The organism is Pseudomonas sp. NPDC096917, assembly GCF_044762555.1.
GTDB lineage: Bacteria > Pseudomonadota > Gammaproteobacteria > Pseudomonadales > Pseudomonadaceae > Aquipseudomonas.
The window spans coordinates 57,672-115,342 of the sequence record NZ_JBIWEO010000016.1 but is presented as its reverse complement, the minus strand read 5'-3'; the positions used below and the strand labels follow the sequence as shown (position 1 = coordinate 115,342).

General features: G+C 56.4%; 48 protein-coding genes (1 of these 48 only partly in view). 21 read left to right on the top strand and 27 right to left on the bottom strand.

Annotated elements, in window-relative coordinates; translation table 11 throughout:
- Positions 1-250: 250 nt before the first annotated feature.
- Together rhtA and ACIQYF_RS18655 are read left to right on the top strand one after the other, a co-directional pair.
- The gene (gene rhtA, locus ACIQYF_RS18660) at positions 251-1,150 is read left to right on the top strand and encodes a threonine/homoserine exporter RhtA (RefSeq protein ID WP_402864777.1); all 900 of its coding nucleotides are present in this window, start codon (positions 251-253) and stop codon (positions 1,148-1,150) included.
- Positions 1,151-1,302: 152 nt separating this feature from the next.
- Positions 1,303-1,584, top strand: coding sequence for a hypothetical protein (locus ACIQYF_RS18655; protein WP_402864775.1), 282 nt, complete (start codon positions 1,303-1,305; stop codon positions 1,582-1,584).
- 47 nt (positions 1,585-1,631) lie between these two features.
- On the opposite strand, the gene ACIQYF_RS18650 is transcribed toward ACIQYF_RS18655, so the two are convergent.
- Positions 1,632-3,452, bottom strand: coding sequence for an aminopeptidase P family protein (locus ACIQYF_RS18650; RefSeq protein WP_402864773.1), 1,821 nt, complete (start codon positions 3,450-3,452; stop codon positions 1,632-1,634).
- Between the two features lie 56 nt (positions 3,453-3,508).
- Positions 3,509-4,678: an aminotransferase class V-fold PLP-dependent enzyme gene (locus ACIQYF_RS18645; RefSeq protein WP_402864771.1), complete on the bottom strand. Its 1,170-nt coding sequence runs from the start codon at positions 4,676-4,678 to the stop codon at positions 3,509-3,511.
- 333 nt (positions 4,679-5,011) lie between these two features.
- On the opposite strand from ACIQYF_RS18645, the gene ACIQYF_RS18640 reads away from it, so the two are divergent.
- Positions 5,012-6,121: a sigma-54 interaction domain-containing protein gene (locus tag ACIQYF_RS18640; protein ID WP_402864769.1), complete on the top strand. Its 1,110-nt coding sequence runs from the start codon at positions 5,012-5,014 to the stop codon at positions 6,119-6,121.
- A 41-nt stretch (positions 6,122-6,162) separates the two neighbouring features.
- On the opposite strand, the gene sfnG is transcribed toward ACIQYF_RS18640, so the two are convergent.
- A complete protein-coding gene (gene sfnG / locus ACIQYF_RS18635) occupies positions 6,163-7,263 on the bottom strand; it encodes a dimethylsulfone monooxygenase SfnG (RefSeq protein ID WP_402864767.1) in 1,101 nt (366 codons plus the stop codon).
- Positions 7,264-7,503: 240 nt separating this feature from the next.
- Here sfnG and ACIQYF_RS18630 point away from each other — a divergent pair, with 240 nt between their 5' ends.
- Positions 7,504-8,283, top strand: a complete 780-nt coding sequence (locus tag ACIQYF_RS18630; protein ID WP_402864765.1) for a TSUP family transporter — start codon at positions 7,504-7,506, stop codon at positions 8,281-8,283.
- On the opposite strand, the gene nudC is transcribed toward ACIQYF_RS18630, so the two are convergent.
- The 5 genes from nudC to gnd form a co-directional block, all read right to left on the bottom strand.
- Positions 8,251-9,081 (bottom strand): NAD(+) diphosphatase, encoded by an 831-nt coding sequence (nudC, locus tag ACIQYF_RS18625; RefSeq protein ID WP_402864763.1) that lies wholly within the window; start codon positions 9,079-9,081, stop codon positions 8,251-8,253. The two genes, ACIQYF_RS18630 and nudC, sit on opposite strands and share 33 nt — an antisense overlap.
- Positions 9,082-9,124: 43 nt before the next feature.
- Positions 9,125-9,937 carry a crotonase/enoyl-CoA hydratase family protein gene (locus ACIQYF_RS18620; protein ID WP_402864761.1) on the bottom strand — a complete coding sequence of 271 codons (813 nt, stop codon included), beginning with the start codon at positions 9,935-9,937 and terminating at the stop codon, positions 9,125-9,127.
- Positions 9,938-10,061: 124 nt separating this feature from the next.
- Positions 10,062-10,883 (bottom strand): Cof-type HAD-IIB family hydrolase, encoded by an 822-nt coding sequence (locus ACIQYF_RS18615; RefSeq protein ID WP_402864759.1) that lies wholly within the window; start codon positions 10,881-10,883, stop codon positions 10,062-10,064.
- Entirely contained in the window at positions 10,880-12,403 is a 1,524-nt protein-coding gene (gene zwf / locus ACIQYF_RS18610) for a glucose-6-phosphate dehydrogenase (RefSeq protein WP_402864757.1), read from the bottom strand. Before zwf ends, ACIQYF_RS18615 begins: the two co-directional genes overlap by 4 nt.
- On the bottom strand, positions 12,400-13,380 hold the full coding sequence (gene gnd, locus ACIQYF_RS18605; protein ID WP_402864755.1) for a phosphogluconate dehydrogenase (NAD(+)-dependent, decarboxylating): 981 nt from the start codon (positions 13,378-13,380) through the stop codon (positions 12,400-12,402). Before gnd ends, zwf begins: the two co-directional genes overlap by 4 nt.
- A 357-nt stretch (positions 13,381-13,737) precedes the next feature.
- Between gnd and ACIQYF_RS18600 the strand changes: the two genes are divergently transcribed.
- Positions 13,738-15,480 (top strand): phosphoethanolamine transferase CptA, encoded by a 1,743-nt coding sequence (locus tag ACIQYF_RS18600; RefSeq protein ID WP_402864753.1) that lies wholly within the window; start codon positions 13,738-13,740, stop codon positions 15,478-15,480.
- 104 nt (positions 15,481-15,584) lie between these two features.
- Here the strand turns inward: ACIQYF_RS18600 and ACIQYF_RS18595 are convergent, their stop codons facing one another.
- From ACIQYF_RS18595 to ACIQYF_RS18560, 8 genes are all read right to left on the bottom strand, one after another.
- Positions 15,585-16,070 (bottom strand): GNAT family N-acetyltransferase, encoded by a 486-nt coding sequence (locus ACIQYF_RS18595; protein ID WP_402864751.1) that lies wholly within the window; start codon positions 16,068-16,070, stop codon positions 15,585-15,587.
- A gap of 79 nt (positions 16,071-16,149) precedes the next feature.
- Positions 16,150-16,485, bottom strand: coding sequence for a hypothetical protein (locus ACIQYF_RS18590; protein WP_402864749.1), 336 nt, complete (start codon positions 16,483-16,485; stop codon positions 16,150-16,152).
- A 114-nt stretch (positions 16,486-16,599) separates the two neighbouring features.
- On the bottom strand, positions 16,600-19,803 hold the full coding sequence (locus ACIQYF_RS18585) for a transporter substrate-binding domain-containing protein (RefSeq protein WP_402864747.1): 3,204 nt from the start codon (positions 19,801-19,803) through the stop codon (positions 16,600-16,602).
- Positions 19,804-20,430: a response regulator gene (locus ACIQYF_RS18580; RefSeq protein WP_402864745.1), complete on the bottom strand. Its 627-nt coding sequence runs from the start codon at positions 20,428-20,430 to the stop codon at positions 19,804-19,806.
- Between the two features lie 294 nt (positions 20,431-20,724).
- Complete coding sequence (locus ACIQYF_RS18575) at positions 20,725-21,441, bottom strand: MgtC/SapB family protein (protein WP_402864743.1); 717 nt, start codon at positions 21,439-21,441, stop codon at positions 20,725-20,727.
- A 95-nt stretch (positions 21,442-21,536) separates the two neighbouring features.
- On the bottom strand, positions 21,537-24,299 hold the full coding sequence (mgtA, locus tag ACIQYF_RS18570; RefSeq protein ID WP_402864741.1) for a magnesium-translocating P-type ATPase: 2,763 nt from the start codon (positions 24,297-24,299) through the stop codon (positions 21,537-21,539).
- 709 nt (positions 24,300-25,008) lie between these two features.
- Positions 25,009-26,346, bottom strand: coding sequence for a lysine N(6)-hydroxylase/L-ornithine N(5)-oxygenase family protein (locus ACIQYF_RS18565; RefSeq protein ID WP_402864739.1), 1,338 nt, complete (start codon positions 26,344-26,346; stop codon positions 25,009-25,011).
- 115 nt (positions 26,347-26,461) lie between these two features.
- Positions 26,462-26,941: a sigma-70 family RNA polymerase sigma factor gene (locus ACIQYF_RS18560; protein WP_402864737.1), complete on the bottom strand. Its 480-nt coding sequence runs from the start codon at positions 26,939-26,941 to the stop codon at positions 26,462-26,464.
- A gap of 312 nt (positions 26,942-27,253) precedes the next feature.
- Between ACIQYF_RS18560 and ACIQYF_RS18555 the strand changes: the two genes are divergently transcribed.
- From ACIQYF_RS18555 to ACIQYF_RS18545, 3 genes are read left to right on the top strand one after another with little or no spacing between them, the layout of a single operon-like run.
- Complete coding sequence (locus ACIQYF_RS18555; protein WP_402864735.1) at positions 27,254-28,426, top strand: efflux RND transporter periplasmic adaptor subunit; 1,173 nt, start codon at positions 27,254-27,256, stop codon at positions 28,424-28,426.
- A complete protein-coding gene (locus ACIQYF_RS18550; RefSeq protein ID WP_402864733.1) occupies positions 28,427-30,397 on the top strand; it encodes a MacB family efflux pump subunit in 1,971 nt (656 codons plus the stop codon).
- Positions 30,398-30,404: 7 nt separating this feature from the next.
- Positions 30,405-31,799, top strand: coding sequence for an efflux transporter outer membrane subunit (locus ACIQYF_RS18545; protein ID WP_402864731.1), 1,395 nt, complete (start codon positions 30,405-30,407; stop codon positions 31,797-31,799).
- A gap of 25 nt (positions 31,800-31,824) precedes the next feature.
- Here the strand turns inward: ACIQYF_RS18545 and ACIQYF_RS18540 are convergent, their stop codons facing one another.
- Positions 31,825-33,438: a PvdJ/PvdD/PvdP-like protein gene (locus tag ACIQYF_RS18540; RefSeq protein WP_402864729.1), complete on the bottom strand. Its 1,614-nt coding sequence runs from the start codon at positions 33,436-33,438 to the stop codon at positions 31,825-31,827.
- A 193-nt stretch (positions 33,439-33,631) separates the two neighbouring features.
- Here ACIQYF_RS18540 and dkgB point away from each other — a divergent pair, with 193 nt between their 5' ends.
- The gene (gene dkgB, locus ACIQYF_RS18535; RefSeq protein ID WP_402864727.1) at positions 33,632-34,438 is read left to right on the top strand and encodes a 2,5-didehydrogluconate reductase DkgB; all 807 of its coding nucleotides are present in this window, start codon (positions 33,632-33,634) and stop codon (positions 34,436-34,438) included.
- 116 nt (positions 34,439-34,554) lie between these two features.
- Here the strand turns inward: dkgB and zapE are convergent, their stop codons facing one another.
- Positions 34,555-35,673 (bottom strand): cell division protein ZapE, encoded by a 1,119-nt coding sequence (gene zapE, locus ACIQYF_RS18530; RefSeq protein WP_402864725.1) that lies wholly within the window; start codon positions 35,671-35,673, stop codon positions 34,555-34,557.
- A gap of 302 nt (positions 35,674-35,975) precedes the next feature.
- Here zapE and ACIQYF_RS18525 point away from each other — a divergent pair, with 302 nt between their 5' ends.
- From ACIQYF_RS18525 to ACIQYF_RS18515, 3 genes are all read left to right on the top strand, one after another.
- Positions 35,976-36,218, top strand: coding sequence for a DUF2790 domain-containing protein (locus ACIQYF_RS18525; RefSeq protein ID WP_402864723.1), 243 nt, complete (start codon positions 35,976-35,978; stop codon positions 36,216-36,218).
- A 275-nt stretch (positions 36,219-36,493) separates the two neighbouring features.
- The gene (locus tag ACIQYF_RS18520; RefSeq protein ID WP_402864721.1) at positions 36,494-36,751 is read left to right on the top strand and encodes a DUF2790 domain-containing protein; all 258 of its coding nucleotides are present in this window, start codon (positions 36,494-36,496) and stop codon (positions 36,749-36,751) included.
- Positions 36,752-36,848: 97 nt separating this feature from the next.
- A complete protein-coding gene (locus ACIQYF_RS18515) occupies positions 36,849-37,403 on the top strand; it encodes a GNAT family N-acetyltransferase (RefSeq protein WP_402864719.1) in 555 nt (184 codons plus the stop codon).
- Between the two features lie 77 nt (positions 37,404-37,480).
- Here ACIQYF_RS18515 and ACIQYF_RS18510 read toward each other — a convergent pair whose 3' ends face one another.
- Positions 37,481-37,759, bottom strand: coding sequence for a PepSY domain-containing protein (locus ACIQYF_RS18510; protein WP_019408088.1), 279 nt, complete (start codon positions 37,757-37,759; stop codon positions 37,481-37,483).
- 162 nt (positions 37,760-37,921) lie between these two features.
- Between ACIQYF_RS18510 and ACIQYF_RS18505 the strand changes: the two genes are divergently transcribed.
- Complete coding sequence (locus tag ACIQYF_RS18505; protein ID WP_402864717.1) at positions 37,922-38,923, top strand: FecR family protein; 1,002 nt, start codon at positions 37,922-37,924, stop codon at positions 38,921-38,923.
- A gap of 50 nt (positions 38,924-38,973) precedes the next feature.
- Here ACIQYF_RS18505 and ACIQYF_RS18500 read toward each other — a convergent pair whose 3' ends face one another.
- Entirely contained in the window at positions 38,974-41,280 is a 2,307-nt protein-coding gene (locus ACIQYF_RS18500; RefSeq protein ID WP_402864715.1) for an acylase, read from the bottom strand.
- 268 nt (positions 41,281-41,548) lie between these two features.
- Here ACIQYF_RS18500 and ACIQYF_RS18495 point away from each other — a divergent pair, with 268 nt between their 5' ends.
- The gene (locus tag ACIQYF_RS18495) at positions 41,549-41,935 is read left to right on the top strand and encodes a fe2+ zn2+ uptake regulation protein (protein WP_402864713.1); all 387 of its coding nucleotides are present in this window, start codon (positions 41,549-41,551) and stop codon (positions 41,933-41,935) included.
- On the opposite strand, the gene ACIQYF_RS18490 is transcribed toward ACIQYF_RS18495, so the two are convergent.
- The gene (locus ACIQYF_RS18490) at positions 41,932-42,120 is read right to left on the bottom strand and encodes a hypothetical protein (protein WP_402864711.1); all 189 of its coding nucleotides are present in this window, start codon (positions 42,118-42,120) and stop codon (positions 41,932-41,934) included. The genes ACIQYF_RS18495 and ACIQYF_RS18490 overlap by 4 nt on opposite strands.
- A gap of 118 nt (positions 42,121-42,238) precedes the next feature.
- Between ACIQYF_RS18490 and ACIQYF_RS18485 the strand changes: the two genes are divergently transcribed.
- On the top strand, positions 42,239-42,373 hold the full coding sequence (locus ACIQYF_RS18485) for a hypothetical protein (protein WP_402864709.1): 135 nt from the start codon (positions 42,239-42,241) through the stop codon (positions 42,371-42,373).
- A 90-nt stretch (positions 42,374-42,463) separates the two neighbouring features.
- Here the strand turns inward: ACIQYF_RS18485 and ACIQYF_RS18480 are convergent, their stop codons facing one another.
- The gene (locus ACIQYF_RS18480; RefSeq protein WP_402864707.1) at positions 42,464-43,369 is read right to left on the bottom strand and encodes a LysR family transcriptional regulator; all 906 of its coding nucleotides are present in this window, start codon (positions 43,367-43,369) and stop codon (positions 42,464-42,466) included.
- Between the two features lie 111 nt (positions 43,370-43,480).
- Between ACIQYF_RS18480 and ACIQYF_RS18475 the strand changes: the two genes are divergently transcribed.
- On the top strand, positions 43,481-44,476 hold the full coding sequence (locus ACIQYF_RS18475) for an aldo/keto reductase (protein ID WP_402864705.1): 996 nt from the start codon (positions 43,481-43,483) through the stop codon (positions 44,474-44,476).
- Between the two features lie 58 nt (positions 44,477-44,534).
- Here the strand turns inward: ACIQYF_RS18475 and ACIQYF_RS18470 are convergent, their stop codons facing one another.
- From ACIQYF_RS18470 to ACIQYF_RS18460, 3 genes are all read right to left on the bottom strand, one after another.
- Positions 44,535-48,215, bottom strand: coding sequence for a translocation/assembly module TamB domain-containing protein (locus ACIQYF_RS18470; protein WP_402864703.1), 3,681 nt, complete (start codon positions 48,213-48,215; stop codon positions 44,535-44,537).
- Entirely contained in the window at positions 48,212-49,939 is a 1,728-nt protein-coding gene (locus tag ACIQYF_RS18465; RefSeq protein WP_402864701.1) for an autotransporter assembly complex family protein, read from the bottom strand. Before ACIQYF_RS18465 ends, ACIQYF_RS18470 begins: the two co-directional genes overlap by 4 nt.
- Positions 49,940-50,002: 63 nt before the next feature.
- The gene (locus tag ACIQYF_RS18460) at positions 50,003-50,638 is read right to left on the bottom strand and encodes a GNAT family N-acetyltransferase (RefSeq protein WP_402864699.1); all 636 of its coding nucleotides are present in this window, start codon (positions 50,636-50,638) and stop codon (positions 50,003-50,005) included.
- Positions 50,639-50,805: 167 nt separating this feature from the next.
- Between ACIQYF_RS18460 and xthA the strand changes: the two genes are divergently transcribed.
- Entirely contained in the window at positions 50,806-51,621 is an 816-nt protein-coding gene (gene xthA / locus ACIQYF_RS18455) for an exodeoxyribonuclease III (protein ID WP_402864697.1), read from the top strand.
- Positions 51,622-51,808: 187 nt separating this feature from the next.
- Positions 51,809-53,125 carry a substrate-binding domain-containing protein gene (locus tag ACIQYF_RS18450; RefSeq protein ID WP_402864695.1) on the top strand — a complete coding sequence of 439 codons (1,317 nt, stop codon included), beginning with the start codon at positions 51,809-51,811 and terminating at the stop codon, positions 53,123-53,125.
- 91 nt (positions 53,126-53,216) lie between these two features.
- Here the strand turns inward: ACIQYF_RS18450 and ACIQYF_RS18445 are convergent, their stop codons facing one another.
- Positions 53,217-54,431, bottom strand: a complete 1,215-nt coding sequence (locus tag ACIQYF_RS18445) for an acyl-CoA dehydrogenase (RefSeq protein WP_402864693.1) — start codon at positions 54,429-54,431, stop codon at positions 53,217-53,219.
- A gap of 155 nt (positions 54,432-54,586) precedes the next feature.
- Here ACIQYF_RS18445 and ACIQYF_RS18440 point away from each other — a divergent pair, with 155 nt between their 5' ends.
- The 3 genes from ACIQYF_RS18440 to ACIQYF_RS18430 all read left to right on the top strand — a co-directional run bounded on the left by ACIQYF_RS18440 (position 54,587) and on the right by ACIQYF_RS18430 (position 56,932).
- Entirely contained in the window at positions 54,587-55,552 is a 966-nt protein-coding gene (locus ACIQYF_RS18440) for a LysR family transcriptional regulator (RefSeq protein WP_402864691.1), read from the top strand.
- A 26-nt stretch (positions 55,553-55,578) separates the two neighbouring features.
- Complete coding sequence (locus ACIQYF_RS18435) at positions 55,579-55,974, top strand: MerR family DNA-binding transcriptional regulator (RefSeq protein WP_402864689.1); 396 nt, start codon at positions 55,579-55,581, stop codon at positions 55,972-55,974.
- A gap of 61 nt (positions 55,975-56,035) precedes the next feature.
- On the top strand, positions 56,036-56,932 hold the full coding sequence (locus tag ACIQYF_RS18430) for a hydroxymethylglutaryl-CoA lyase (protein WP_402864687.1): 897 nt from the start codon (positions 56,036-56,038) through the stop codon (positions 56,930-56,932).
- Between the two features lie 667 nt (positions 56,933-57,599).
- Here ACIQYF_RS18430 and ACIQYF_RS18425 read toward each other — a convergent pair.
- Positions 57,600-57,671, bottom strand: the 3' end of a protein-coding gene (locus ACIQYF_RS18425; protein ID WP_402864685.1) for an AMP-binding protein. It continues 1,611 nt past the right edge of the window; 72 of the gene's 1,683 nt are visible here — the last part of the coding sequence; its start codon lies beyond the right edge, outside the window; it ends in the stop codon at positions 57,600-57,602.

Here is a 57,671-nt window from a genome sequence, read left to right as displayed (position 1 = left end):
CTGCTTCGATCACTTGAAGCTTGCACCGCCGAAAGTCAATCCAACTCATTGATACACAAGGAGTTTTCCGTTTCGACTGCGCCGGAAGTGGGGCGAATTATAGGCCGTTGAAAATTTGAGTCAAGGGCTAATTGAAGGGTGTTATATATAAAGAAGGATTTAACTCCCTTTGCGCACTATATTGCACACAGCACATAACTTAAGCATGATGCCTGACCTCTAGACCTTCATCGCCCAGGCACACACAGCAATGACAAAGCTCCCTCATAGCATCGCTTCGACGCTATTACCCGTTGGTTTACTGCTTATCGCCATGGCTTCAATCCAGTCAGGCGCATCGCTCGCAAAAAGCATGTTCCCCATTGTCGGCGCTCAAGGCACAACAGCTCTGCGCCTGATATTTGCCAGCATCATAATGTTGCTGATATTGCGACCCTGGAGAGCCAAGTTCACAGCCAAATCCCTGAAGACGGTGATTGTCTATGGGATAGCATTGGGCGGCATGAATTTCCTCTTCTATATGTCACTGCGTAGCGTCCCATTGGGGATTGCAGTAGCGCTGGAGTTCACAGGCCCTTTGGCCGTCGCCATTTACTCCTCACGCAGAGCAATCGACTTTGTCTGGATAGTGCTGGCAATCACAGGACTCTTACTGCTCATACCTCTCGGAGAAAGCGTCCAAGGCATCGACCTTGTCGGCGCAAGTTACGCATTAGGTGCAGGTGTGTGCTGGGCGCTGTACATCCTCTTCGGACAAAAAGCCGGAGCAGACAATGGCGTTCAAACCGCTGCTCTGGGCGTGATGATTGCCGCGCTTTTTATCGCCCCTATCGGCATCGTTCATGCAGGCAGCGCTTTATTGACACCCAGCCTGATCCCGATTGCCATTGGTGTCGCCATATTGTCGACCGCCCTACCCTACACGTTAGAAATGATTGCACTGACGCGCATGCCTACCCGCACCTTTGGCACACTCATGAGTATTGAGCCCGCCTTTGGAGCACTTTCGGGGCTGCTGTTTTTGCATGAAGTTCTATCTTTCACACAATGGATGGCTATTCTCTGCATTATCATGGCTTCCGTAGGTGCAACCATGACTATGCGAGGCCACTCAAAGCCCGCGGCTACTGACAATCAGCCATCTATTTGACACAGTTCTGGTAATTGACTCTTATTTAAGGGATGTTTGCACTCTGAAAGAGTGACTTGAGGCGATACAGGATAAGGAGATCCAAAGGAACCTATGGATGATCAATTGACACCCGCATCTCGCAAATTTGACGTAACCGCTTAAGGACAGGAATGAAACGATTTTTGGTAGTTTTAGCCGTGCTCGCTGTATCCGGCTGCGCAGCAACCTCCGAAACAACCGTCAAACGCGGTAAACGGGGCCTGCATATCAACTGCTCTGGATTGTCGTCATCCTGGAACAAGTGCTACGCCGAGGCGGCAAAGTCCTGTGGGGACAAAGGATATCGATTGATTGCCAAATCAGGGGATGGTGCCGAAGAGCCAGGTGACTACCCCTTCGGCCTGAACCCTGCCGGTTACACAAGTCGAAGCATGATCATTATCTGCAAGTAGCCCTTGTGTCACGCAACCAAACTGGCCTGCTGAGTGACACAACGCCTTCAGGCCATGGCTAAGAGCGGCGCTGTTCGGGCTTGCAACCACTCCAGAGCTTCACCTTCAAGCAGCGGGCTTAAACGCTCACGTACCTGCGCGTGATACGCATCAAACCATTCCAGCTCTTCGCGCGTCAGCAATGACGGCTCCAGACAGCGCGTATCAATGGGGCACAATGTCAGGGTTTCAAACTTGAGAAACACCCCAAACTCCGAAGCGCCCGCTTCACGATTCAACACCAGGTTCTCAATTCGCACACCCCAGCGGCCTGGCCGGTATGTTCCAGGTTCGATCGAAGTAATCATCCCTGGCTGCATCGCCGTCTGGGGTGCTGCCGCAGCCTGATATGCAATCACCTGTGGCCCTTCGTGCACATTCAGGAAATACCCTACGCCGTGTCCTGTCCCGTGCCCATAATCAACGCTCTCAGCCCAGATCGGCGCGCGAGCAATTGAGTCCAGCAGAGGTGACAAAATCCCTTTTGGAAACTGAGCCCTGGACAACGCAATCACACCTTTAAGCACACGCGTGCAGTCTCGCTTTTGCTCGTGGGTAGGAGTGCCGACAGGAACCATGCGAGTGATGTCTGTCGTGCCGCCCAGGTATTGTCCACCCGAGTCGATCAGCAATAAGCCATTGCCCTCGATCACAGCATGTTCTTGCTCGGTTGCGTGATAATGCGGCATCGCACCATTGGAATTAAAAGCCGCGATGGTATTGAAACTCAGCGATACGAAGCCAGGACGACGAGCACGAGCCGCAGTCAACTGTTCATCGATGGTCAGCTCCGTGACGCGCTCCCTCCCCAAGGCTGTTTCCAACCACGCAAAAAATTCGCAGAGAGCGGCACCGTCCTGCTCCATGGCCTGCCGGATATGGAAAGCGTCATCAAGGCTCTTTTGCGACTTTGCCAGCGTTGTTGGGTTTAAGCCTTCAACAAGCGTCACGTCAGGGTTCAAGTTATTGAGCAAGCCACACGTCACCCGCGCCGGATCAACCATAAGTCGAGTGTTTACAGACAACGCTGCCAGCGCAGCATGGATCTCAGCGTAGTCACGCAACTTGACGCCATCCTGCAAGAGTGTCTCTTGCAACTCAGCGCTGACTTTGTTCACGTCAACAAACAAAGTGGCCTGCGTAGACTCAATCAAGGCAAACGAAACAAACACCGGGTTAAAAGAGACATCGGAGCCGCGCAGGTTAAACAACCAGGCGATGTCATCCAGGGTCGCGATGAAATGCGCATCGGCGTCGCGCTGCTTGAGCGTTTCGCGCAACGCTGCCAGTTTTTTCCCACGGCTCACTGTTGCCTGCGGAGGCAAATGCTCATATACCGGCTGGGTCGGAAGCGCGGGACGATCCGCCCATACCAGATTCAACACGTCGATATCAGTGCGCAAAATGGCACCGCGCTCATTAAGCTTGCTCTCCAGGGTTCGAGCAGAAGCCAGCGCAAAAACAGCGCCATCAACAGAAACCGTCGCACCTGCAGGCACCTGCTCCGCCAGCCAATCCAGAGGGCCTGGCTGGCCGGGCTGTAACTTGACCAGTTCAATGCTGCTACCGGCAAGTTCTTTGCCTGCCTGTTCCCAGTAACGGCTATCAGCCCATAAACCTGCGAAGGTCGGCGTCACTATCAACGTGCCCACTGAACCATGGAAACCCGACAACCATTGCCGCCCCTGCCAATAAGCAGGCAAGTATTCCGAGAGATGGGGATCGGCCGATGGAACCAATAACGCATAGATACCGTTCTGCTCCATCAATGCGCGGGTACGCGCCAAGCGCTGCACCATCGGTTCCTGATTCAACGACTGACTACTCATCCTCTCTCCTGCTGGTCACGGTTATTTATTGTTCGTGACGGATAATGAATCACCCATCAAGACTGGGCAACTGCCCAAAAAGGTGCAGGCGCAGCGACTGCGGCTTTGATTGCACTTGCCACTGCATCTATCTCCTCCTCACGGGTAAAACGCCCAAGACTCAAGCGGATGGTTCGACCCGCTTTGTCAGCATCATGCCCTATTGCCAGCAACACATGCGATGGCGCCTTACTCGCGGAGTTGCACGCAGAAGTGGATGAGTAAGCAAGAACCGCGCCCAACGCCGAACTGTTGAAATGCCCTTCGGTGAACGTCAGGCTCAACGTGTGAGGAATTCGTTGCGTCGCAGAACCATTACACTGCAACCCCGGTACATCAGCCAGTTGCTCAAGCAAACGTTGACGCAGTCCCTGAATGTGCGCCAACTCTTGAGCAAATGATTGACTGGCAATGGCAAAAGCTGCACCCATGCCTGCAATCTGGTGAGTCGCCAAAGTACCGGAGCGCAAACCGGACTCATGCCCGCCACCATGAATCTGCGCCTGTAAACGATCCTGCGCCCGCGGCCCTACATACAAAGCGCCAATCCCTTTGGGGCCATAAATCTTGTGCCCCGAGAATGACATCAGATCCACCGCCCACTCCGCCAGATCGATAGCGACCTTACCGGCACCCTGTGCCGCATCCACATGCAACAATGCGCCGTGCTCGCGTACCACGCGGCCAATGGCAAGGATGTCATTCACCGTTCCCAGCTCATTATTGACCAGCATCAGCGATACCAGCAGCGTGTCCTCACGCAGGGCAGCGCTGACTTGTTCAGCACTCACGAGCCCGTCCTTATCCGGCGCCAGAAACGTCACATCAAAGCCTGATTGCTGCAGAAAATATGCGGTATCCAGCACCGCCTTGTGTTCGATTTGACTGGTGATGAGGTGCCCACGTGATTCACGACTGGCTTGAACAACGCCTTTCAACGCCAGGTTATTGGACTCGGTAGCCCCTGAGGTCCAGATAATTTGCGCGGCACTGGCATTGATCAACTGCGCAACCTGCTCACGCGCCAGCTCTACCGACTGCCGGGCTTGCTGACCAAAAACATGAGAACCCGAAGCAGGGTTACCAAAATTACCTGCAAACCCAAGGCAATCGACCATCACCTGAATGACACGATCGTCCACAGGCGTGGTGGCGGCGTAATCGAAATAAAGAGGTCGTTTGTTCATTGTGCGAACCCACTGAGCGCGTTCCGGAATCAGGCATTGCTTGATAGCAGAAGAGTGAAGCCACATGAAAAGGTGGCGATTAGAAATAACCGATTGATCAGGCTGGCAAAAGGGTCGGCATCAAGAAAAGGTGTAGGAACGTTCCCAAATTTAGCCAGTCGCAACCCCATAGCCTTATGAAGCGCTAAAAGTAGGGTCTTGCGCAAGTCTGATATGCCATAAGGATATATAAATATGGAATTACGTTAGTTTACGGAATAACTAAATCCCCTTATAAAGTCTCCCTCGGCTTTCCTTTTGTGGGCAGAGCCCCCGATAAAAAGGAGCTGTCAATTGCAGCTTTTAACCTTACCCGCCACTCCGGCACTCGCAACCTCCATTAGGGCCACAGCCCAAGTATTTGAAGATCCTGTGTCCAAGGAGTTGCTGACACACCTGCAACAAATAGCGCCCAGCGACGCCAGCGTTTTAATCATTGGCGAAACAGGCACCGGCAAAGAGTTGGTTGCTCGTCATATCCACCAACTCAGCCACCGTCATCAGCAACCTTTCGTAGCCGTTAACTGCGGCGCGTTTGCCGAGTCACTGGTCGAAGCCGAATTGTTCGGACATGAGAAAGGTGCCTTCACAGGCGCATTGGCAGCAAAGGCCGGCTGGTTTGAAGAGGCGGATGGCGGCACGCTGTTTCTGGATGAAATCGGCGATTTACCGCTGCCCATTCAAGTGAAACTGCTGCGCGTTCTACAAGAACAAGAAGTCGTGAGACTGGGCTCACGCAAAAGTACCCCGATCAATGTTCGTGTACTGGCCGCTACGAATGTAAATCTTGAGCAAGCGATTGAGGCCGGGCACTTTCGAGAGGACCTGTATTACCGACTGAATGTTGTGAGCCTTGTGCTGCGCCCCTTGCGCGAGCGACCAGGAGACATCCTGCCCCTGGCCAGACACTTCCTTCACACCTATCGCCAACGCCTGCAACACGGGCCAACGGCACTGAGCGCATGCGCAGAAGAGGTGCTCAAGCAACACCCATGGCAGGGAAACATCCGCGAATTGGAAAACGTCGTGCATCACAGCCTGCTGCTGTGCCGCAATCAAACCATCACCGTGCAAGACCTGCGCCTGTCGCAGTCACGCATCAGACGTCAAGACGCACCGGCCCACTCATACACATCCTCGCAAGACAGCACTCAGGACTTGCTGCAACGTGCGTTTCGAAAACTTTTCGAAGAGCAACCGGGCGCGCTGCATGAAACAGTCGAAGACAGCCTTTTAAGGGCCGCCTACGAGTTTTGCCATCACAACCAAGTGCACACTGCCAAACTGCTGGGCCTGAGCCGCAATGTCACGCGTACACGCCTGATTAAACTCGGAGCGCTGTCCGTCAATACACGTCGCGCCGAAACAGAAACAGGCTCGCCCTATTTGCGACAATCGCTGTAGCAAAAGCAGCAGCCTTGTGACGGCTGCTGCTCGATGCCGCATCAGACTACCGATAGCTCTTCAAGACGACGGGCCTCCAACTCGCGAACCAACGGTAGAACCCGTCGCCCGAAGTACTCGACCTCCTCCTGAAAATGCAGGAATCCCGCCAGCACCAAGTCCACACCCAAGGCTTTAAGAGCCACAATCCGCTCTGCTATTTGCTCAGGTGTACCAATCAGATTGGTTTTAAATCCATCGTTGTACTGCACCAAATCTTCGAAAGTCGATTTAGCCCAATTGCCCTCGCCTTCGGTCGAAGACTTGCCAGCCTGTTGAGCCGCATGCCCAAAAGCCTTAACGGCTTCTACATCCGCGTTATCAAGGATGTCCTGCAAGACTGCTCGCGCTTGCTCTTCAGTGTCACGCGCAATAACAAAAGCGTTAACCCCAATTTTTACGGCATGCTGATTAGCAGCCGCCTTGGCACGGATATCGTCGATCTGGGCTTTGAGCCCTTCCGGCGTATTGCCATTGGTGAAATACCAATCCGACACCGTTGCCGCCATATCACGCGCAGCACGCGAACTGCCACCCTGAAAGATCTCGGGGTGAGGCCAGGCTAATGGCTTGGGTTTCAAGGTGTAGTTGTTGACCCGGTAGAAATCCCCCTTGAAGGTAAAGTCATCTTGAGTCCAGACACCCTTTAACACCTGGATGAACTCTTGCGAACGACGATAGCGCTCATCGTGTTCCAGCCAATGCTCGCCAATCGCATTGAACTCACCCCTAAACCAGCCGCTCACAATATTGACCGCGATACGCCCCTCAGTCAGTTGATCGATCGTCGCCAGTTGCTTGGCGGCTAAAACGGGCTTCCAGGGGCCCGGCAAAATAGCCGCGATCACTTTCAAGTGCGTGGTGGCCGCCAACAAAGCGTGACTAAACGCCACCGACTCATGCTGAAACTCCGCACCATAGCCCGCCGTAAAACGAATTTGGGTCAATGCATACTCGAAACCAGCAGCTTCAGCCAACTGCGCTAACTTGCGGTTGTAATCAATGTTCCAACTGGTGCGCTGTTCAATCTTGCTAACGACCAGACCGCCACTGACATTGGGTACCCAGTAGGCAAATTTAATAGCTTGCTGACTCATTGGCATACTCTCGATGTTAATACCTGAATTAACCAGAGCAGCAAATGTGCCAACACGCCAAGCGCTCTATCTCAAGAGTCAGAGCAACAGCATACTGTCAGAATAGGTACATTCCTGTTGATTCACTGCCCGCCAGACAACACTGCCAGCAGTACATGTGTCTGTCGCCGCTGCTCACCGTTATAGGTAAGATGACGTCCTTCCGCGCATCAGCGCTGTACGTCCAGCCTAATTAAGCCGACCCCCATGCCTTTTGAACTCAGCGTAGATTTGACCACTCTTGCCATTCTGGCCGCCGTTGCATTTGTCGCCGGTTTTATCGATGCCATTGCCGGCGGTGGCGGCTTGCTCACCACCCCTGCCCTGCTGACCGCTGGCTTGCCACCGCATCTGGTACTGGGCACCAACAAACTTAGCTCGACCTTTGGCGCAGCCACCGCCAGCCTCACCTTCTACAGACGCAAGCTGTTTCACCCTCGCGAATGGAAACTGGCCATTTTTGGCACATTGGCAGGCGGACTGATCGGTGCCGTTACCGCACACTACATGCCCGCTGAATGGCTCAACAAAATGTTGCCCGTCATCGTTTTCGGCTGCGGCCTTTACTTACTGTTCGGTGGCACCCCGAAAACCCCGATCGACAACAACGCTCCCATCAAGAAGAAATGGCAGCTACCACAAGGTTTGGGCCTGGGCTTCTATGATGGTGTGGCTGGCCCTGGAACCGGTGCGTTCTGGACCGTCAGCAGCATGCTGCTTTACCCCATCGATCTGGTGAAGGCCAGCGGCGTGGCCCGCAGCATGAACTTCGTCAGCAACATCGCGGCACTGTCCGTCTTTGTATTTTCGGGGCACGTGGACTGGATCATCGGTCTGACCATGGGCTTTGCGGTCATGATCGGCGCGTTCTTTGGCGCCCGCAGCGCAATCAGCGGCGGGGCCAAATTCATTCGCCCGGTATTTATTACCGTTGTCTTGGGGCTGACAGTACGCCTAGCCTGGCAACACTGGTTCAACCTGGCCTAAACGTCGCGCCACATAAAGGTCGATGAGATAGCGCGCAATCGAGCGCGACGCTGGCAACGGCGGCAGGTCATGAATGCTGAACCACTGTGCATCTTCAATCTCATCGGCCTGGGGCACGATCTCGCCCCCCGCATATTGCGCATGAAAGCCCAGCATCATTGAGTGCGGGAAAGGCCAGCATTGGCTGCCCACGTACTGAATGTTTTTGACCTCCACTTGCACCTCTTCGTACACCTCGCGAATCAGGCAGTCTTCGGCCGATTCACCTGGCTCGGCAAAGCCTGCCAAGGTGCTGTAAACGCCCGGCACAAAACGTGGCGAGCGTGCCAGCAAGACTTCGTCGCCTCGGGTAACCAACACAATCATGCTCGGGGAAATACGCGGATAACTACGCAAGTCGCAGGGCGCGCAATACATCGCACGCTCTCTCGGCACCTGCGTCATCGTCCCCCCACAGCTGCCGCAGAAACGATGCTCGCGTGCCCACGTGCCAATTTGCGCGGCGTATCCCAGCACCTTGTAGAGGGTGTGATCGCCCTCCAGCATAAACGCCCGCAACCCTTGCCAATGACAACCCTCAACCTGAGCAGTGCCCTGCAGCTCCAGCAGGTACACCGGCTCGCCATCCAGATGACCAATGCCGTGCTCGACGAGTACCGGCAGTTCCTGACGTCTTAGCCATTCGCGTGTAAACAGCGGGCCATTGTCATCGACTAAAAAACCTTCCGAGCCGCGTACCACTGCCAAGCCACCAGGAAGATCGGTATCCAGTACTGCCGTAGTCCAACGCGAAGTCATCACAACATCCCAGGTCAAGTTGAAGTGCGACGCGGCGCCCGCGTCAATCCTGAAATTCAGGCTTTTGTTTACTCATGTGCGCCGCCACCGCCAAGCGCAAGTCGGTGGATTGCAGCATGGCCGCGTTCCAGGTGGCAACATATTCAAGACCATCGTCAACACGATGATCGCGCATGTAACTGATCATCCGTTTAGTGCCACCAATGGCAATTGGCGATTTGCTGGCAATATCACGCGCAATGGTCATGACCCCGTCCAGCAGGCGCTCATGATCACTGTAGACCCGGTTGACCAAGCCAATGCTGCACGCTTCTTCAGCGCCAACCACGCGCCCGGTATAAGCCAGCTCGCGAAGCATGCCATCACCAATAATGCGCGGCAAACGTTGCAAAGTGCCGACATCGGCCGCCATGCCCATATCGATTTCCTTGATTGAAAACTGCGCATCCTCGGCGGCATAACGCATGTCACAGGCCGCGATCAGATCAATGGCTCCGCCAATGCAGTAACCCTGGATTGCCGCCAGTACAGGCTTCTGGCACTGATCAACCGCATTGAACGAGGCCTGCATTTGAAGGATCTTGTGTCGCAGCAGGCGTGCATTACGTCCGACATCTTGGCCCAGTTCATTGGCCACCGAGGCCAGCAACATCAGGTCAATGCCTGCCGAAAAGTGCTTGCCTGCGCCGCTGATGACCACCACCCGCACGGCATCGGTTTCATCGATCCACTGAAAAATCTCGATGATCTCAGTCCAGAACGCCGCATTCATCGCATTGACCTTTTCAGGTCGATTGATGATCACGTGGGCGACGCTGTCGTTTAACTCAACTTTAAAAGCCTGGTAGTCGGGCATAACCTGAATCCTTTGTAGGTCGCTGCTAGCGGTCAATGAGCCGCCGACTATAACAAGCACTGTGCGCCGCAGGCAGGCCGCGATAACGCCAAAACCCGGACAAAATGACCTATCAAAATACCCTTCAAGGCTTCAGGACGTAACGCTCAATGGCTTGTGCAACACCGTCTTCGAGATTGCTGCCAGTGACCTGCATCGCCTGCTGGCGAACCTCTTCACTCGCTTGCCCCATTGCCACCGAAAGCCCTGCACGCTGGAACATCGCGGGATCATTTCCTCCATCACCGATGGCCATCGTGCGCTCCAGCGGCACCCCTAAAAGGCTCGCCAACGTAACAAGTGCATCACCTTTGTTCGCCCGAGGGGCCGTCACATCCAGATAATGCGCTTGCGATCGGCTGGCCAAGGCTTGGCCGTTAAATGCGTGCTGCAACTGATGCTCAAGCTCAGCCAGCAACGATACATTGCGACAGGTCGCCACAATCTTGTCCACGCGATGACAATACGGCTCAAAATCCGGCACTGCGCGCGGGGCGTACCCCAAAGAGTTCTGCTCCTGAGCAACCATGGGAGCATGCGGATCACGCAGCAACCACTCATCGCCGGCAAATACCCAGACTTCAACTTCTTCATGGTGCGCCAGTAATGCCAGGGTCTTGAGCACCGCTTCAAATGGCAAGCGATGCGATTGCAAGTAACTGCCGTCGGCATTCACCAGCACCCCGCCATTGAAAGCCGCCGTTGGCAGTTCAACTCCCAGCTGCTTGACTTGATCGCGCATACCTCTGGGCGGGCGGCCAGTGGCCAAAGTGAAATGTACACCTGCCGCTTGCAGCGCCCTTACCGCTGCCAAATTGCGAGGGCTGATACTGTGATCAGGCATCAGCAAGGTGCCATCCATGTCACACAGGACTAATTCAATCGGGCCTTGATTTACCGTATTCATCCTATGCTCAGCCACACCCGACCATCGCGAGCCAGCAGGTCTTTTGCAGCTTCCGGCCCATCCTCTCCGGCCTTATAAAGAGGAACATCCACCTGCTCACGCCATGCATCTAGAAAAGGCTGCACGCCGCGCCAACCGTTTTCGATGTTGTCGGCCCGTTGAAACAAGGTTTGATCGCCCGTCAGGCAGTCATAAATCAGCGTTTCGTAGCCCGTTGAGGGCTGCATTTCGAAGAAGTCCTTGTAGGCAAACCCCAGTTCGATATTGGCCATGTTCAAACCCGGCCCCGGACGTTTGGCCTGCAAGTCAAACCACATACCTTCGTTGGGCTGAATCTGGATACGCAGATAATTGGGTTTTAAGCGCTCCACTTGGGTGTCGCGAAATTGCGCATAAGGTGCTGGCTTGAAGCAAATAGCAATTTCAGTGTCACGCGCACTCATGCGCTTGCCGGTACGCAGATAAAAAGGCACGCCGACCCAACGCCAGTTGTCGATCATCACCTTGAGCGCCACAAAGGTCTCGGTGGTACTGTCAGCGGCCACATTGCTCTCTTCACGGTAACCGACAACAGGTTTACCGGCCGACTCGCCCGCGGTGTACTGGCCACGGACCGAGTTCTTGCGGGCATCTTCCAGCGACCATGGACGAATGGCGCCAATGACCTTGGCTTTCTCGCCACGCACCGCATCAGCACCAAAAGCGGCTGGAGGCTCCATCGCCACCATCGCCAATAGCTGAAACAGATGATTGGGCAACATATCGCGCAAGGCGCCGGTGTTTTCGTAAAAGCTGCCACGGGTCTCGACCCCGACGGTTTCCGCCGCCGTGATCTGCACATGGTCAATGTAGTGATTGTTCCAGAACGATTCGAACAACCCGTTGGAGAACCGGCTGACCAAAATGTTCTGCACGGTTTCCTTACCTAGATAATGGTCAATCCGGTAGATCTGCTTCTCGCCCATGACGCTCAACAGGCATGCGTTCAACGCTTGCGCGGTTTCCACGTCAGAGCCAAAAGGTTTTTCAATAACTACCCGGCGAAACGCACCCGGGGTTTCTTTAAGCAACCCGCTGGCACCTAGCCGCTGCACCACTTCGCTGAAAAAGCGCGGGGCAGTCGCCAGGTAGAACACCGCGTTACCGGAGCCACTGGCGAAAATCTTCTGCTCCAGCGCCTCATAGGTGCTGTCGTCGAGAAAGTCGCCCTGCACATAACTGATGTTCTTCGCCAAGCGGGCCCATAAATCGGCGTTCAAGCCTTGACCATCAGGACGATCGACTTTGGTGGCGGCCTCCGTGCGAATGAAGTCCTCCAGCTTTTTTGCAAAGCCCTCATCACTGATCGCATTGTGATCAACCCCCACAATACGTAAACCATCGTCCAGCAAACCGTCCCGACTCAAGTTGTAAAGCGCCGGCATCAACAAGCGCTTTACCAGATCACCGTGAGCCCCAAACAGAAACAGTGTGGTCGGGGGCGCAGGTTTAACGTTGGATTTGCTGGACAGTTCGGTCATTTCTTAGGCGTCTCCACGTGGCCGCCAAAACCAAAGCGCATGGCCGACAACAATTTGTCGCCATAGAGGCTTTGCTGGCGTGAGCTGTAGCGGGCAAACAAGGCATTCGACAAAACAGGCACCGGCGTCGATTGCTCCATGGCAGCTTCGATGGTCCAACGGCCTTCACCGCTGTCTGCCACTGCACCTGAGTAACCGTCCAGCGGGGCATCAGTGGCCAGGGCATCGGCTGTCAGGTCCAGCAACCAGGACGAGACTACGCTGCCACGGCGCCACACTTCAGCAATATCACCCAGATTCAAATCAAAACGTTGTTCTTCAGGCAGGTTTTCACCCCCTTTCATTTTCATCAGGTTGAAGCCTTCGGCGTAAGCCTGCATCAAGCCGTACTCAATACCGTTGTGCACCATCTTGACGAAGTGCCCTGCGCCCGCCGGACCCGCGTGGATGTAGCCGCGCTCTGCGCGATCATCATCAGACACTCGGTCTTTGGTGCGAGGAATATTACCCAGGCCCGGTGCCAAAGCAGCGAACAGCGGATCCAGGTGTTTAACTACCTCGCTGTCACCGCCGATCATCATGCAGTAGCCACGTTCCAGGCCCCAAACGCCGCCCGAAGTGCCGACGTCGACATAACGAATGCCTTTTTCAGCCAGCGCTTTCGAACGACGAATATCGTCTTTATAGAAGGTGTTACCGCCATCAATGATGATGTCATCGGCGTCGAGCAGTTGGCTCAGGGTGTCGATAGTGTCTTCGGTCGGCGCGCCCGATGGCAGCATGACCCACACAGCGCGGGGCTTGGCCAGGCCAGCAACCAGCGCAGGCAAGTCGACAACGCCCGTGGCGCCGTCCTTTTCCAGAGCACTGACAAAGTCGGTATTGCGGTCAAAAACCACGGTTGTATGCCCATTGAGCATCAGACGCCGTGCGATGTTACCGCCCATACGGCCCAATCCAATAATTCCCAACTGCATGTACTGTTGCTCCCAACGACAAATAAATAGGTGTACAGCACCTTAGTTCAGCAGGGCTAAAGGTGCTCGGCTCAGGATTAGTCCTAGCGCATGGCGCATAGTTTCGCACAAGCAGCAGGACAGATTCCCGACTGAATACGCTCAACAGACGGACGAGAGCCTCCAAACTGCAAAAAAGTACACATTTACCTGGGTGAGACGCTCTCCAAATCGGCCTCAGCTTCCCTTCCAACAAAGTTTTCACAACACAATTGTGACAATTAAACACTTTGTGGCTGCTTTATTTTCAGGCAGCCCTAACGTGTTGCGCCGAATAAGACGGCTCAACCATTCAACTTGTTGTCGTTGGAGAGCTGTATGGGGTTGTTTAAACGCAGTAACGCGTCTGCGAAAGGTTTCGACTGGGCAGGTTTGGGCTGGCTTTTTCTGTTCTTCTGGTACTTTTCCGGCATCACCCAGTTGCTGATACAACTCACCGGCACCTCCGGTTTTTCAGGTTTTCGCCAAGCGTTTGTAATGAGCGCCCTCTGGCTGGCACCGATGCTGCTGTTTCCGGCCCGCACCCGAATCATGGCGGCAGTGATTGGCGTCGTGCTATGGGCCTGTTCCATGGCCAGCCTTGGCTACTTCTTTATCTATCAGCAAGAGTTCTCGCAAAGCGTCATCTTCATCATGTTTGAGTCGAACCCCTCAGAAGCCGGCGAGTACGTGACTCAATACTTTGCCTGGTGGATGGTTCTGGCGTTCCTTGCCCACACCGCTTTCGCCATCTTCCTTTGGACGCGCCTGCGCCCGGTGTACCTGCCCCGCGCTCAGGCCTGGGCTGCCGCGATGGCGATTTTGATCGCAGTGGTCGGCTACCCGCTGATTAAACAAACCCTTAAACACGACACCTTCGCCTCGGCCGTTGAAAGCTTTGAAAGCCGGGTTGAGCCGGCCGTGCCATGGCAGATGGTGGTCGCGTACCGGCGCTACCTGCAGCAGTTGGACAGCATGCAAGGCATGCTCGCCAGCGCCAGCAAAATTGCGCCCCTGACAAACCTCAAGGATGCAGAAGCGGGCAAACCCACCACCCTGGTGCTGGTGATCGGTGAATCCACCAACCGTCAGCGCATGAGCCTGTATGGCTACCCGCGTGAAACCACGCCTAACCTGGACAAGTTGCGCGACCAACTGGCGATCTTTGACAACGTCGTCACACCACGTCCGTACACCATCGAAGCCTTGCAGCAAGTGCTGACGTTTGCTGACGAAGAGCACCCGGATCTGTACCTCAGCACCCCATCGCTGGTCAGCGTGATGAAACAAGCGGGTTACAAAACCTTCTGGGTCACCAACCAGCAAACCATGACTAAACGCAACACCATGCTCACAACGTTCTCCGAGCAGGCAGACCAGCAGGTTTACCTCAACAACAACCGTAACCAGAACGCGCGCCAATACGACGGCGACGTACTGGAGCCGTTCAATAAAATTCTGGCTGACAGCGCACCACGCAAATTGATCGTGATTCACCTGCTCGGCACCCACATGAGCTATCAGTACCGATACCCACCGACTTTCGACAAGTTCAACGACCGCACGGGTGCTCCCGCCGGGCTGACCGATGATCAGGTGCCCACCTACAACAGCTACGACAATGCCGTGTTGTACAACGATTTCGTGGTATCGAGCCTGATCAAGGACTTTGCCAAAACCGACCCTAACGGCTTTCTGTTGTACTTGTCAGACCATGGTGAAGACGTATTCGACTCTGCCGGCCACGACACACTGGGCCGTAACGAAGCCAAGCCAACGGCACCGATGTACACCATTCCGTTTATGGTCTGGGCCTCACCCAAATGGCGTGAAAGCCATACTTGGAATTTCGCCAGCGACCTGGGCCGTCCTTATAGCAGTTCACAGTTCATCCATACCTGGGCTGACTTGGCCGGGCTTAGTGCTGACGAACTGGATGACAAGAAGAGCCTGGTCAGCGACCAGTTTGTGCCACGCCCACAACTGATCGGCAATCCCTACTCGCGCCCGCAAAAAGCCTTGATCGACTTCAGCCTGCTCAAACCTAAACCCGCGGCACCACAAAACGTGGTCAAACAGTAAAAAACAACGGGGCGCTTTAAGCGCCCCGTTGAATGACCAAAACCCTGCTATTGACGCCAATACTCTTCACTTGAGTGAACAACACGGTGCTGGCAACGCCAGGGCTACAGCGGCTTGCTCCAGAACAGCATGCGCCCGTGTGCCGGATCGAGTTGCCCCTCGCTGAATCCAAACTTGCGATAAGAGCCTTGAGCCACCGGATTGCCTTCAAGCACCTCGAGGGTGATCTTGCAGCAGCCGCGCTCAAGGGCAATGGCTTGCACCTTATCCAGCATTTTCTGGCTCAAGCCCAGACCGCGATAGGTATCGACCACTGAAACGTCATGCACATTGACCAGAGGCTGCCCGGCAAACGTCGAAAAGCCTTCAAAGCAGTTAACCAGCCCAGCGGCTTCGCCATTCACAAAAGCCAGCACGCTAAACGCATGCGCACGTTTGGCCAACTCGCCGGGCAGTCGCTCCAGCACCTGCGGGGATAACGCTTCACCCCCTCCCATCGGGTCTTTGGCGTAGTGGTTTAAAACGTCTCTCAGTGCTTGTGCATGAACCGGGTCTGTATAGCTTGCTTGCACGATTACAACTTCCGACATTGTGCGTATTCCTCGAAGACTCAGGCTGTTGTTATCCGTTTGCAACAACTTAGCCTGCTCAAGGTGACGCAGACAAGGGTTAACCTGAGCGGTGGCTCAAAGGGTCAATGCGTTGCATCAGCTGATTAATTTGAGTCACCAGTAAATCAGCATCCCGATAGATCCGGACATGGCGAAACTGCGTATTGTCACGGTGGTACTGGTCCGCATCGACAGACGCCCCCCCCGCCATTTTCTGGCTGATCAGGAGCAAATCAAAATCATCGGTTTGCGCGTCAGCCAACCCCGTCAGCGCTTCAAGGCGGTACAAAGGCGCCACTCGAAAATACTTTGCGTGGTTAAGTGCCCTTTCTATTTTCAGCGCCTGATCCGGGTCAGCGTCGGCGATCAGTATTCGTAAGGATTTAGTCGGCATAGTGGTTGAACCATCGTCAAAAGTTTTTGGTGAGAACTTTCAAATGGAACAAGCTCGCACTCACACTTAAATAAGTGTGCTCGCACGTATTTCAAGGCATCGATCCCCTCCCGTTCAACGCGCATCACGGGTAGCTGAATAACCCTCCAAAGCCTCGCCAAGATGCTCCATACAGCCATGCAAGGCGTCTACACAGGCCGTAACCCGTTGCGGGTCGGCCTGAGCACACGCCGCTTCCAATTGTTCGCAACACGCGATCAACGCGCTGGCCTTGACCAACGCCGCTCCGCCTTTGATCCCATGTGCCAACTCAGCCAACCCGCGATAATCATCTTCAACAAAAAGCGCCATGAGTCGCACAAGGTCCTGGCTGTTACTGAGTGCCAACTCGGCCAGTAAATTGTGAAGCTGAGTGTCGTCGCCTTGAGACAGTTGCTTGAGGTAACTCAGATTGAGCTCATCCTCACCCACCGAAGGTTGATTGGCATCCGTACCCGACTGCTCGCTGAGCACTGCGCAATTAAGGCAAACGCTCAAGTCCTTCAGGCTGATGGGCTTGAACAGACACTGATCCATCCCCGCCTCGCGGCAACGTTCAATTTCCTCAGGCTGTGCATTGGCTGTAAAACCAAAAACCAGGCAGGGTTCAAGCCCTTTTTCCTGCTCTTCGCGACGCACTGCTCGCGCCAGGTCATAGCCATTCATGACCGGCATAGTGCAATCAGTCATGATCACCTCAAAGCCGCCAACGCGCCACGCAGCAAGGCCTTGCGCGCCATTTTCGGCATCTGTCACGCGATGTCCCAGGTAACTCAACTGCTGAGACAAGAGCATCCGGTTGGCCGGGTAATCATCCACCACCAAAATATTCAACGAACGCTGTGGGGCCCACGCCTGTGCCTCGACGACAACAGGCTCAACGAGGGGTTCAAGTCGCGGCACCACGAGCATGATCTCAACGAGAGTCCCCTTGCCCAACTCACTGCTCAGTTGAATTGTGCCGCCCATCATTTCGCAAAGCGCACGGCAAATGACCAATCCCAAGCCTGAACTACTGCGCGCCGATTGCGTATTGTTGCTGGCCTGCACAAAAGGACTGAACAGCCGACGTTGATCCTGCTCAGAAATGCCTGCGCCAGTGTCTTGCACCCAAAGCTCAATCATCACCTGCTGCTCATCAGACTGAGGACGCACGTTCAACATGAGGCGGATCTCACCCGCTTCAGTGAACTTGATGGCATTGCTCAATACGTTGGAAACAATCTGTTTAAAGCGCAACGGGTCGATCAACACATTCACATCCGACTCAGATGCGTTAAGTTCATACACCAGGCTCAAACGCTTCTGACGCGCCAGACCATCAAACATGCGCACTACCGCTTCTGTCAGTAGCTGGACATTGGCGCGTTTTGGGCTCAGCGACAGGTGCCCGGACTCAATACGCGCGATGTCCAGAATATCGCCAATCAAATCCAGTAATTCACGGGCCGCCCCCGAAGCCACTTCAATTGCAAAACGGTCCATCACCCCTTGGTCGGCTTTTTTCATGGCCAGTTCGAGCATGCCAATCACGGCATTCATGGGGGTGCGAATTTCATGGCTCATGGTCGCCAGAAAGGTCGTTTTTGCGCGGTTCGCCTCATCAGCACTTTGCTTGGCGAGTTGCACCTGCTCCAACAGTTGCTGGCGCTTGGCTATGGTCCTGCGCAAGTAGGCAATCCAGCCCAGTGCGACGAGTAGCAAGACGGCCGCAATGGCAAAACCTTGGATGATCGCCGCCCGATTGCGCAACCAGTAACTCTCACCTTCACGGGTGTCATCGCGCCAGCGATTGGTCAGCACACTCATTTCTTCCGGCGTAATACTGAGCAGTGCTTTATCCAGAATCGCATGCAACTCTGGGGCATCACGAGCGGTTGCAAAACCAATCTGCGCAGGCTGCGCGCCGACGGTGCTGGTGATATGCAATTGCTCATTAAAACGGCGCGAGATCATGTAGCGCGCACTGATCAACGCATTGACGGCGCCATCAGCCTTACCCTGCGCGACCATGCTCATCGCATCTGCCGCGTTATCCGCTTCAAGCAGTTGAATAGCCGGATAGTGAGCCAACACAAATTCGCGCAACGCATTGCCCCGTACCAGCACCAACCGCTGACCGGCCATCTCATCCAGAGTACTGGGGCTGTTGGGGCCGGTGCGAGTAACCAGCACAAAAGGGGTCGTCAGGTAAGGTCGGCTAAAACGTAACTGACTTTCGCGATACGCGCTGGGAGTAAAGGCACCGATGACATCCGCTTTGCCGGTGCTGACCAGTTGAATCAAGTCTTCGACCGAGTCACCTTTTACCGACTCGAACTCGATCCCGGTGCGGGCCGCGATATTAAACAGCACGTCAGCGCTCACGCCTTTAAACGCGCCTTGTTCGTCGATAAATGATAACGGCAGATATTGATCATTGATCGCCACCCGTACACGGGGATGTTCAGCCAGCCAGCGCCGCACAATGGTCATTCGCTCACTGGCGGGGATCGCTGCCAGCGCGCTATTGATGATGCGCAGCAAGCGCGTGTTATCGCGCGCCAGAGCAAACGAAAACGGGCTGAACTCTATGCGGGAGAAGTCGGCCAAGTGCACATTATTCAGGTAGTTTTTGTTGATCAGGTAATTAGCACTGATGAAGTCACCCAGGTAAGCATCTGCCTGACCAAACGCCACGGCACCGATAGCACTCAAGGTTGAGGGGTACAACTGCAACAGGGCCTTGGGGTAAAACGCCATGACCTTTTGCGGCGCCAGATAGTGATCAAGCATGGCCAGCCTGACGCCCGCCAGGTCGGCGGGCAGTGCCTGTTGATTACCACTGCGGGTCACGAGCGTTGGGGAGTCGTCGGCGTAGGGCTGGCTCAGCACCAGCTTGCGGTCTTGCGCCTCAAAGCCATTGGCACTGCTCAACAAGTCCAGTTCACCCGCTTTGAGCGCGTCCATCGCCAGTGGCCTTGAGGCGTAGCGTTTAACCTCGATATTGACGTGCAACAGCTCGGACAGCAGTTGCGCGTAATCCGCGGTCAGCCCTTCAAAGTCCTGACCGTTGGCGGTCATGTCAAAGGGTGGGTAATCGGGAGCTGAAACCCCCAGGCGCAACGTGCCGCGCTGCTTGAGCCACTGCCAGTCTTGCGCCTCAAGCACCACGTTATAGGCTTCAACATTGGAGCGGCCCAACAACTGCAATGTGGGTATCACGGACTCTGCAACGGCGCATGGCAAACCAAGCACAAACACCAGTATTAAAAGTCCCTGCCGCACCAGAACATTCATTTAAATCAAGCCATTGCGCTTGGCAAATTCCGCCAAATAAACCACAGACTTCATATTCAACTTTTCAATTAAACGCGCTTTATACGTACTGATGGTTTTACTGCTTAAGGTCATATCCAGCGCAATTTGTTTATTACTCGACCCTCGAGCAAGTTGTTGCAAAATACTTAACTCGCGCGCGGATAAGCGCTCAATCAGTTCCAGATCCGTCAACGTTGCATCACTATTACGAACTGAACTGATCGCCAGATTGGGGAAAAACGTGTAACCGTCCATCACCACTTTGACCGCTCTCTCCAACTCACTGAGGTCCTGGCTTTTGGTGACAAACCCAGCCGCCCCAGCCTTCATGCAGCGCTGTGAGTAAAACAACGGCGATTGAGACGTCAGCACCAAAATCCGGGACGGCAACCCTGATGCTTTAATCCGGCCAATCACCTCCAGGCCATCCAGCCCCGGCATGGTAATGTCCAGCACGATCAGGTCTACCCCATGCTGGCGTGCCAATTGCACCGTATCAATTCCGTTAGTGGCTTCTGCCACGACATTAAACCCGTGTTTTTGCAGGTGCACTCGCACAGCCAAACGAATTAAAGAATGATCATCCGCAATTAATACGCTATGCATCTGAACTCCCTGCGAAAGCCTCAGTAATAGGACGCGCTCGACACAAAGGCATCCGTACGAATAGATGAAGTTGTGAACGTCCCGAAAAAAATACCCTAATGAGTGCCCAGAAAATTATAGGATATTTCCTACAAACTTCTCTTGCACCCGGTGCACGACGTGAACGTTGCATGCTGACACCTGATTTAAACCAAGCCGCGCATAATCACCATTTGGATGCACCTTACGAGAAGGGAATTTACTACATGGCGTGTAGGGTATTTCTCAAGGAGATAGGCGACCGCTCAAGACGGACTACTCAGTCGTACTTGGGCTCCAAAAGGCCTGAACCACTAGCGGCGAGGTTGAAATACGCGCGATCAGTGCATCCAGCTCATCACCATCGACTGAGGTAGCCATCAGCGTGCCTTCAATTTCGACTTCGTCCTGCCCAAACGCGTGCACGTCCAGATCACTCGCCGGGTAATTGCTGCGCTCCAGTTCGGCCTCCAGCAACGTCAGCGCCGCTTTTTGCTGATGGCGTCGGGCAATCACGTAGACCATGTAAGTGACCTCAGACGAAATCACATCCAGTGGCTGACGGTTGATGTTGTTAACGATCGGTCGCAACAGGGTATTGGCCGCCAGCACAAACAAGGTGCCGAGCAGTGCTTCAAGAATCAGATCCGCCCCGCAACAGGCGCCCACTGCCGCCGAAGCCCACAATGTCGCAGCCGTGTTGAGCCCGCGCACATTGCCCTCTTCCCGCATGATGACCCCGGCCCCTAAAAAGCCGATCCCCGAGACCACATACGCAACAACTCGTACCGCTCCGTCTGCCCCCCCCAGCCGATTGGCCATATCAACAAAGATCGCAGCGCCCACCGCCACCAGCACGTTGGTGCGCAAGCCCGCCGTGCGCTGACGATATTGACGTTCAAAACCAATCAACCCGCCCAGAATAAATGCCGAACCAAGGCTAACCAGTGTGTCGATCAATGAAGCCAGATTGATGTTGTTAATTGCTTGCATGGGCTCATCCCTGTCACCACATTAGTCCCGTACTGGAGGCGGTGATCTCTTGATCATTAAAAGATCACAGCCTGCCCCAGCGCCTGCAAAGTGGCTTACTGCCAGCCAAACTTACGGATGTAATAACCCTTCACCGCTTGGGTCAGCACCATGTACGCCAGCAAGATGATAGGCAAGAAAACGAAGTACAGCGCCGGTAATGCCTGCAATTTGAAGTAGCCGGCCAGCGGGCCCATCGGCAGGAAAATACCCACGGCCATGATCACCCCGGTCATCACCATCAGCGGCATGGCCGCCCGGCTTTGCAGGAACGGGATTTTCGGTGTCCGAATCATGTGCACGATCAAGGTTTGAGTCAGCAACCCGACCACAAACCAGCCCGACTGGAACAGGGTCTGATGCTCAGGGGTATTGGCCTTGAACACGTACCACATCAGGCAAAAGGTCAGAATGTCGAAGATCGAGCTGATTGGCCCAAAGAACAGCATGAAACGTCCGACATCAGCGGGCTGCCAGCGTTGTGGTTTTTTCAGCATTTCGTCATCGACGTTATCAAACGGAATCGCGATTTGAGACACGTCGTACAGCAGGTTCTGCACCAGCAGGTGCATCGGCAACATGGGCAGAAACGGGATGAACGCACTGGCAACCAGCACTGAAAACACATTGCCGAAGTTCGAACTGGCGGTCATCTTGATGTACTTGAGCATGTTGGCGAAGGTGCGGCGCCCTTCCAGCACGCCCTCCTCCAGCACCATCAGGCTTTTTTCAAGCAGAATGATGTCAGCTGCTTCCTTGGCAATGTCCACCGCGCTGTCCACTGAAATCCCGATGTCAGCAGTACGCAGCGCCGGGGCATCGTTGATCCCGTCACCCATAAAGCCCACCACATGGCCATTGGCTTTGAGCAGGCGAACAATGCGCTCTTTGTGCGATGGAGTGAGCTTGGCAAACACGTTAGTGGTTTCCACCGCCACGGCCAGTTGGGCATCAGTCATACGCTCAATGTCATTGCCCATCAGCAAGCCTTGCTGCTCCAGGCCCACTTCGCGGCAAATCTTCGCGGTCACCAGTTCGTTATCACCGGTCAGTACTTTGACCGCAACGCCGTGTTCCGCCAAGGCTTTGAGTGCAGGTGCGGTGCTTTCTTTCGGCGGGTCCAAAAACGCCACATAGCCAATCAGCGTCAGCTCCTGCTCATCCGCCAAGCTATAGGTGTCACGACCGGGCGCCATTGAACGCGCGGCAACGGCTACCACCCGCAAACCTTCTTCGTTAAAGGCCGCCGTCACGTGACGAATACGCGCCAGCAATTCGTCACTCAGGGCTTCTTCGGACTCACCATGGCGCACGTTTTTGCATACCGATAGCACTTCTTCGACCGCGCCCTTGCAGATCAACACGTGCGGCTGGTCTTGCTCGGCCACCACCACCGACATGCGCCGACGCGTAAAGTCGAACGGAATCTCATCCACTTTGTTAAACGCTGTACCCACGTTCAATTCGCGATGGACTTCAACGTGTTCCAGCACTGCCACGTCCAGCAGGTTTTTAAGCCCGGTCTGGTAGTAGCTGTTGAGGTAGGCCATTTCCAACACGTCATCAGACTCTTGCCCCCAGACATCCACATTGCGCGCCAGGAAGATTTTGTCCTGGGTCAGAGTCCCGGTTTTATCCGTGCACAGCACGTCCATCGCGCCGAAGTTCTGGATCGCGTCCAAACGTTTGACGATGACTTTTTTACGCGACAGAAATACTGCGCCCTTGGCCAGGGTGGAAGTCACAATCATCGGCAGCATTTCAGGGGTCAGGCCGACCGCAATAGACAGCGCAAACAGCAAGGCCTCAGTCCAGTCGCCCTTGGTGAAACCGTTGATAAACAGCACCAGCGGCGCCATCACGAACATAAAGCGGATCAGCAACCAGCTGACTTTGTTAACCCCGGTCTGAAACGATGTCGGACCACGATCGGTCGCCCCGACGCGCTGGGCCAGCGCTCCGAAATAGGTGTTATTGCCGGTGGTGAGCACCACCGCCGTCGCCGCTCCGGACACCACGTTGGTGCCCATGAACAGAATATTGTCCAGCTCCAGCGGGTTGCTGGTCTGGCTGTCTGACTGACGGGCAAATTTCTCGACCGGCATCGACTCGCCAGTCATGGCCGCCTGGCTGACAAACAAATCCTTGGCGCTCAGCACGCGGCAATCAGCCGGGATCATGTCACCCGCCGACAACACAATCAGGTCGCCCGGCACCAACTGTTTGATCGGCAGTTCAATGCGCTGTGCACCCTTGATCTGCTGGGCAGCGCCCGAGAACCGGCCAAACATAGGCGAGGTTTCCGCGCTGAAATCGCGGCGCATCACCGTGGCGGTGTTGCTCACCATCGCCTTGAGCGCATCTGCCGCCTTGTTGGACTTGGCTTCTTGCCAGAAGCGCAGCAAGGTCGACAGTACCACCATGGTGCTGATCACCACGCAAGCTTGAATGTCATCGGTGGCCAGCGAAACCGCGGCGAGCAATGTCAGCAGCAAGTTAAAGGGGTTTTTGTAGCAATGCCACAAGTGCACCCAGCGACTGAGTGGCTGCTCGTGTTCGACCTCGTTGAGGCCGTGCTGCAGGCGCATTACATCGGCCTCGGCTTCGCTCAGGCCATCGGTGTGCGTGCCGAGTTTGTCGATCAGGTCCGCGCTTTCAGCGTTGGCCGCCGTCACCAGGGTTTGCGCCAGGGTTGGCGGCACTTCACGGCTGACCGTGGTAGTGGTCAGACTGTCGAGCAAGGCCAAACGGCGGAAGTGCCGTCCAATGTGGCGAGTGCGCAGAAAGCCTGCGAAGAATTCTTTCAGAGTGAGTTTCATGGTGCTACTCCTACGCCGCCTGCGCTCACTCAGTTCAGAGTGACTACGCAGGCGGCCTTAATCTCGAACCGTCATTCATGGTTTTAACCTCGGGGAGCGGGCCTCAAGCCCGCCGTCAATTATTGGCGTACACGCAACCTGGCAAGGCGGGACGATGCTGGCGACGACGAATCGGCATAAAAACATGGCTCATGAGGCTTCCCCTTACGGTCAACGGATCCCTGAAGAAGGCACAGCCGAACGAGCGCCCCGCGCCATGAGGCACGCGCGTATGTATGTGACAAACCGCAGCGCCATAGGCGTGATTCGCACATATTTCAGTGTCGATGAGAGGGCTTCAGGCTCGGGCTCACTATTGGCCCGATCTAGACGCCGCTGCTCGCTGGTCAGCAAGCAACGACAGGGGAATCTGCGCGTTAGCTTGCCGAGAATGTGCCGGTTTTCAACACCGGCCGACTACTGTCACTCGAACTGGTACCCACTGAGGGTCTCCGCTATTGATGAAAACGTCGGCAGCTTACTCCCGGCATTTAGGAGAGTAAACCGTAGGAAAGCTTCCGTTTTATGAATCAGATTTATCTTCAGGAAGGGTTCAGTTTGCTGACAGATAACGGGCTGACCCGCGTTAGCAGGCATCGCCAAGAGGCGGCGCTATTCATGCGCCTGCCCCGTTCGATCTCAAATCGCTGCCGCACGTTTATGCCCCCTCTTAAATAGCCGTCGCCAGCAACCGCTCGACCGCTAGGCTGTTTTGCTTGTGCTGTTTGTCATGGGCATACAACGAGACCGAAATTTCCTCGGCACGAATCGGCAAAACCGACAACAAGGTGTCGCTCAAGCCATGGCTCGCCTGACAAAAGCCCTGCATATAAATCCCGGCCTTGCAGCGCGTGTCTGTCACGATTCGATAATCACGATCGACCTCAAAATCGCCCAGGTATTCGGCCAGCGGCGCCAGCAACTGGCGGTGCATCTGACGTTCATAGCCAGTGGCCAGAATCACGGCGTCGTAATACTGCTCACTCAATTCGCCGCTCGCCGTATGACGCAACACCAGCTTAATGCCCTGCCCGTCTGCCACCGCGTTTTCAATACGGGTCAGACTGCGGAATACATGGCGCGCAACACCCGATACTTTCTGACGATAGAAAATCCCGTAGATCCGTTCGATCAGGTCAATGTCCACTACCGAATAGTTGGTGCTCTGATACTCGTCGATCAAACGCTCGCGCTTGGCGGTGTTCTGCTGATACACCAGATCAGTGAACTGCGGTGAAAACACTTCGTTGACAAACGGGCTGTCATCCGCAGGCTTAAGCGCCGAACTGCGCAAAATCAAATCCACTTGGGCCGACGGGTAGCTGTCGTTCAAATCGATAAACGCTTCTGCTGCGCTCTGGCCGCCGCCAATGATCGCGATACGCATCGGCTGACCGCTCACGCACGGCTGCTTGGCCATGCGCGCCAAGTACTGCGAGTGATGGAACACCCGGCTGTCATCCTCAAGTGCATTGAACGCTGTCGGAATACGTGGCGTACCGCCTGCGCTGACCACCACTGAGCGCGTAGTCCGTACGTGATGCTGCCCCTGAGCATCACGAGAAATAACCCGCAGCGCTTCGACCTGCTGCTGGTGCAGTACCGGCTCGATGGCCAGCACTTCTTCGCCATAACGGCTTTGCGCTTCAAAGTGCGACGCCACCCAACGCAGGTAGTCGTTGAATTCCATACGGCACGGATAGAAGGTGCCCAGGTTGATAAAATCAACCAGACGGCCGTGGGCTTTAAGGTAATTAACGAACGAATAAGGACTGGTAGGGTTGCGCAACGTGACCAGATCCTTGAGGAAGGAAATCTGCAGCTCACTCTGAGTCACCAGCGTATTACCGTGCCAGCGATAGTCTGCCTGCTTGTCCAAAAACAGCACATCCAAAGGACCTTGCACTTGCCCGCGCTCTTGCAGAGCGATGGCGAGGGCCAAATTGGAAGGCCCGAAACCGATGCCGATCAGATCATGAACGACGGCCGAAGCGATTGCCTGTGTCATTTCCAGTGTCCTCTGGATTGCCCCTCAACAAAGGGAAAAAAACCCGTGACCTGACTGTTCTGTGGCAGATCAGCAGGTCGTCTGTTGAGTAGAAACGAGAATACGGAGCTGAAATTTAGGCATTGTCCCACTGCCGAATACGCGTTCGGCAGTGCTTCATGGCATTGACAATGTGCTTCTCAACCATGCTGCGGGACACCCCAAGGCGCTCGGCAATCTCAGGGTGAGACAAGCCTTCAAGTTTGCGCAGCAAAAAACTGTCACGGCATGCAGCCGGTAATTCGGACAGCGCTTGCTGGATCATTTCCAGACGCTGGTGACGGACCATCAGCAATTGGGGTGAAGGGCTGAAAAAACGCTCTTCGGTGTCAAGCACCTCCAACGGCTCAACCTGGCGCAAGGCGCTGCGCCGATGACCGTCGATCACTAAATTGAGCGCCGTGCGATACAGAAATGCACGCGGTTGCTCGATCGGGTCATCGCTGGAGCGCTCCAGTACTCGTACGTAAGCGTCATGCACCACATCTTCGGCCGCCTGCGCATTGCCCAACCTGGCACTCAAAAAACTGACCAGTTCGCGATAGTAGTTTTCCAACATGACTCCTGGCCGCAGCAGCAGCGGCAACATTCCATGAGCGCAGAAAAGACCGAATGAGATAGCGGCATGATGATGGCACTTGCGCCAACGTAATTTATAGTAATTCTCATATAGATTTAAGTGCGAACGTTTAAACAGCGCTGAAATATTCAGTCACACACCTATAAACAACCGCCTAATTTCCTACCGTTATCCATCGTTTACTCAACAGCTCCCCCGTGACTGTCGCCTGGTCGACAGCGTTCGCTTCAGGCTCTCAGCGGCCGTGCGCTACGAAGACGGGCCGATTCCCATTGGCCGGAACCCTGCATGAAACGCCCTCGACAGACCCGCCGTGCGCTCCTGATCACCTTGTGTTTACTGCTCGTTACCGCCTTGGTGGCCTGGCCCTTTCTGACGCCAGGCCGCGAAGCGTATGACACGGTGCCCGTAACCCGTGGTGACATTGAAAGCAGCGTGACTGCGCTGGGTACGCTGCAACCCCGGCAATACGTCGACGTAGGAGCGCAAGCTTCAGGGCAAATCAACACGATCCACGTTGAGGTCGGTGACGAGATCAAGGAAGGCCAGTTGCTGGTCGAGATAGACCCATCGACCCAGACCGCCAAGCTCGACGCCAGCCGCTATGCCATTGAAAACCTCAAGGCCCAGTTGCAGGAACAGCGCGCTCTGCATGACCTAGCCAGACTCAAAGACCGGCGCCAGCGACACCTCGCCAAAGGCGGCGCCACCCGAGACGAAGACATACAGGCGGCGCAGGCCGAAGTGCGCACCACCCAAGCACGCATTGACATGTTCCAGGCGCAAATCCGCCAGGCACAGGCCAGCTTGCGCAGTGACGAGGCCCAACTGGGCTACACGCGGATCTTCGCGCCGATGTCCGGAACGATCGTGGCACTGGATGCCCGCGAAGGCCAAACCCTCAACGCGCAACAGCAAACCCCCTTGATTCTACGCATTGCCAAACTGTCGCCGATGACCGTGTGGGCTGAAGTGTCAGAAGCCGACATTGGCTTTGTCAAACCGGGCATGCCGGTGTACTTCACCACGTTGAGCGGCGGTAACCGGCGTTGGTACAGCACCGTGCGACAGATTTTGCCGGTCCCGCCCAAACCTCTCAATGAAGCCAGCCAGGGCGGCGGCAGCCCGGCCAGCTCGGGCAAAAGCGGCAGCGCACGCGTGGTGCTTTACACCGTATTGCTGGATGTCGACAACACCGATCAGGTGCTGATGCCGGAGATGACCACCCAAGTGTTTTTCGTCGCCAATCAGGCCAAGGACGTACTGCTGGCGCCTATTGTGGCCCTGCAAGGCACCACCGAAGGCGATCGGCAAACGGCTCACGTGGTGACTCACAAAGGCAAAATCGAAACCCGCGAAATCCACACCGGCATCAGCGACCGGCTGCGGGTGCAAGTGCTTGAGGGCTTGAACGAGGGCGATCACTTGCTGATCGGCCCGGCCACCGGTAACGGAGACTAAATGGCCACTCCCCTGATTGACCTGCAAGACATTCGCAAAGTCTACGGCGGTCTCGACTCGCCCGAAGTTCACGTGCTCAAAGGCATCAGCCTGTCGATTCACGCGGGCGAATTCGTGGCCATTGTCGGGGCCTCAGGCTCGGGCAAATCAACCCTGATGAACATCCTCGGCTGTCTCGATCGCCCGACCTCGGGCCGCTACCTGTTTGCCGGGGAAGACGTTGCACACCTGGGGGCTGATGAACTGGCCTGGCTGCGCCGCGAAGCCTTCGGTTTTGTGTTCCAGGGCTACCATTTGATCCCCTCGGCTTCGGCCCGGGAAAACGTCGAAATGCCGGCCATCTATGCAGGCGTTCCAGCCGCCGAGCGTCACGCCCGAGCGGCCGCTCTGCTTAAGCGCCTGGGTCTGGCAGACCGCATGGCCAACCGCCCGCATCAACTGTCGGGCGGCCAGCAACAACGCGTGTCGATTGCCCGCGCCTTGATGAACGGCGGGCACATCATTCTCGCCGACGAACCCACGGGCGCACTCGACAGCCACAGCGGTGCCGAAGTCATGGCCCTGCTCGATGAGCTGGCGACGCAGGGCCATGTGGTGATTTTGATTACCCACGACCGCGAGGTGGCGGCGCGAGCCAATCGGATCATTGAAGTGCGCGACGGCGCAGTCATCAGTGACAGCGCCCGTGGCGCGCCACCGCCCACCACCGACAAGCCCAAAGCCCTGCAAGCGATTGACTTGCGCCAGCGTCTGAACGATGGCAGCGAGGCCCGGGGCGCCTGGAAAGGTGAGCTCGTGGACGCCCTGCATGCCGCCTGGCGGGTGATGTGGATTAACCGTTTTCGTACCGCCCTGACCTTGCTTGGTATCGTCATCGGGGTGGCATCGGTGGTGGTGATGCTGGCTGTCGGCGAAGGCAGCAAACGCCAGGTCATGGCCGAGATGGGCGCCTTTGGTTCCAACATCATTTACCTCAGCGGCATGTCACCCAGGCCGCGAGCACCATTGGGCATCATCACCCTGGATGACGTGGCAGCCCTGTCAATCTTGCCGCAGGTCAAGATGATCATGCCGATCAATGGCGCTGAAATCGGTGTGCGCTACAGCAACGTCGACCACACCCTGTACACCGGCGGCAACGGTATCGACTTCTCAGCGATTTTCAACTGGCCAGTGGTGCAAGGCAGCTTTTTCACCCAGGCCGATGAAGACGCGGCCGCCGCTGTGGCGGTGATCGGGCAGAAAGTGCGCGATAAAGTCCTCAAGGACGTACCCAACCCGATTGGCCAATACATTCTGTTGGAGAACGTACCCTTTCGCGTGGTCGGAGTGCTGGCCGAAAAAGGCGCCAGCTCCGGCGACTCGGACAGTGACACGCGCATCGTGGTGCCCTACTCCGCCGCCAGCGTGCGACTGTTCGGTACCCACAATCCGGAATACGTCGTGATTGCCGCCGCCGACGCGAGCAAGGTCAAACAGACCGAAAAAGCCATCGAACAACTCATGCTCAAACTGCACCACGGAAAACGCGATTTCGAAATCACCAACAACGCGGCGATGATCCAGGCCGAAGCCAAAACCCGCAACACCTTGTCATTGATGCTCGGCTCGATTGCGGCCATCTCCTTGCTGGTGGGCGGCATCGGGGTGATGAACATCATGCTGATGACCGTGCGCGAACGCACCCGCGAAATCGGCATTCGCATGGCCACTGGTGCGCGTCAGCGCGACATCCTGCGCCAGTTTTTGACCGAAGCACTGATGCTCTCGGTGGTTGGCGGCGTGGCGGGCATTACCCTGGCCTTCGTCATTGGCGGCATCTTGCTGCTGTGCGACGTGGCGCTGGCGTTCTCGATGGTCGCGGTCCTCGGCGCCTTTGGCTGCGCGCTAGTGACTGGCGTTATTTTCGGCTTTATGCCGGCCCGCAAAGCTGCCCGGCTCGACCCGGTCACGGCCCTTACCAGTGAATGATCTATTGATGAAGCGATCGTTGAGCTTGCTGAGCGTATGCCTGTTGCTGGGCGCGTGCAGCCAAACCCCGCCACGCGACGAAAACCCGGTGCTGGCGCCTGCGGCCTGGCAATCGCCACACGTCCAGGTCAGTCAACCAAGCCGTCAGCAATGGTGGAGCTATTTTGCCAGCCCGACGCTTGATCGCCTGATCGCCCAGGCGCGAGTCGGCAGTTACGACTTGGCGGCAGCGGTCGCCCGCGTGCAGCAGGCCCGCGCCACAGCGGTGATCGCAGGAGCTCCGTTACTGCCTGACGTGAAATTTGGCGGCAGCGCCAATCGCGAAAAACTGCTGCGCGGTAAGGGTTACAGCCAACTGGATGCCACCGACGACAACCAAGCGGTGGACACCTTTGACGCCAGCTTGAGCGCCAGCTACGAAGTGGATTGGTGGGGGGGCAAAGCAGCTGCCCGCGACAGCGCGTTACACACCCTCAAGGCCAGCGAGTTTGATCAGGCCACAGTTGAGCTGACCTTACTCAGCGGCGTGGCCAACAGTTATGTGCAAATCTTGGCATTCGACGAACAACTGCGCATTGCCCGGCTGAATCTGGCCAATGCACAGCGCGTGCAGCACGTGGTGCAAACTCGATATGACGCGGGTTCTGCCACGGCACTGGAGCTGGCACAGCAAAAAAGCCTGGTTGCTGCGCAACAACGGCAATTGCCGTTGGTGGCGCAACAGGCTCAGCAAGCGCGCATCACCCTCGCGGTGCTGCTGGGCGAGCCGGTACAAAACCTCAGGCTGGGCGACACCCCATTTGCACAACTGCAATGGCCGGGAATCGGCAGCGGACTGCCCAGCGAACTCCTGAGCCAACGCCCCGACATTGCCAACGCCGAAGCCAGACTGGCAGCGGCCTCGGCCGACATCACCGTGGCCCGAACGGCCATGCTGCCCAGTCTGACCTTGAGCGCGACACTGGGCTCGGGCGCAGACCGTTTGAGCAACGTGTTGCGCAGCCCGTTCTATTCCCTCACGGCGGGGTTGGCGGCACCGATTTTCAACAACGGTCGCCTCAGCGCCGAGCGCGACAAAGCCACGGCGCGCCAGCAAGAGCTACTGCAAACCTACCGAGGGAGCATCATCAGCGCTTTTGCTGACGTTGAAAAAGCCCTCAACAGCGCCAGCGGCCTGGACCAGCAACGGCAATGGCAAGACGAAGAACTTAAACAGGCACAGCAAGCGTTCGACATCGCCCAGAGCCGCTATCAGGCCGGAGCCGAAGTGCTGCTGACGGTATTGGAGACGCAGCGCACGCTGTATCAGGCGCAAGGTCAGAACGTGCAACTGCGCATGGCACGGTTGCAGGCAAGCATTGCGTTGTACAAGGCGCTGGGCGGCGGTTGGCGGGTGATGTGATGCCTCGGACTTTGTAGCCGCGCCGTCATGTGCCCCTGACCACCAAATGCCGCGCATACCACGGCCGACGTGGCACCCGGCGCAGCAAATCGCCTATCTTCTTTTCATCGCCAAAGGTAATGCGCAACGCCAGTTTCATGGTTTCGGGGTCCATCTCGACAGTTTGAGCCGTTGCCAACCCAGGCGTGGTGCTGCAACCGTGTGTCACCGGCCCCAGCCACGGGTCATCCACTTCCACCCAGCGCCCCGGTGCAAACCACGGCACGCCGTTGACTTGCTGACGCGTCAGCTGCCCCGGATGAAAGCGCTCATGCGCCCGAAACCAGTCCTCCAGACGATCATCGATCCAGCCATGAAAACACCAGAACACCGGGTTTACGTGGGAGGAAAACGGGTCACCGAGAAAGTCGTTTTCTGCCACATACCAGCGTTGCGCGAAATCTGACGGATCACGCGCCATTGGCACCGGCGCGCCATTCGACGGGTCACGTGGCACCGACGCCCAACGCATGTGCAGCCAGTCATGCAGGCCCAATTCGACCTCGGAACCCAACTGGCCCAAGGTCAATGTCGACAAGTAACGCGGGTCGCGATAACGCGATTCCCACACCTCAAAGTTGCTGTGAAAGGTGTCGGCCTGTTTGATGTCACTCAGCCACTGGGTATAGGTTTCATCCCCCTCCGCCAGCCAGGTCGGCGGCAAGGCGCTGCCGTCATGGTTGTCAAAGTAGCGGGCGAACCCTGCGCGGTCGCGTTCAAGCGCTGGCTGCGGCAAGGGGAACGCCTGCCACGATGGCAAAGACTGCATGGAGCGCGCCGTTAGCAGCATATGCCGGTGCATATAAAAAAAGTCCACGCCCGAGCCATTGCGGTCTTTGCGCGGACCACGGGCATCGCGCTCTTTGTCGCGCGGGCCGGGTTGCCAGCCGAGGCCGCGCAAAGCATTGCGCTTGTCATCGGAGAGTTCGTGCCAAGTGTCGCGAGACGCATGCCACAGCTGATGAAACAAACGGTGTTCAGGGGTGACCAGCCAGGCCAGCAGCGCCGGATTGAGGCCTATGCGTTCGCGGGCCTCGGGAAAAGTACGTTTGAGCGCAACAAAGCGGTTGTCTTGCTCGGGCAATGCCAAAGGTCGATCCAGTCGCTGCACCCGGCCGCTAAGGGTGCCGCTGCCCGCGTTGCCGTATGCGCCCCAGACTTCATCGAGACTGAAACTGAATTCGTAGTCGGGCTGAGACGAATCGCAGCCAGTCAGCCGCCAATACATCAACCCCGGATCAGGCGTCACGAGGTCACCCAGCACTCGATAACACGGCGCTTGCTCGCTGTGCAGCACGCTCGCCGTGTCTAGATAGCCGCGCACTGCGCGCCCACGCGCAGCGATGTCCAGCCACACTTCAAGCCCCTCGGCAGGCAGACCTTCAAGCCCGGCATCACGCCCTTCAAAACGGATGCTCCATAGCCCGCGCAGTTGATCGGCGATCTGCTGCCCGGCGGTGTCGGCCAGATCGACCGTCGCCTCACCGGGCGTGATCGGTTCGTCTACCCGCGTGAACTCCCGATGCCCAAAATACGCCGCTGGCGCTGCTGCGCCGGTGATCGCCAAGCCCGCGATAAACCATCGTCGAGAAATCGTCATTGCCCTACCTGTCCCCCGCCCGAATGCAGGCGTTATCCAAGCTAGAACGTTTGCTCAACCCTGAAATTTAGCCGGACCCGGGAACGGTGATTCATGCCGCACGGTCAAGATTGCTTTGCTGGGACGATGGTTTTTCCCACCGTTCAAGCGGTAGATACTCAATTTCATTCTTACGACCACCAAGGAGTTATCCATGACAGTCCCTGCATTCGGCCTCGGCACCTTTCGCCTCAAGGGCCAAGTCGTCATTGACTCGGTCAAAAACGCCCTGGATTTGGGTTACCGGGTGATCGACACCGCACAGATTTATGAGAACGAAGCTGACGTCGGGCTGGCGATTGCCGCAAGCGGCGTCGCACGTGATGAGCTGTATATCACCAGCAAAATCTGGGTCAGCAACTTCGCAAAAGACAAGCTGATCCCAAGCCTGAAAGACAGCCTGAAAAAACTGAACACCGACCACCTGGACTTGACCTTGATTCACTGGCCATCGCCCAACCATGAAGTGCCGGTCGCAGAGTTTATGGGGGCGTTGCTGGAGGCCAAGCAACAAGGCCTGACAAAAGAAATAGGGGTGTCTAACTTCACCATCGCCTTGTTGAAAGAAGCGATTGCCGCAGTCGGTGCTGAAAACATTGCGACTAACCAGATCGAATTGCACCCGTACCTACAGAACCGAAAAGTGGTGGAATTCGCCCAGAGCCACGGCATCCATATCACGTCATACATGACTCTGGCCTACGGCGAAGTGCTCAAAGAACCCGTGATTATCGAGATCGCCCAGCGCCATAACGCCACCCCGGCCCAAGTGACGCTGGCGTGGGCAATGCAGTTGGGGTACTCGGTGATCCCGTCATCGACCAAGCGCGCCAACCTGGAGAGCAACCTCAAGGCCCAGACACTCAAGCTGAGCGAGGACGACATGGCGCAAATTGCCGCCTTGGACCGCGGTCATCGCCTCACCAGCCCTTCAAGCGTTGCACCGCACTGGGATGAATAACTAACCCTGTAGCCGCTGCCGCAGGCTGCGATAAGGGCCCAAAGACCTTCGCGCTTGAAAAGCGTGATCCCTTCGGGCTCAGTCGCAGGCTTGGGCAGCGGCTGCAAACCTCGACATCACTGCACCCCAAAACGCTGCAGTTGCATTTCTTGCAGGCGGCTCAAGGTCCGGCGGAAAGCGAACTCTAGATACCCTTGGGTGTACAGCTGGTCCATCGGTACATGTGCCTCAATGCACAGCGGCACTTTGCGGTCGTAACATTCGTCTACCAACGCAATAAAACGCCGCACACTGTCGTCATATTTAGACAGCTGTGGCAATTGCCGATCACCCGCCTCGACCTTCACCGGACCGTCTTCGGTGCCTCGGGCAATTTTGCCTTCACGCTGTTCAGCGCTCAGGCAAGGCACTTCGCTGAGCAAAATCACCTTGTAACGATCACACATGTCCATAAATTCGCTGGCCGCCAGCGGTTGTTCGCACATCTCGTGAAAGGTGCACCACAACACGGCGGCACTCGCCTGCACCCCGTTCAGAGACCGATGGCCAACCACTATCGGTGCCTCTGAAGTTTGCTGCCCTTGTGTCAGGTCTTTGAAGATTTGCCCGATCACACTGGGCTGGCCCGGCTCTCTGACCCAATAGCGCTGGTGTGCAATGCCAGGGTGTAAGCGATGGTCTTGCCCGCCATCCACTGACACCACCTGCTGGTGAGAAAGGATCGCGGTGATCGCCGGGGCAAAACGCTCTTTATTATGGCCATGGCTGTAAAGCTGCTCCGGCGGCTGGTTGGAGGTGCACACCAGCACCACGCCTTCATCAAACATCACTTGAAACAAGCGCCCGAGAATGATCGCGTCACCAATATCGTTCACGAACAGTTCGTCAAAACACAGCACCTTCAGTTCCTTGCCCAACTCTTTGGCCAGCACCTTGAGCGGGTCTGCGGTGCCTGTGAGCTGAAACAGCCGCTGATGCACCCATTGCATGAAGTGATGAAAATGCTGGCGCCGGGCAGGAACCCGCAAGCTATGGTAGAACTGATCCATCAACCAGGTTTTACCACGCCCCACCGGCCCCCATAAATACACGCCTTTGACTGACCGGGTGCCGTTGTGCAGGGCCTCGTGACAGTGCTGCAAGGCCTGAACCGCACGCCATTGAGCGGGATCCTGGACAAAACCTTGCTGTTCGACGGCCTGTTGCCAGGCACTGAGGGGGGACTCGACATTCATTGCGATGACAGGCTCCTGAATCAGAGGCGCCAGTATGCCAGCAAGGCCAAGGTTTTCGGCACTGGAAACAGCCTGTACACAGCAACATTGTTACCCCTGCGGTAACAGAGCGTTTTGCCATTACTGCTTTTTAATTCGAGAAATCGGCGTAAAATTCACCCTATCAACCGAAAGGATAAACACCGCAGCACGGTACTTCGTACGCAGCCATGGGTGATTGACAGGGCTTCGTAACTTCTCCCGCCCCATCGGCAAATGAAGTCAGTGAGCGCTAGCGCTTGGTTACTTTAAAGGCCTTCATCATGAAAATCTTAGTTGCAATGTGCTTGGCAAGTTTCGCAACAGTGGCACTGGCCAATGAAACTTCACCGGCACCCGAGCAATACACTTACGGAACAAAGCTGGACATTGCCAAAGTCATCAGCATGTCCGAAGTTCCTCAAGTCTGCGAAGTTGTCCCGGCAAAAATGATCTATGAAGATCATCAGGGCCAACGCCACGTGCTTGAGTACAAAGTGATGGGTGACGGTTGCAGCCTGCACTAGTTGTACCGGTAGATACGCCCCCAGCCCCCTCTTTTCAGGGGGCTTTTTTATGCCTGACGCACTCTAAAAAAATTGTTACAAATCCGGAAACACTGCATGGCGATAATGGGACTTTAAAGTCGCCAACAAGCCCTTATTATAGAGGCATCCCTAAACACAAGATGGAAACAGGGCACGGTACTTCGTGTCAGGCACACTGAAAGTTGCCTGACAACTTCTACCGCCATTGGGCATTTGAAGTAAGTTAGTCGTGATTGTTTAAGGTCTTATTAAAAATGAAACGTTTGATTGTTCTTGCTCTTATGGGTCTGTCGACATTAGCCGTGGCTGACGATCTTAAAGTTGCACAACAACAACCTGCCGTTGAGCACTACACTTACGCCACCGACTTGGACATTGCAAAAGTTATTAGCGTGTCGCCCGCCGCTGATGTGTGCGAAGTGGTTCCGGCGCAAATGACGTACGAAGACCATCAGGGTCAACGTCACATCCTTGAGTACCGCGTAATGGGTAATGGCTGCTCAAACGGCTAATCGCTGCACGCACAATAGCCCTCGCTTGCGAGGGCTTTTTTATGGGCGCTGTTGAGGGTTAAGCTTGATGAAAGCCACTGGCAAGGAGCCCTATTCCATGCAAGCCCTGCCCACCCTGCATACGCCCCGATTATTGCTGCAGCCCCTGAGCCTGGCGGACGCGGATGCCATTCAGCAGCGATTCCCGCATTGGGAAGTGGTCCGTTACCTGAATGACGTTGTTCCGTGGCCGTACCCTGAAGACGGTGCGCTCAGTTACCTGCGCGATGTCGCGTTACCCGCCATGGCACGTGGCGAGGAGTGGCACTGGACCCTGCGGCTGCGGGACCGCCCCGACGAGGTGATCGGCAGTATCAGCCTGATGGATCAGGTCGATAACAATCGGGGCTTCTGGCTCTCGCCGCCTTGGCAGGGGCAAGGTTTGATGAGCGAAGCGTGTGAAGTGATTGACGCCTATTGGTTCGAAACCCTGGGGCGCGCGTTAATGCGCGTGCCAAAAGCGGCACCCAACGAGGGCTCGCGACGGATTTCGGAGCGTGGCGCAATGCGTTTGATCAGCAGTAAGGAAGGTAGCTTTGTCAGTGGGCAATTTACTTGCGATCTGTGGGAAATAACCAGAGAGCAATGGTTGAAACGCCGAGGTTCTCTCTAAAACAAGCCCGATCACACAAAGTGGATCGGGCTGTATACGCTCATAGAGCGCAGTGCCGAGAACGACGAAAATCAGTTTTAATCTTTCTTCTCGGAAATCACTTTACCGGCCGAATCGAACACAATTTCGTATTCAACACCCGTTTCCGATTTGATGCCTTCAGCCTTCCAGATCCCATTGGCAGGGTCTTGAGCTTCAATCTTCTTGATCACGGTGTACCCATGCTTATCCTTGAGGACTTGAATAAGCTCTTTGGAGAAGGCCCAGTTGGGATCAAGATTTGGCTGAGCCATGACGGCGCTAGAACCCAACAGCACAGCAGCAGTAATCGCAGCAGCAAACGTTTTCTTCAACATTGTCTTAACTCCATTAATTGATGTTGCGTCTGGTAACCCATCGCCGAAGTAACCGTAGCAGAGAAAAAACCAGCCAGGAGGCTAAATGCTCTCCTTTTGACAGGGCTCATGTTCTCGTTAGCGCAAACGCAGGGTTAGAATGCACCGCACCAAGGAGCGCAAATGAGCGAAACCCGCCTCACAGAAGCTGAATACGATGCCATCACCGAAGCCGCGGCCCAGTGGTGCATGCGTCTGCACGAGCCCGACTGCACCGTCCAGGAACGTGAAGCTTTCGCTGTGTGGCTGAACGCAGATCCGCTGCATGCGCTTGAATATGAAGCCATGCTCGACATCTGGGAGGTCAGCGAGCATTTGCCGCCTACCGCGCCAACGCCAGCGCCAGTGTCTGCACTGGCCCGTGCTCCTCGTCGCAGCACGTGGCAGCAGTTGGGGATGGCGGCAGCCATTGCTGTCGTCGCCGTGCCCCTGACCGCCTACAGCGGCTGGCAACTTGGCTGGCTACCCCGCTCATACGAGCGCCTTGAAGCAGGCACTAGCACGCGTAACGTAACGCTGCCCGATGGGAGCCAGGTTGAATTAAACCTCAGCACAGAATTGACCTTCAGCGATTACAAAGACCAGCGCCAGGTCACCCTGAGCAAGGGTGAAGCGTTTTTCAAGGTCAGTCACGATGTCACACACCCGTTTGTGGTTAAGGCGGCTGACGGGCGAATCCGGGTGACCGGCACCCAGTTCAATGTGTGGATGTACGAAGATCAGGTGCGTGTCACGCTGATCGAAGGCTCGGTGCTGGTGACCAGCAACAAAAACCTGCATGGCGACGGCTTGCGACTGGAGCCAGGGATGCAGGCCCGCTACAAAGCGGGGGACAACGCGCCGCAAATCAGTCAGACCTACGCCAACGCGCCGGATCTGGCTTGGCGCAGCGGCAAGTTGGTTCTGGATAACCTGACACTTGCTGACGCCTTGCCGTTGATCAACCGCTACCTGAACACACCGCTGGCGCTGGCTGACAACGCCACTGGCCAATTGCGTATCGGGGGCGTATTCAAGACCCAGGAAATCCCCAACCTGGCGGTTTCTCTACCCAAGGTATTACCGGTGTACGTACGCGTGAACCCGAACGGCACGCCGGTAATCAACGCCCTACCCCGCAGCTGAAATAAACTGCAGGAGCAAGCTCGCTACAGTAAGAAGTTGCCGCCTCGCGCTTACCACCTGCCTCTGATGATGGTCAGTGCGTAGTTCGGATCAGCCTTGATCTGCGCTTCGGTAAACGGCAACGGCTGCCACTGTTTTTTCGAGAACGCTTCAGTCTGGTCCCGCGAATGCTTTGAGGCCGGGTCGCTGGAGATCGAGAACGCCAGCAACCCCTGGGCATGAGGCCCATGCTCGTCGAAGGTCACTGTTTGCAAGTAACTGGTTCCACTGACCACTTCTCGCTTACCACCACCGCTCGGCACGCTCTGCATGGCGTTGTACACCCCCAGGGTGGCAGGACCGCCGTGAATCGGAGTCTGCTGGCCGCCACTGCTGACCACTTGGATCTCACCCCAGGTCACGTCTGGTTTTAATCCTTGCTCTGCTACTTTCGCAGCCGAATCCAGAAACGCCCCACGCATCGCCTTGACTACCGCAGGCTGGCCCAAGCTCAGACCGCGCGGCGTGTGTTGTGGGTCTGCCGGGTTAAACGGCACCCGCCACACGTCCGGTACCTCAATCAGATACGCCATGATGTTCTGGAAATGCACCAGGCCAATACCACTGCTCAGGTTCGCCTGTTGATCCCACGCTTTGAGGCTCGCACACACCGGCGCCATGGGTGCTTGCTTGGCGTGCAGATCATCCTCGCAGTATGCCAGTAGATCCGGCATGACCTGCCCCGCGAGGTAAACCTGATCGTCCATCACCAAGCCTTGCAAGTCCGACACGCTGATCGCCCCCGGCTGACTCAAGCGCTGCAAGGCAAAGCGCGTACGTGGCCCCAGCGGCTGGCCGTCCTGGCTTATAAGCGGCGAAAAACCGGTCAGCGGGGCGTTCGGGTTGGCCATCCAGGCCGAGTCATTGGAATGCTGAACGTAGTCGTTGCGGCGCAAGTGCGGCAGTTTGCTCGCGGGGTAAATACCCGGCTGCGCGGCACTCGGATCAACCGTCCAGTCACAGTCCCTGCGGCTGCCATCGAGCACAATCATCTCAAGGCCGGCACGCGGATCACTGCACGCGGCCAGCTTGGCCGCGTCGACATACGGCACCACTGACAGGTTCATGTACAGCGCTTGCCCACGCTCATCCACCGCCACGGTGTTGACCCATGGAATGCCCTGCAACGTGCTCACTGACGCTTGCAGATCCTCGAGGTTGTTGGCCTGGTTCATCGCGTACCACTGCTGCAACACGCGGTCATTTTGCAGGTTGGCGTCGCGTAAGCTGAACGCTAGGTGATCATTCCAATCCAGCCTGCCCGGCCATTGCACGATCGGCCCGAACTCCGAACTGTAGAGCGTTCGCGACACGGGCTTAAGACTGCCGTCCGCCTGTTTGACGCTGACCGTGACGGTGTGCTTGTCCAGAGCCCGTGACTGGCCGTCGAGCAAATAGCGCGTGGGATCCCTGGGGTCGAGCTCAAGTCGGAACAAGGTGAAGTGTTTGGATGTATCGACCGTGTGGGTCCAGGCCATGTGCGGGTTAAAGCCAATGTTGATCATCGGCAATCCCGGCAGGGCCGCGCCCATCACATCCAGCTTGCCGGGGATGGTCAATTGCATCTGATAAAAACGCATGCCGCCCACCCACGGGAAATGCGGGTTGGCCAGCAGCATCGAGTGGCCCGTTTGCGAACGTGCGCTGCCAATAGCCACTGCGTTGCTGCCACGGTCAAGGGCAAAGCGCTGCATGCGTTCAGCGGCTATTTGAAAACTGCCCGACAGGCGGCTGATGTGCGCCGAGGCTGGTTGCGGCGGGGTCGCCGCCACCAGCGCCTCAGCGAACTGACCGACGCCCCCCTCCACTAACAAGCGGCGGGTCAATTTGACCAGATCCAATGCCGTGATCGGCCGTACAGAGGCGTTGTTGCACTGTGCGGGCAGCCCTTTTCGCTCGCTGAGCTGGCGGTTATATCCCGCCACATAGCCTTCGACCAGATCGCGTACCTCTGGGGTTTGCGCCTGCCAAAAAGCAGCCACGGCCTCGGGATTGTTGAGCCAAGTGAAAAACACATCGCTGGACAGGTTGTCCCGTTCGTCTAGCGTCAGTTGTTCAGGCCCAAAGTATTTCGAGCGCTCTGCGTTGACGGTCAGCACCTCGTTCGCCAGCAAACATAAGTTGTCTTGGGCGTAGGCATAACCAATTCCGTAGCCCAGCCCGCGTTCATTGGCAGCGCGAATATGCGGCACGCCAAACGTGGTGCGGCGAATGTCTGCACTCACCTCAGTGGCTGTCGTGTGTGACAGCACTGGCAGGCTCAGTCCCAAGCAAAACACGGCAAAAAACGTGTTGCTCAATGGTTTGCAAATGATCACTCAGACTCCTTTTCGTTCATTACAAAAAGCCCGGTCGCTCACTCCATTGCAAACACCACCCGGCAAATGTCTCTACTGGAAACGAGCCGAATTAAAAAAATTTAATAATCACTTAAAACCCCTACCCAGACAGGGATTTTTAGCAATTGAGAGTCATTCACGACAAATTTTCTACATTTGAATGTTCATGATTTATGCCGCTCATTCGTCTAGTGACATAAGAGCGCTTTTTTATTTTCCTGATCAGGCTCTGAAAAGGAGTTTTTGCATGCAAAACCCGCAACTGCCAACGGATGGCCAACTACAGCATCGCGACACCGCTTTTCAGCCCGATCTTGGGCCACTGCAAGCGCCTGCGTCGTTGCAAGGTAATGAACGGATCCGCCACTTGCTCAAATGCTTTGGGCTGCGCACCAGCCTGGTGCGACTCAAGGTCATTGATGCGCTGCTGACAGCCGCCGGAAATGATCGCCGATTGGGAGTACGCGGTATGCACAGCCATTTGCTGGCCCTGGATATTCCGCTGTCGTTTCTCAGCGTGCGCGAGGTACTCAAACGCCTGTGCAGCGAAGGCGTGGTGGTGCTCAACAGTGATAAAAGCTACAGCCTGCATCCACAGGCTGAAGCCGTGCTGATGGGCAAAATCGAGGCTTAAAGCTTGGTCTTGCGGCGCATGATGCCATTGATCACGACCACCACCACAGCCACGCCAATGGCGATGTACTGGAAGGTTTTTTCGGTGATCATGCCAGTGTTTTGCAAGTACGAAAGACCAAACATGATGCCCAGTACCACCACGGCGATCAGAATCGAATATGCCAAACGTTGCTTAGGAGTCATTACCTGTTCCTGAAAAAATATGTTTGATTGACGGAGATGAATTGAAACAAACAGGGTCTCATCTTACAGCCGGGGAAGCTTTTTAGCTGCCACCAGCTCTAACCATGAGGATTTACACATGTTACGTCGAGTCACACGGCTGGTACCGCTGTTGCTCATTCTGGCCATGAGCGGATGCGTGTTTTTTCCTGACCATGGATGGCATCACGATCACCGCTACTACGATGGCGGCCCTGGGTATTACCACCGCTAAGCAATACCCGTCACCGTAAAGCTACTGTGAGGCGTTGGCCTGTTGGCAAGTCCGCTCCTCACAGTTTTCTCGCTGCATTTGCCCCCCCCCTCAGCGTCGAAAGCCGCTGCCGGGCCTGGCACATAGATCTACCAGCCAATCAACAAACACACGCACTCGCGGTGACAGTTGCCTATGCGGTGGGTACAAGGCCGTCAATGCCAGACGCGGTGGCAGGCAATCGTGTAACACCTCTTGCAAAAGCCCTTCGCGCACCTGTGGCATCACGTGATAGCACGGTGTTTGTACCAGCCCGTAACCGGCACTACAGGCCGCCAGATACCCTTGGGCGCTGTTGACCGATACCTGCTTGGGCAAGTCGATCAATCGCACCTCATCACCGATCTGAAACTCCAGTCCGTAGCGCTTGCCTGAGGCGCTGGAGAAATACTCGATCATCTGATGCCCGCTCAAATCGTCAAGCGATTGAGGCACCCCGTGGCTGTGCAAATAACCGGGGCTGGCGCACGTCATCTGATCCATCAGCACCAAGGGCCGCGCCACCAGTGAATCATCCAGGGTCAGCCCCCCGCGAACCACACAATCCACACCCTCGCGAATCAAATCCACAGGTCGATCATTAAGGCCTATTTCCAACTCGATCAACGGGTAACGCCGGGTAAATTCCTGCAACGCCGGGAATACCACCAAACGCCCTACTGCTTCCGGCATCTCGACCCGCAGTGTGCCCTTGGGTTGACTGCCCCGGAACAAGCCCTCGGACTCTTCAAGGTCGGACAAAAGCCGCACACAGCGCTGGTAATACGCCGCACCATCCAGCGTCGGGCTCACCTGCCGTGTGGTGCGATGCAACAACTGCACACCCAGATGCGTTTCCAGTTGTTTGATCAAGACCGTCACCGATGCCCGAGGCATCTGCAAGCTGTCGGCCGCCTTGGCAAAGCCCCCCAACTCGACTATGCGGGTAAAGACCAACATCGCATTGAATCGGTCCATGTCTCCCACCTTATTGTTTAGAAAAAACGAATAGTGATAGCGTTTTTACCCGGTTTATCTTGCCGATGTCGAGGTCAACAATAGCTTCACCGCCATTCAGGAGCACCTCGCATGCACACTCGCCAACTGGGTCAACACGGCCCGCACGTCAGCGCTATCGGTTTGGGCTGCATGGGCATGACCGATTTCTACACCACCGGCAGCGACACCCGTGAAGCCGTTGCTACCCTGCACCGTGCGCTGGAACTGGGCATTAACCTGCTCGATACCGCCGACATGTACGGTCCGCATACCAACGAAGAATTGATCGGCCAAGCCATTCGCGGCAAACGCGATCAGGTTTTCCTGGCCAGCAAATTCGGCATTGTGCGTGACCCGGCCAATCCTGCGGCCCGAGGAATCAGCGGCCGTCCCGAGTACATTCGCGAATCCATCGACGGCAGCCTCAAGCGCCTTGGCGTTGAAACACTCGATCTGTATTACCAGCACCGCATGGACCCGAACGTGCCGATTGAAGAGAGCGTCGGTGCAATGGCTGACTTGGTCAAAGCTGGCAAGGTACGGTACCTGGGTCTCAGCGAGGCCTCAGCGGCCACACTTGAACGGGCTCACAAGGTGCACCCCATCAGCGCGTTACAAAGTGAATACTCGCTGTGGAGCCGTGACCCGGAAGACAACGGCTGCCTGGCCGCGTGCCAGCGCCTGGGCATCGCCTTTGTGCCCTACAGCCCGCTGGGGCGAGGCTTTTTGACCGGCGCCCTGAAAAGCCCGGACGACTTTGCTGCAGACGATTTCCGACGCTTTAATCCACGGTTTCAAGGTGACAACTTCGCGAAAAACCTGCTGCTGGTGAAACAGGTTCAAGCATTGGCCGCGGATAAAGGCGTGACCGCCGGGCAACTGGCGTTAGCGTGGGTACTGGGTCAAGGCGACTACCTGATTCCGATTCCGGGCACCAAACAGCGCAAGTATTTGGAAGAAAACGTCGCAGCACTGGACATCACACTCAGCATTACTGAGTTGGCAGCACTGACGGCGATCTTCCCGACCCGCGCGGTATCTGGTTTGCGTTATGCAGAAGAATCGATGAAACACCTTAATCGCTAAAGAACGCGTATCCGCTGTGGGGGCTGGCTTGCCAGCGCCCACAGGATTTCTGGCCGGACTAAAAGTCGCGCTTGTAGAAAATATCCAGTGAACTCGCCAGGCCGCTCGCCACTTCGACATACACCCGCTTGCTCAGTTTGTAGCGCAAGGCGATGGTGCTGGCAGGTTCAAAGACGCCATATCCATAGCGTACGCTCAGCCGTTCGTTGATCTTGCCGCTGGCCACCACGGCGGTGCTATCGCCACTGCCTTCGGTATCGAGCTCAAAATCCTTGAGCCCAAGGTGGTTGGCCAAGCTGGTGGTAAACCCTGAACTGCCCATCAATCCCAACCCGAGTGCAGCTTGCGCCAGCAGGTTGTCGTCTTCGCCGGTGCCCGTCAGCGGGCGTCCTAGAATCAAGTAGGACAACGCCTGCTCCTGGCTCATGGCCGGCTCGGAAAAGACCTGCGTGGTCGGTTGGTCAGCGCTGCCCGTGAGGCGAATCCCGGCGATCACGTCGTCGGTCTGGCGAATGGCCTCGATGTCGAGGTACGGCTGATCAATCGGCCCGGCGAACAATAGACGCGCGCGGCGAATGGTCAGTTTCTGGCCATAGGCGCGGTAACGGCCGTTGTTCAGGCGCAACTCGCCACGGGTGTCCATGTTGTTGCCGATATGAACCTGCCCCGCCAAGTCTGCGTTCAGGCCAAAACCGGAGAAGGTCAGCAGCTCTTGCCCCACCACCACGGTGATGTCCATGTCGACCACCATCGCAGGCGAGCCCGACTCATCATCCGTTTGTTGTCCCACGATCACGGTGTCATCCGACACCTTGACTGTTGAAGGCGGCAGCTCGCGGACCGTGATTTCGCCTTTGGGGATATTCACCGCGCCCGCGATCAACAAGGTGTTGTCTGGCTTGAGGGAGATTCTGAGGTCCGGGGCCACCTCCAGCTTGGCATAGGGTTCAACGGTCACCGGCAAGTTATTGCCTTTGAGCAAAACATTCACCGCCATCGTCTGGCCCCAGGCGACGTTGCCGCTGATGGTGCCCTGCCCTTGCTTGCCGCTGGTCCAGCCGCCATCCAGTTGCAGGGTTTCACCCATGATATGAGCTTTGAGCTGAAGGTTTTCAAAGCTGGTCGGTAGCTCTGGACCGGAAATTTCACCGCCCGTAAGCGATACGTCCCCCGTGATACGAGGCGCCACCAAACCACCCGTGATCGACCCCGAACCGTTCAATTGCCCGGTGAGTTTTTCAACCATCGGCGCAAACGGGCGCACCACCGACACATCCAGCCCACTCAAGCGGAACTCACCGGTGATCGGCTTGTTTTTGGGCAGCGGGTTAATGCGCGCCGCCAACATCACCTGGCCCAGTTTTCCACCGTCAAAGTCGAACCGCGCGTCGACCCGATTAGGGGTCAGGTTGCTGGTCAATTTGAAGGCCTGATACGGGAAGTCAATCCACTGGCCTTTGTCTTTAATGCGCAAGGTACCGCCGCTAGCATCCACGATGACCTGGCCTTTTGGGCCGCTGGCTGGTATGTCGAGCACCATGTCAGCGTTCAGTTGCCCTTGCCACTGGAAGTCTTTGGGGAACCATTCGGCGAGGCTCTCAAGCGGGAACTGCTTAAGGTGCAAACGCAGTTTGGGGTCAGGCATCAAACGCTGATCTTCAGTGCACAAACTGGCCGGCCCCGAAGCCCAGCATTGCGCGCCCAGGTTGATCCGGCCATCCGCCAGACGTTCGAGTCGTGCCGGGTTTTGCAGCACCCATGCCTGGTCACCGGCCTTGATGTCACCTTTAAACAGGCGCCCGCGCCAGCTGTCTTTGTCGAAGCCGCCGTCCAGCGCCAGACCCAGTTGCAACATCGGTCCTTGCAGTGCCAATTGCAGTTGTTGACGCTTGATGTCGCCGTTGCCGCTGACGGTCAGCACGCCCAACTGGGTATCACCGGCCTGAATCCCACTGCCCTTGAGTTCGATACGGCCGCGCTGGGCCTGATCGATGTTCGCATCCAACGTCAGCGTTTGCAGATGATTGTCGGCAAAGGCCAACTGCTGGCCTCGCAGCATCGCCTTGCCCTGCGGCGCCTTGAGCGTGCCCGCTAGGTCGACACGGCCCTTGAGTTGCCCGCGCAGATCTGGCCACAGTTGCCCCAGTCGCGGCATGTTCAACTCAAGCTGAGCCTTGATTTGCTGCTGCAAACTGGCGGTGCCGTTGATTCGATTGTCCCCCAGACGAATGTCCAGCGCGCTGACTGTCCAGGCTTCGCCCTCGCCCACAGCCTTGACCTGAAGCATGGCAGGCAGGCCGCGCAAACGGCCTTTGAGGTCGAGGTTGGCATCCAGTTTAAGGCGCTCGTTTTTAAACTCGCCGGTGCTGCGCAAGGGACCCGCCAATGTGCCAGGCAGTTGGGCCACCCAATACGCAGGGTTGATCGCGCTGAGGTCCAGCGCCGTATCCCAGGCCACGCCATCGGCAAACTGCACATTGGCGTGACCACGGGCTTTACCTTGGCCCGCGACCAGTTCAAGTTGCGGCAAGAAGATTTTTTCGAGGTCGCCACTGAACGGGCTGCTGACACTGAACGGCCCCGCCGGACCGGTGAGGTCGGCCATCACGTTGCCCAGGTACTTGCCGTCGGTGTAGGAGATTTCGCCGCTAAGCTTGCGCAAGTCGACGTCCGGCTTGGCAATCACCGGATACAGGTTGTGCCAGGGAAACTCCAGCCAGTCGATCTTGGCCTCGGCACTCAGGCCTGAGCGCCAATCAACCTGACCGGACAGCTTCAAGTGTTGTTGCGCGCTAGCAGTCAGATCCAGTGCCGTGATTTGCGCACCATTGGCATCCACTCGTCCTTTGAGCAACAGGTTCACGAGGGCTTGCTCGGCAGGCAGACTGGCGCTGCCGTTCAGTTCATAACCGCCCTTTAGATCACCCTTGGCAGACAACACCAGTTGATTGAGCTGCAAGGTCTCAGGCAGCTCGCTGCTGGCCTTGAACTGTGCGCTGGTGAGGGTGACCCGGGCTGGAAGGTTCTCAGCCAAGGGCTCCAGCGCACCACTCAGGTGAGCGTCCAGATAGCCACTGCTGTCAGCGGTGAGGTTGAGTGTTGTCCGCAGATTGCCGTCAACCTTGAGCGCCAGCGCCCACGGTTTGTTGTCTTGTGCAGGCAAGTTGACGGTGCCTTGCAAGGTCAACGGCCAATCGCCATTGGGCTGCAAGAGACCAGACACGTCCACGCTCAGGTCTTCGCGCTCAATCTGCACCGAGTCGATCTGCAACCCTTTGGCCGTCCACTGCGCGGCCATCTGCATGCCCTTGAGCTGCTCAATGCCGTTGAACAACACGTTGCCGATCTTGATCACCCCCACCTCAATCGCCAGCGGCAATTTGAGGTCAGGCAAGCTGATCGGTCCGCTGCTGCTGTCTTCACTCGGCGGAAATTGCAGACTGACCTGATCGGCCTGCAACTGATCGATGCACAGCGTCAGGCGCGTCAGACACGACGGCGACCAGGCAAAAATCGGCCGGCTCACTTCGACGCGACTGCTGCCTTGCTCCCACAACAGATGGTCGGCACTCCACTGCGCGCCCAGGCGCCCGGCAAAGTTGTCCACTTTCAAACCGGGGACTTGATCCAGCGCCCAGCGGCTACCCGCTTGCGTCCCCACGAGCACACCGACGCTGACGATCACCAGCAGCACCAAGGCCAACAACACCAGGCCGGCTATTTTCAAACCACGAATCACAGTTCTGGCCCCATTGAGAAGTGCAAACGAACACCACCATCGTCCTCCAGCGCATGGGCCAGATCGAGGCGTATGGGGCCAATCGGCGAGATCCAGCGAATACCCACCCCGACCCCGGTTTTCAAGCTCGGAAAGTCCAGCGTGTTAAAAGCATTACCTTTGTCGACAAAGGTCGCCCAGCGCCACTTTTCAGCAAACTGATATTGATACTCCACACTGCCTGCCAGCAGATAACGCCCGCCGATTCGATCACCGTCCGAGTTTTTTGGTGACAGGGTCTGGTAGTCATAACCACGCACGCTTTGGTCGCCACCCGCGAAGAAGCGCAACGACGGCGGGATGGATTTGTAGCCGTTGGTGGCGCTGCCGCCAAACTCAATGCGGCCTAAAAAGCGGTGTTTGTCCCAGAGCGTTTTCAGCGCCTTGAACCTGACATCGCCGTGCAGCAGGTTGGTGTCGGACATCAACCCTTGTTTTGCAACCTGGGACTCGAACGCCACGCTGTAACCGTGACTGGGGTCAATGCGGTTATCGCTGCGCAGTACCGAGTAACTCACGCCAGGCATTAGCAAGGTGCTCAAGCCCGAGTCATCGCCCAAGCGATATTCTTCGTGTTGCCACTTGAGCGATACAACCCGCGTCCAGCCGTTGTCCAGCTTGCTGTGCCATTCGGGGCCGACGGTGAGCAGCTTGCTCAAGGTGTCGGTATTGGCAATTTCTTCGTATTGATAGCCAGCGGCAAAACGCAGTTTGTCGGTCAGGGGTGGATCCAGCGGGATGTCATACCAGGCGCCGACGTTTTGCTTGGGCTGGGAAATTTCGGATTCAAAACCGTAACTGTCGCCGCGCGGGTTGTCCCAGTGGCGGGTCCAGCTGGCTTTACCACGCGGGCCGGTGTCGGTTGAATAACCAAGGCCCAGGGTCATCGTGCGCGGCTTGCGGGTTTCAAGATCAACGTCCACCGGGATCACCTGGCCCACGGCCGTACTCGGCGCAGCATCCACCCGTACGGTCTCGAAATAGCCGCTCGATTGCAGGTTTTGATTGAGTTCGGCGACCAGTTCAGAGTCGTACGGAGTGTCTGGCTTAAAGGGCACCATTCGATCCAATAGGGTTTGGTCGAAAGGCGCGTCACCGGCAAAGCTGACTTTGCCGAGCAAATAACGCGGGCCGCTTTGGTAAATCAGATTGATGTCGGCATACCCGCCTTTAGGGTCAACCAACAGTTCGTGCTTAAGAAACTTGCCGTTGAAGAAACCGTAGCGCAGGGCTCGGTTTTGAATCAGGCGCTTGGCGTCTTCGTAATTGCCCTGATTGAGTACAGCGCCGGGTTTTAGATCGTCACTGACCGGGATTTGAAAGGCTTTGAGTGAGGCGCCAGGACCTTCTACACGCACCGTGACGTTTCGCAGATGCACCGGCTCGCCGGCATCAATACTCAACACCAGTCGCGGCGGATCGCCAGCCGTCACTTCGGCTTCAATTTTGGGTTGGTAGTAGCCCAGGGCCTGAGAGGCTTTAAGGGCCTGCTCTTCGGCGCCACGCTTGAAGCGTGACAAAGCCGCTTCATCGCGATCACCGAGGCTGCCTATGTAGCCTTCCACGTTGGCCTTGAGAGCATCGTTTGACGGTTTGACCTTGACCACCAGTTCGCTTTGGGCAAATGCCGCAAAGCTACTGATCAGCAGGACAACACCACTGGTAAATCTTCCTGGAAACTTCATAGGCGCGGATGCTATCACGGGCAGAGGTGGTCATAGAGCGCGCCAATGGGCAAAAAGCTGCCCTTAAGCCGTTGCTGTTTGTAACACCTGAGGGTTGGCGTGGAAAAAAACTTGCTCAACAACCGGTCCTATCGTTACTTCGCCAATTTGTACGTAGCCATGGCGTTTGTAAAAAACCTGGTAATTGGGGTTGCCGCTGTCGAGCACGACGCCCTCGGAGTGTTCGTCCTGAGCGCACCAATTATGTACAGCCTCAAGCAGCTGTTCACCATAGGACATTTCTGGAAAATCAGGGTGAATTGCCAGTAGCGGCAACATATGAACAGCATCCCCTGGCACACACGCCTGGATCGCCTGATGATATTCAAGATAGCGCCGTGTACCCCGCAAGCCTGCGGTCAGCACCATGCGTAACTGCCACGCCCAGCTCTCGGTAATACCCAAACGGCGTTGCGGCGGCGCAATCAGCGCCACGCCAACCAGCCGGTCATTGACCAGTAACCCCAATGCAGGCAGGTCCTGGAAAAAATGCTGCTTGACTAATGCCCGGACGGTGGCACGAACCCGTTGTGCATAACCCCTGCGATGCGCTTCAAACACGTAACGAAACGTCGGGTCATGGTGGTAAGCCTGATACAGCAAAGAGCGCGCTTCTTTTGAATAACCGCTGTCGAGCACTTGGATCTGGCAGGTGGGCATGTCCACAAATCTCCATGGCACCGCGTGGAGGGCGGCACTTGTAGTGAGTACGAGCCTGCAAGGGCCATAACAGTTCCATCTGGTTGAACACATCCTACGTTAGCAGTGCATTTGCCCCACTGCACGCTGGCCGCTAACATCGCCCTTTTACTCAGGACTGCCCGCCCATGAAAATCGTTTCATTCAACATCAATGGCCTGCGCGCTCGGCCGCATCAGCTGGCAGCGCTGATCGAAAAATACCAGCCCGACGTTATCGGCCTGCAAGAAACCAAAGTCCATGACGATCAGTTCCCTATCGCGGACATTGAAGCACTGGGCTACCACGTGCATTTTCATGGGCAAAAAGGCCATTACGGCGTTGCCCTGCTCTCGCGCAAACCGCCGCTGGAATTGCACAAAGGATTTGCCAGCGACGAAGAAGACGCGCAGCGCCGCTTTATATGGGGCACTTTCGCTGACGAAAATGACCAACCAGTGACCATCATGAATGGTTACTTCCCACAGGGTGAAAGTCGCGACCATCCGACCAAGTTTCCAGCCAAGCAGCGCTTTTACAGCGATTTGCAGCAGTTACTTGAAGGTCAGTTCAGCAACAATCAGCCGCTGGTGGTGATGGGCGACATTAATATCTCCCCACAAGACTGCGACATCGGCATTGGCGCGGACAACGCCAAGCGTTGGCTGAAAACCGGCAAGTGCAGCTTTCTGCCGGAAGAGCGCGAATGGCTGGAACGCCTCAAGAACTGGGGACTGGTCGACAGCTTTCGCTACCTGCATCCAGACGTGGCTGATCGCTTCAGCTGGTTCGACTACCGCAGCCGCGGCTTTGAAGACGAGCCCAAGCGCGGACTGCGCATTGACGTGATTCTGACTTCCCAAAGCCTGGTGCCAAGGATCAAGGCGGCCGGTGTTGACTACGATTTGCGAGCCATGGAAAAACCGTCTGACCATGCGCCCATCTGGTTGGAATTGAGCTCATGACTGCTGACGTATGAGCGTTGGCTTGCCTGCGATTGAATTGACAAGGTGACTGAGACAAACCGCGTGGTTTGCATTCCTGGCAAGCCCGCGCCCCGCCACAGGGCCGGCAAACAGTCCGCGTCATGGCATTGAAACGTTTCTGACTTAAATTGCTGGCAACTCTATGGCCCCAGGAAGGTGCCCGTTAATGCCGCGTCTTAAGTTGCTGATTCTGTTGTGTGCAATCACCCACCCGGCCTTCGCCGGGCCTGTCGCTGACTTGCGCATTCAGGGTTCTAACACCATCGGCGCCAACCTCGGCCCCGCACTGGTGGCAGCCATGCTCGCAGAGCAAGGCTTTCACGATATTCACAGGGTGCCGGTCACTCCCCCCAACGAGTACAGCATTGTCGCCACCAAGACCTTGGGCCAGCAGATCCGTGTGGATGTGTCCGCTCACGGCTCCGGCACAGGCTTTAGTACGCTCAAAGCCGGCCAAGCCGATTTAGTGGCGTCGTCCCGGCCGATCACGGACCGCGAACTGGTCGAACTCGAAGCCCTGGGCGATCTCAAAAGCCCTGAAGCAGAACAGGTGATCGCTATCGACGGGCTGGCAATTATTGTGCACCCGCAAAACCCGCTGAATCAGCTTAATACCGAACAATTGGCCAAGGTGTTCAATGGTGAGATCAGCACCTGGGAAGCATTGGGCGGTGTCGGCGGTACGATCAATTTGTATGCCCGCGATAACCAGTCAGGGACTTGGGACACGTTTAAAGAGTTGGTACTGAGCCGTGCCGCCCGCCCTCTGAGCGGCACGGCACTGCGCTTTGAGTCCAGCGAGGCGTTATCAGACGCGGTCAGCAAAGACCCGCACGCCATCGGATTCATCGGCCTGCCGTACATTCGCGCCGCTAAAGCGCTGGCGATTGTCGATGGCGCGTCGCAGCCGATGCTGGCGCTCAACAGCCTGATTGCCAGCGAAGACTACCCATTGTCGCGGCGCCTGTTCTTTTACTTGCCACCCAACAGTCGGAACCCGCTGGCCAAGGCACTGGTGATGTTTACCCAAAGCGCCAAGGGTCAGGCCATCGTTGCGCAGAACGGTTTTATCGCGCAAACCGTCCAGGCCAGCCACGTGCAGTCCGGCGCTCACATGCCCGAGGACTATCAGGCACTGACACAACAGGCGCAGCGCCTGTCGGTCAACTTTCGCTTTGAAGAAGGCAGTGCCACGCTCGACAACAAGGCACGGCAGGACTTGTTGCGGGTGATCGATTATTTAAAGGCGCATGACAAACTCAACAAGCAGGTCACACTGGTGGGCTTTGGCGATGCAAAGGACGATTCGGAGCGCGCGCAGTTGCTGTCAAAACTCAGGGCCATGACCGTGCGCCGAGAGCTGGTAAAAAGCGGCGTGATACTGCGAGAGATTCGAGGTTATGGCGCACAAATGCCCGTGGCGACCAACACCGAAGACGAAGGCCGGGTGAAGAATCGTCGGGTTGAGGTGTGGGTGTATTGAGAAAAACCCGAGCCCATGTGGGAGCTGGCTTGCCAGCGGTTGGATCGCAGCGCCTGCAGCGCTGGCAAGCCAGACTCCCGCGCCAATAAGTTTATTCAGCGGCTTTCGCGTACTTATCCAGTTCAAACTTGCCGACTGCCGCCCTGTGCACTTCGTCCGGGCCATCAGCCAGGCGCAAGGTACGCTGCATGGCATACATGTACGCCAGCGGAAAATCACCCGAAACCCCTGCCCCGCCATGGATCTGGATCGCCCGATCAATCACTTTCAACGCGACGTTGGGGGCGATGACTTTGATCTGCGCGATCTCGCTTTTCGCCACCTTGTTACCCACCGTGTCCATCATGTAGGCCGCTTTCAAAGTCAGAAGGCGTGCCATGTCGATCTCCATACGCGAGTCGGCGATTTTGTCGACATTGCCCCCCAGCCGCGCCAGCGGTTTACCAAACGCTGTACGCGCCAGCGAGCGCTGACACATCAGCTCCAGGGCCCGCTCAGCCATACCGATTGAGCGCATGCAATGGTGAATACGTCCTGGGCCCAGGCGGCCCTGCGCAATCTCAAACCCCCGGCCTTCGCCCAGCAAGACGTTTTCATACGGCACCCGTACATTGTCGAACAGCACTTCGGCGTGCCCGTGAGGCGCATCGTCGTAACCGAACACGGGCAGCGGGCGGACGATTTTCACCCCCGGTGTATCGACTGGCACCAGGATCATCGAATGCTGTTGATGGCGCGCATTGTCTGGATGGCTCAGCCCCATGAAAATCAGGATTTTACAGCGCGGATCGCACGCACCGGACGTCCACCACTTGCGGCCATTGATCACCCACTCATCACCCTCACGCACGGCGCGGGCGTCCATGTTGGTCGCATCGGACGAGGCCACATCCGGCTCGGTCATGGCGAACGCCGAACGAATCTCGCCGCGCAATAAAGGCTCAAGCCATTGCAGCTTTTGCTGCGGGTTGGCGTAACGCACCAGCACTTCCATGTTGCCGGTGTCGGGGGCCGAACAGTTGAACGGCTCGGATCCCAGCATCGAACGGCCCATGATCTCGGCCAAGGGCGCGTATTCCAGATTGGTCAAGCCGGCACCGCGTTCAGACTCGGGCAAAAACAGGTTCCACAAACCTTCAGCCCGCGCCTTGAGTTTCAGCTCCTCCATGATCGCGGTCGGCTGCCAACGATCACCTTCTGCCACCTGCTGATCGAAAATCGTCTCCGCCGGATAGACATAAGCGTCCATAAACGCAGTGACGCGTTCGCGTAGCGCCTGAACTTTCGGAGAGTATGCGAAATCCATGAGTGGCAACCTTTAGCGTAAATGTGAGTAGGTGATGGCGTGATGCTAGATCAGCCCCTCATCATTTGCGTTGTCTATTTACAGTGTGTATTACCATTCATAAGCAATATATGATTCACCCGCTGCCTCACCTCCAATAACAAGAGCCACGCGCCATGAACCTGAACAAGGTCGACCTCAATCTGTTTGTCGTCTTCGACGCCATTTACACCGAAGCCAACCTGACCCGTGCCGGACAGATCATCGGCATCACTCAGCCCGCGGTGTCCAACGCCCTGGCCCGACTGCGCGAAAGCTTCAACGACCCGTTGTTCGTGCGTACCGCCCAAGGCATGGTCCCCACCCCCATGGCGCAGAACATCATCAGTCCGGTCCGCAGCGCCCTGGCCCTGTTGCGCGTGTCGGTGCAGGAAAGTCGCACTTTTAACCCGTTGCAGGCCAACAAGACATTTCGTATCAGCATGACCGACCTCACAGAAGCGGTGATTTTGCCGCCGCTGTTTCAGCGTTTGCGCCGTCATGCACCCGCAGTGGTCATTGAAAGCTTTTTGTCTCATCGCCGCGAGACCACCAGCGACCTGGCAGCAGGGCGTCTGGATTTCGCCGTCGATGCCCCGCTTAATACCGACGCTCAGGTGCGTCACGTCAAATTGATGGAAGACCGTTATGTGTGCGCCATGCGCCAAGGCCACCCACTAGCGGGCAAGGCCGCGATCAGTCTGGATGAGTATCTGGGGTTGACCCACATTCATATCTCGACCCGCCGCAACGGCCTCGGCCAGGTGGATCTGGCACTGGGCAAAATCGGCTTGCAGCGCAAAATCACCCTGCGCTCGCAGCACTACCTGATGGCGTCGAATGTGTTGCAGCAAACCGACATGGTGATGACCGTGCCCGAGCGTTTTGCCCGGCGCCATAGCCTGCATTTTGTGCCGTTGCCGATCAGTGAGTTGCCGAACGTGGAAACGCATCTGTACTGGCACGAAAGCACCGAACAAGACCCTGCCAACCGCTGGATGCGCGAGCAATTGATCGAGGTGTGCCAGCAACAACTGGTGCTGGAAAAAAAAGCGGAGGCGCAACGCTTGCTTGACGTAAACGTCAACCAGCCATTAGCTTAAAGGCATGATCCTTTAAGAGCGTGCCCATGAGCAGCCAGACGTACAGCATTTCCGATCTTGCCCGTGAACTCGACATCACCACCCGCGCCATCCGCTTTTATGAGGAACAAGGCCTGCTCTGCCCCGAGCGCCGTGGCCAGGAGCGGGTGTATTCGGCACGGGACAAGGTCAGCCTGAAACTGATTCTGCGCGGCAAGCGCATTGGTTTTTCGTTGGCCGAATGCCGGGAACTGATTGAGCTGTACGACCCGAGCAGCGGCAATCAGAAACAGTTGAACAGCATGCTGGGCAAAATAGCCGAACGGCGTCAGCAGCTTGAGCAACAGCTCCTGGACATTGAGCAGATGCAACTCGAGCTGGATACCGCGGAAGAGCGCTGCATTAAAGCACTTGAACAAACCATAAAAAGCCAGACAGCCTGAATCCTGCGGGACGAGCGTGCTCGATCCTGCAGAGATCATCCCCACTGATAGGTGACCCCCCATGACACTTCCTGCCCATGTGCGCCTGATTGAAGTCGGCCCTCGCGACGGTCTGCAAAATGAAGCCCAGCCCATCAGCGTCGCCGACAAGGTGCAATTGGTTAACGCCCTGACCGATGCAGGCCTGGGCTACATCGAAGTCGGCAGTTTCGTGTCGCCTAAATGGGTGCCGCAAATGGCTGGCTCCGCCGACGTCTTCGCCCAGATCCAGCGTAAACCGGGGGTGGTCTATGGCGCACTGGCACCGAATATGCGCGGTTTTGAAGACGCGCTCGCCGCCGGGGTAAAAGAGGTCGCAGTATTCGCCGCTGCGTCTGAAGCGTTCTCGCAGCGCAACATCAACTGCTCGATCAGTGAAAGCCTGGCGCGCTTCGTGCCCATCATCGAGTCAGCTCAACAGCACGGCATCAGCGTGCGCGGTTATGTGTCCTGCGTGCTGGGCTGCCCGTATGAAGGCCAGGTCTCGGCGCAACAAGTCGCAGCCGTGGCCAAAGAGCTGTACACCATGGGGTGTTATGAAGTGTCGCTGGGCGACACCATCGGCACCGGCACTGCGACCGCCACGCGGGCAATGTTTGAGGCGGTTGGCGCTGTAGTCCCACGGGAAAAGCTCGCCGGCCACTTCCACGACACCTACGGCCAGGCGCTGGTCAATATTTACGCCAGCCTGCTTGAAGGTATTAACGTGTTCGACAGCTCGATCGCGGGCCTGGGCGGCTGCCCGTATGCCAAAGGCGCCAGCGGTAACGTGGCCACCGAAGACGTGCTGTACATGCTCAATGGCATGGGCATTGAGACCGGGGTCGACCTGGACAAACTGTTACTGGCAGGCGAACACATCTGCAACGTGCTGGGGCGTGTTACCGGTTCTCGGGTCGCTAAGGCCCGCCAGGGTTAAAAAGTGTGGCTTTGTGTTACCGCACGTTCCCACAAACGAGTAACACGGAAACAAACCGGCCCTCAGCCAGGCCGGTTTTTTAGTGCCTAAAAATACAAGCCATTGATTTATAAGGGATTTAAAAAGTTGGCACGGCTCCTGCTATCTCTATGGCATAACAAGAATAAAAACCGCGGCAACATAATAAAAACAATACGAAACGACTCTGACATAACAAAAACAACACGGCAGAGACGCAGCTAACAGATTTTTTTGGAGAAGGTTTACTTTTCCGAGGAGCTTAAGAGCCACCTCGCAACCGGGCAGAGAAGAATAAAACTACCTTCAGGTAGCACCCGCACAGGTTGAATCACAGGTTAATTAGCCGGTGATAAAAGTGGATCAGCGCTCAAAAAAATACGTTTGCTCTTGATCCCGGATGGGATCGCAAAAAAACGCAGCAAAGGGTGAGTTCCAAAAACAACAATAGACCGCCCTTCAATAATAAGAAAAGAGCACGCAACGACACATTAAAGGGGAGCCTCGGCTCCCCTTTAATGTGTCGTTGCGAATTTAGTCAATGCTCACTGAGCAACAACGGTCGAGGCATGCAGACTGCGATCAGTTAGCCTTTAAGAGCACCAAAAATCGCCGCCTGATGCCTGCATCCTGAGCAGGTCCGAGCGCCCTACCCCTTGTGAAGCTCCTGAATGCTGATCTCACGCATTTTGAATTTTTGGATCTTGCCGGTCACTGTCAT

Bases quoted from the DNA above. Each gene is read 5' to 3' on its own strand.
- rhtA (WP_402864777.1), top strand. From the start codon at position 251: ATGACAAAGCTCCCTCATAGCATCGCTTCGACGCTATTACCCGTTGGT.
- ACIQYF_RS18655 (WP_402864775.1), top strand. From the start codon at position 1,303: ATGAAACGATTTTTGGTAGTTTTAGCCGTGCTCGCTGTATCCGGCTGC.
- ACIQYF_RS18650 (WP_402864773.1), bottom strand. From the start codon at position 3,452: ATGAGTAGTCAGTCGTTGAATCAGGAACCGATGGTGCAGCGCTTGGCG.
- ACIQYF_RS18645 (WP_402864771.1), bottom strand. From the start codon at position 4,678: ATGAACAAACGACCTCTTTATTTCGATTACGCCGCCACCACGCCTGTG.
- sfnG (WP_402864767.1), bottom strand. From the start codon at position 7,263: ATGCCAATGAGTCAGCAAGCTATTAAATTTGCCTACTGGGTACCCAAT.
- ACIQYF_RS18630 (WP_402864765.1), top strand. From the start codon at position 7,504: ATGCCTTTTGAACTCAGCGTAGATTTGACCACTCTTGCCATTCTGGCC.
- nudC (WP_402864763.1), bottom strand. From the start codon at position 9,081: ATGACTTCGCGTTGGACTACGGCAGTACTGGATACCGATCTTCCTGGT.
- ACIQYF_RS18620 (WP_402864761.1), bottom strand. From the start codon at position 9,937: ATGCCCGACTACCAGGCTTTTAAAGTTGAGTTAAACGACAGCGTCGCC.
- ACIQYF_RS18615 (WP_402864759.1), bottom strand. From the start codon at position 10,883: ATGAATACGGTAAATCAAGGCCCGATTGAATTAGTCCTGTGTGACATG.
- zwf (WP_402864757.1), bottom strand. From the start codon at position 12,403: ATGACCGAACTGTCCAGCAAATCCAACGTTAAACCTGCGCCCCCGACC.
- gnd (WP_402864755.1), bottom strand. From the start codon at position 13,380: ATGCAGTTGGGAATTATTGGATTGGGCCGTATGGGCGGTAACATCGCA.
- ACIQYF_RS18600 (WP_402864753.1), top strand. From the start codon at position 13,738: ATGGGGTTGTTTAAACGCAGTAACGCGTCTGCGAAAGGTTTCGACTGG.
- ACIQYF_RS18595 (WP_402864751.1), bottom strand. From the start codon at position 16,070: ATGTCGGAAGTTGTAATCGTGCAAGCAAGCTATACAGACCCGGTTCAT.
- ACIQYF_RS18590 (WP_402864749.1), bottom strand. From the start codon at position 16,485: ATGCCGACTAAATCCTTACGAATACTGATCGCCGACGCTGACCCGGAT.
- ACIQYF_RS18585 (WP_402864747.1), bottom strand. From the start codon at position 19,803: ATGAATGTTCTGGTGCGGCAGGGACTTTTAATACTGGTGTTTGTGCTT.
- ACIQYF_RS18580 (WP_402864745.1), bottom strand. From the start codon at position 20,430: ATGCATAGCGTATTAATTGCGGATGATCATTCTTTAATTCGTTTGGCT.
- ACIQYF_RS18575 (WP_402864743.1), bottom strand. From the start codon at position 21,441: ATGCAAGCAATTAACAACATCAATCTGGCTTCATTGATCGACACACTG.
- mgtA (WP_402864741.1), bottom strand. From the start codon at position 24,299: ATGAAACTCACTCTGAAAGAATTCTTCGCAGGCTTTCTGCGCACTCGC.
- ACIQYF_RS18565 (WP_402864739.1), bottom strand. From the start codon at position 26,346: ATGACACAGGCAATCGCTTCGGCCGTCGTTCATGATCTGATCGGCATC.
- ACIQYF_RS18555 (WP_402864735.1), top strand. From the start codon at position 27,254: ATGAAACGCCCTCGACAGACCCGCCGTGCGCTCCTGATCACCTTGTGT.
- ACIQYF_RS18550 (WP_402864733.1), top strand. From the start codon at position 28,427: ATGGCCACTCCCCTGATTGACCTGCAAGACATTCGCAAAGTCTACGGC.
- ACIQYF_RS18545 (WP_402864731.1), top strand. From the start codon at position 30,405: ATGAAGCGATCGTTGAGCTTGCTGAGCGTATGCCTGTTGCTGGGCGCG.
- ACIQYF_RS18540 (WP_402864729.1), bottom strand. From the start codon at position 33,438: ATGACGATTTCTCGACGATGGTTTATCGCGGGCTTGGCGATCACCGGC.
- dkgB (WP_402864727.1), top strand. From the start codon at position 33,632: ATGACAGTCCCTGCATTCGGCCTCGGCACCTTTCGCCTCAAGGGCCAA.
- zapE (WP_402864725.1), bottom strand. From the start codon at position 35,673: ATGAATGTCGAGTCCCCCCTCAGTGCCTGGCAACAGGCCGTCGAACAG.
- ACIQYF_RS18525 (WP_402864723.1), top strand. From the start codon at position 35,976: ATGAAAATCTTAGTTGCAATGTGCTTGGCAAGTTTCGCAACAGTGGCA.
- ACIQYF_RS18520 (WP_402864721.1), top strand. From the start codon at position 36,494: ATGAAACGTTTGATTGTTCTTGCTCTTATGGGTCTGTCGACATTAGCC.
- ACIQYF_RS18515 (WP_402864719.1), top strand. From the start codon at position 36,849: ATGCAAGCCCTGCCCACCCTGCATACGCCCCGATTATTGCTGCAGCCC.
- ACIQYF_RS18510 (WP_019408088.1), bottom strand. From the start codon at position 37,759: ATGTTGAAGAAAACGTTTGCTGCTGCGATTACTGCTGCTGTGCTGTTG.
- ACIQYF_RS18505 (WP_402864717.1), top strand. From the start codon at position 37,922: ATGAGCGAAACCCGCCTCACAGAAGCTGAATACGATGCCATCACCGAA.
- ACIQYF_RS18495 (WP_402864713.1), top strand. From the start codon at position 41,549: ATGCAAAACCCGCAACTGCCAACGGATGGCCAACTACAGCATCGCGAC.
- ACIQYF_RS18490 (WP_402864711.1), bottom strand. From the start codon at position 42,120: ATGACTCCTAAGCAACGTTTGGCATATTCGATTCTGATCGCCGTGGTG.
- ACIQYF_RS18485 (WP_402864709.1), top strand. From the start codon at position 42,239: ATGTTACGTCGAGTCACACGGCTGGTACCGCTGTTGCTCATTCTGGCC.
- ACIQYF_RS18480 (WP_402864707.1), bottom strand. From the start codon at position 43,369: ATGGACCGATTCAATGCGATGTTGGTCTTTACCCGCATAGTCGAGTTG.
- ACIQYF_RS18475 (WP_402864705.1), top strand. From the start codon at position 43,481: ATGCACACTCGCCAACTGGGTCAACACGGCCCGCACGTCAGCGCTATC.
- ACIQYF_RS18465 (WP_402864701.1), bottom strand. From the start codon at position 49,939: ATGAAGTTTCCAGGAAGATTTACCAGTGGTGTTGTCCTGCTGATCAGT.
- ACIQYF_RS18460 (WP_402864699.1), bottom strand. From the start codon at position 50,638: ATGCCCACCTGCCAGATCCAAGTGCTCGACAGCGGTTATTCAAAAGAA.
- xthA (WP_402864697.1), top strand. From the start codon at position 50,806: ATGAAAATCGTTTCATTCAACATCAATGGCCTGCGCGCTCGGCCGCAT.
- ACIQYF_RS18450 (WP_402864695.1), top strand. From the start codon at position 51,809: ATGCCGCGTCTTAAGTTGCTGATTCTGTTGTGTGCAATCACCCACCCG.
- ACIQYF_RS18445 (WP_402864693.1), bottom strand. From the start codon at position 54,431: ATGGATTTCGCATACTCTCCGAAAGTTCAGGCGCTACGCGAACGCGTC.
- ACIQYF_RS18440 (WP_402864691.1), top strand. From the start codon at position 54,587: ATGAACCTGAACAAGGTCGACCTCAATCTGTTTGTCGTCTTCGACGCC.
- ACIQYF_RS18435 (WP_402864689.1), top strand. From the start codon at position 55,579: ATGAGCAGCCAGACGTACAGCATTTCCGATCTTGCCCGTGAACTCGAC.
- ACIQYF_RS18430 (WP_402864687.1), top strand. From the start codon at position 56,036: ATGACACTTCCTGCCCATGTGCGCCTGATTGAAGTCGGCCCTCGCGAC.